This window comes from Nostoc cf. commune SO-36 (assembly GCF_023734775.1).
Lineage (GTDB): Bacteria > Cyanobacteriota > Cyanobacteriia > Cyanobacteriales > Nostocaceae > Nostoc > Nostoc commune_A.
This window is the reverse complement of sequence record NZ_AP025732.1, coordinates 4,400,343-4,457,500: the sequence shown is the minus strand read 5'-3', so window position 1 is coordinate 4,457,500 and position 57,158 is coordinate 4,400,343. Positions and strand designations below refer to the sequence as shown.

The following is a 57,158-nucleotide window of genomic DNA, read 5'->3' as shown; positions in this document are numbered from 1 at the left end:
CGACCGACCTAAGGAATGACCAACTTACTATCTATATAGCTGTATGCTTTTCGATATGTAAGGGGTGTAGGTCTCCCTAAAAAGGAGGTGATCCAGCCACACCTTCCGGTACGGCTACCTTGTTACGACTTCACCCCAGTCACCAGTCCTGCCTTAGGCATCCTCCCCCCCGAAAGGTTGGAGTAATGACTTCGGGCACTACCAGCTTCCATGGTGTGACGGGCGGTGTGTACAAGGCCCGGGAACGAATTCACTGCAGTATGCTGACCTGCAATTACTAGCGATTCCTCCTTCACGCAGGCGAGTTGCAGCCTGCGATCTGAACTGAGCTCCGGTTTACGGGATTTGCTTGCATTCGCATGCTTGCTGCCCTCTGTCCGGAGCATTGTAGTACGTGTGTAGCCCAAGGCGTAAGGGGCATGCTGACTTGACGTCATCCCCACCTTCCTCCGGTTTGTCACCGGCAGTCTCTCTAGAGTGCCCAACTTAATGCTGGCAACTAAAAACGAGGGTTGCGCTCGTTGCGGGACTTAACCCAACATCTCACGACACGAGCTGACGACAGCCATGCACCACCTGTGTTCGCGCTCCCGAAGGCACTCTCAACTTTCATCAAGATTCGCGACATGTCAAGCCTTGGTAAGGTTCTTCGCGTTGCATCGAATTAAACCACATACTCCACCGCTTGTGCGGGCCCCCGTCAATTCCTTTGAGTTTCACCGTTGCCGGCGTACTCCCCAGGCGGGATACTTAACGCGTTAGCTACGGCACGGCTCGGGTCGATACAAGCCACGCCTAGTATCCATCGTTTACGGCTAGGACTACTGGGGTATCTAATCCCATTCGCTCCCCTAGCTTTCGTCCCTCAGTGTCAGTTACGGCCTAGCAGAGCGCCTTCGCCACCGGTGTTCTTCCTGATCTCTACGCATTTCACCGCTACACCAGGAATTCCCTCTGCCCCGAACGTACTCTAGCTATGTAGTTTCCACTGCTCTTATGAGGTTGAGCCTCACTCTTTAACAGCAGACTTACATTGCCACCTGCGGACGCTTTACGCCCAATCATTCCGGATAACGCTTGCATCCTCCGTATTACCGCGGCTGCTGGCACGGAGTTAGCCGATGCTTATTCCTCAGGTACCGTCATTGTGTTCTTCCCTGAGAAAAGAGGTTTACGACCCAAGAGCCTTCCTCCCTCACGCGGTATTGCTCCGTCAGGCTTTCGCCCATTGCGGAAAATTCCCCACTGCTGCCTCCCGTAGGAGTCTGGGCCGTGTCTCAGTCCCAGTGTGGCTGATCGTCCTCTCAGACCAGCTACTGATCGTCGCCTTGGGAGTCCATTACACTTCCAACTAGCTAATCAGACGCGAGCTCATCTCTAGGCAGTTAACCTTTCACCTCTCGGCACATCCGGTATTAGCCACCGTTTCCAGTGGTTGTCCCAGACCTAGAGCCAGATTCTCACGCGTTACTCACCCGTCCGCCACTGTGCCCTAAAGCACCGTTCGACTTGCATGTGTTAAGCATACCGCCAGCGTTCATCCTGAGCCAGGATCAAACTCTCCGTTTTAATTTGGAAAGCTCTATAAGCTCATTTAGCTGCTCTTTTTTAACTTCAGCTTAGTTATTTTTATTTGCTTGACGCAATACACTTGCTGTATAATCGCTTTCAAACTATAATATTTTCAAGGTTCGGTGTCTTTTATGCGTCGCTCTTTCGCGCTCCGCTTCAAGCACTTATTCAATATAGCGAACCCAATTCATTGTGTCAACTATTTTTCCAAAATTTCTTTGGATTGTTTCTACATCACTATCAAAGCCTTGAAGCGCAAGGAGTTTAGGCTATAGTATTGCTGAAGTCTCTTAGGAAGAATCTAAATCTGTGAGCTATTCTGCTGTTTTGCCTCCCTGGCTGGTTTTAGATCCTCTGTTGCGTGGCTGGTTGATAGAGGATATTGGCAGGGGCGATCGCACAACAAATACGCTACTAGTAGAAGATGTGACGTTAGGCTCGGCTAAATGGATTGCTAAAGCTTCTGGGATAATTGCTGGTTTACCAGTCGCTGCTAGGGTATTTCAGATTTTGAATGAAAAAGTCAGTTTTGTGGCAGTTGCAGCTGAGGGTGCATGGTGTGAGTCGGGACAGGTAGTAGCTGAAATTCATGGTTCACTGGATGCACTGTTGATGGGGGAACGGGTCGCGCTTAATTTGGCTATGCGGTTGAGTGGGATTGCGACGCTGACTAATATATATGTAGAGAAAATTGGTGATTTACCTGCTCAGTTGGTGGATACGCGTAAAACTACGCCAGGGCTGAGACTGTTGGAAAAGTACGCGACTGCATTGGGTGGGGCGATTAATCACCGCATGGGGTTGGATGATGCGGTGATGATTAAGGATAATCACATTGCTGCAGCTGGGGGAATTGGAGAAGCTATTACCCGTATTCGTTCTCAGATTCCTTATCCCTTGACTATAGAGGTAGAAACGGAAAGTTTAGAGCAGGTGAAAGAAGCTTTGCAGCATAAGGCTGACATTATTATGTTGGATAATATGCCTTTGGATATGATGCGTCAGGCGGTGCAGTTGATTCGCCAACAGAATAGGCGTGTGAAAATTGAAGCTTCGGGGAATGTGACTTTGGAAACGATTCGCGCTGTGGCGGAAACTGGTGTTGACTATATTTCTAGCAGTGCGCCGATTACTCAGTCAAGGTGGCTGGATTTGAGTATGAGGATTGTACTTTAAAGATAATGAGGTGAATCATTCTACTGCAAAGTCGGGTAATATCGCATTTTTGGAGGATCGAACCCTAAAACAATGTCTTCTTTGGGGACACCGAGTTCAACTAACTGGTTTGTAATCCCAACCTCAATACCATGTTGTTGAATCCAAATTTTGCTATCGATGATGTCTAAGTGAAGGACAGTGCTATACAGTCGCTTTGAGCCGCGCCAACCAACGTAGACTAGTTGGTAGTGGTTGCGTTCGGTATCGAAAATAGTTTGGGCTTGGATGCGATCATCCTACACAAGTTTGGCGCGTCCTGTTAGCAGGTTTTGGATGTGTTGTCGGTAGCCATTGTTGAATCCCACATTCCGCACTTCATTTTGCAATATATGCACTAGTAATAAATAATACAGATTTATTGCAAGTATGAATACATAAGCCACTTAGTAATTAATACAAGCAGTATATTGAAAATACCAACTGTTTGAAATTCTCATGGTATTGATAGTAAATGCCGGAAAAAAGATGGGAAAATTAGTCGGAATTAAGTAAAATTATCAAAAAAATGAATTACCAAATAGAAGAGTTTGAAAGTAAAAACTTGGATCACAAAAGTGTTGAATGTTAAGAAAAATCCGAAAAGATATTTTGTTCGCGTATATATTACGAGAACAAAAAAGCGAAAAAAGTTGCTTATACCTTACTATTGGCACACTCAAAAAACTTAATTGTTAATTGATGAGAATATCTTTAAACCGTGGAGCTATAAATTGAGGATGAAAAACTTAGAAGTTCAAAATGGATATATTCAACTGGCCTGTCTAAAAATTTGAAAAGATAGTTTTTGTCGGGGAGAACCATTATTTCGATGACTTCGTTTTTTACTCTTAAACTTAGAGCGGGCTTTCTTGACTACTCTTGGATTACTTCTATGTTGTCGTAAAGGGATTTCTAAATCGGAGATTTCGGCAATTAACCAACTATAATATGTATTGATATCCAGTAGATTATTTATCTGACGTTGAAACTCAGGAATTGCACGTCGAACAACTCGTAAACTCCCAATAAAACTTAACTTTAATGGAGAAATATTTTTCAAAGTGGCACTTTGAAACATTAAACACCGTAGGCAATAATGTCCTAACAACCACCCATAAATTTCTTGGACTACTTCACGAGGATTCTTAGAACGGATAGGTATTTTTCGTCCATTCAGATGGATTTTCAACTCATCTAAAGTATTCTCTACTTCCCATCTTTGATGATATTCTGATGCTAATAGCAAAGCCGGAAATTTAGCAGTATCCATTAAATTCGTAATCAAACGGTAAGTTTTTGGAGTACCATTTTCTTCAATAATATATTCAATGATGCGGACAGGAATTCGGGTTGCACCCTTCCTTTTCGACTCCCCATCAGGTACAATCCATGATTTATAGGAGCCATCTGGAAACAGTTTCACCACTTCAAATTTTGCATGGGCTGGGAGACGACCAAGGAAATGACCTTTTTGTTTAATGATGGCATTAACCATCTTGAAAGAATGTAATCCTCTGTCCCACATTAATAACATACTAGAGTCAATACTGCGTAATAGTTTTAAAGCACTTCTTCTTTCTCCCATGCGATAGGGAGTTATTAATGCATCTATAATTAAATGAGTGCCTGCTTCTATTAAAACCACTAATCTAGCTTTTGGAAAAGCCGGATATGTACCTGAAAATTTACCAGTGACATATACTAAAAACAAAAGTGATGGTGGAATTTTAGTTGTCACTTCATAATATATTAAAGGGATTGTGTTCTCGAAATACTATCGAGAACACGATTTTTATGATTACTTTCATCTGGGGAGCGTTAATATCCTCTTTTCTTCATTATGTCTACGAAAGAAAATGATTTGATTTCCAGAGCAGAACTACTGCAACAAGCCATTGCGACTTTGCAACTCATGATTCAACAAATCAAGGCTGGTGGGGAAATAGCACCACCTGGTTGCTGCGTTTCCCGTTACCAAGCACGGGGTAAACAAGGAGTTTATTGGTACTACAAGTTACACGCTAACCACCCAATTTTTCCCACCGCTCAACCCAACAAATTGAGTAAATACAAGCATTTAGGCAAGGCTGGAAGTCCTGCTCACGTTGATGCAGTTATGCCCATCCCAAGTTGATTACTTACAATCATGCATTGATTCTCTTCGACAAAATTGGGTGGACTTGTACGATAGTCTCAAAGAGAAAAACTAAGTCTCTCAATTTTTATTGTTCTCGTAAATAAACCGCGAACACTTTTCTCTTGGTTTTACTCCCCTTTTTCCTTAACTGAGCAGTATTGAGAGTGGTGTTATCTTATTTGAGCAAATAAAAAACAGGACTTACATCTGTGTAAGTCCTGTTTAGCTTTTATGCCGATGTTAACTGGAAGACTCAGTTATTCTTTTATGGATTTTTCACAGCTTCAACTTTTGCTTCCACCTTCACCATCTTTACACCCTGAACTTCTTTAGCTAAAGTTTCAGCTTTTTTGAGTTCTTCTTGAGAAGCTGCTGTACCTTTGAGGATGATTTCAGCCTCTTTGTTTTCAACTTGTAACTTATTGCCTGGTAAGCCTTTATTCAACTTTTTGCTAACTTCAGCTTTTAAGTTGCTCTCAACTTTTGTTGTCGTTTTTTCAGAATGAATATTAACTTTAGTACCTGTACTAGCCGCTAAAGGAGTCGTTTCTATCCCTGGAACTTTAGCAGTTTGATTTATCTGCGAAGCTGGTTTTGCTGGTGCTTGAGCGGCTTCATTAGTAGTGCTAGGAGTTTCTGAACCAGTTTTGGGAGTCTCTTGGCAGCCAAAAGTACCAACTACCAACACACTACTAACTAGTAATAGAATTAGCTTTTTCATTATCTATCTCCGAATTGAGTACTTGAAGCGATTAATTGAGGTGTCTGTCCTGGTGAGGAGCAAATTTTAAAAAACAATTAAATGTGAAGTAGCAAAAGTTCCTAAGCAATAGCTCAGGTTCCTGAAAATTGAAATTTGGGCGATTTCTTGAAGCTAAGATTTTGTGGCCAGTTTTGAGAAATGCCAATTCAATTTTCTTGACGACTGCTAACTAGGATGCCTCTGCATACAGCCTGTACTCTCTATGAATTTAATGTAGATGCTGAGTAGCTCTTTCAATGATAGACTATCCCACGCCACAGTGGTGAATTGATGTTATCAGATTTGATTCGCTTTGGCGATGTTTATGACAAATTCAGAACTTCAACATTTTTGTAATCCTGTTCCAGCAAAATTACTAACAAAATGTTACTTTAGAAAACTATGGCTTACTTACAATCTCTAAATATCAGGAAATATTAGCCAATGCCCTACCTTAGTTCCGCTAGTAAAATTAGCGCTATTGTTGCTGAATATACCAATGCCAAAACGCTGTGGATAGATACAGAAGTAGCTGACTACAAAACTCGTAATCCCCGATTATCGCTGATTCAGGTATTAGATAATCCTCAAGATATGAGTGGCGATCGCGTCTATCTTTTAGATGTCTTAGATCAGCCTATAATTATAGCTGAATTTATCGAAAAAATTATGATGGAATCTGCCATTGAAAAAGTTTTTCACAACGCCAGTTATGATTTAAAATTTCTCGGTAACAAAAAATCTAAAAATATTACTTGCACTTTGGAAATGGTCAAAAAAATCCCTTACTATCTTTTGCCATTACCCAACTACCAACTCAAAACCATAGCCACTGAACTTTGTAGCTTTAACAATATCGATAAACAAGAACAAAAAAGCGATTGGGGAAAACGCCCTTTAGCTGAAGAACAGATAGAGTATGCTTACTTAGATTGTATTTATCTTGCTCAAATTCACTTAAATTTGTTAGCGCTACAAGCCCAAGCTAACCCAGAACCCATAACGGAAGACTTAATATCACTAACTACCAAATGTTCACAACTTGAGCAACAATATAAGTTGTTGAATTCAGAATTTGAACATTTACAAGAACGCATCAAAAAAACTATGCAAGCTCAAAATATATCGGAAACTCCTTATTATAAACTAACTAGTTATGAGCGAACTACAGTCAAAGCTAGTTTTACAGAATTGGCAAGGCTAGCACAAGCTCAAAATATAAATTTAGATTTTCCAATCACACTAACTCAGAAACTGCAAAAAGATTTAGGACAAAATTTGGAACAACTATCTGTATATATTGACAAAAGCACATCTTGGCGACTAAGTTCCAAAACTCAAGAGAGTGAAATCGAGGATGAATGAACTAAGTAGGTAGGCATGATTAAATATAAGATGTCATTGCAAGTGAAGCGAAGCAATCCCAGAGACTTTGCGATTGCTTCGCTTCACTTGCAATGACGGAACATATTATATTTATTTACGCCCATTACTTACCTATACTTCCTTGACGGGTAAGTGTTTTTTTTGGTAAAGCGATACTCCACGAACCTTAAGTGTCAAGTTTTTTGATAAGATAATTAAGCATAAAAAAACCTCCCGACGCCAATCGGGAGGTCTTATCAAGAGTTTTCAACATAATTCAGTTTACTAGTATTTTTTTTGTTAATTTTCCACCGGCAGATATGTATTCTTTTGCATCTTGGTGTGAGAATTAAACACAAATAAACCTTCCTGGAGTCAGAGGTTGCCCATATAGATTAGCTTTTTGCCCGCCTTATAGCCCTGCAAACCACTCATAGCCCTGATCCTCCCAATAGCCTTTAGTAGGTAACAAATTGCTGACGAATGTAATTTGAGTTACCCACTTGCTTTGCTTGTAGCCCAATTTAATTGGGGATGCTAGACGTATAGGCGCACCATTATCAACTGATAAAGGTTGCCCATTCTTTTGATAAGCCATGAGAGTTTGGGGATGTATGGCAGAGGCAAGATCCCAGCTTTCATAGTAGCCATCAGCAGATTGAAAGTAGACATAGCGCACGTTTGACTTCGGCTGTACCAGCGCTACTAAGTCTCGTAATCGCACGCCTCCCCATTGAGCGATCGCAGCCCAACCTTCAACACACACATGACGAATTACCATTGAAGTCAGGGGAAGTTTTTGAATATCTGCCATACTCAATTGCATCACGTTACTAACCTCGCCATCAATCTTCAAGCGAAACTGCGCTGGATCAATTTGCGGAGTGAAGTCAAAGGTATTAATGAGCAATTTGTCTGGTTCTATGGCACTAACAGGAAATTCCGGTACTGGTTTTTGACTTAGCAGGAGTGCTTCAAGACTTTGATTTAGTGGCTCAGATATTTGCCGCAGATTATCTGAGAACAAATTTGTCCCACAGCCACCTAAAAGAAAGCCTACCCCCGAAAGTCCAGATACTTGCAGTAATCGGCGACGGGATAGGGTGCGTTTGGGAAGAATCAGACTCATATTACCTCTACAGGAAAATCTGACCATCAAAGTCAGCGCCAACTAGTGATTAGGGTGGGCACTCTTACCCACCCTAACACTCTAACTTGCTACTGCCTCAGCAGGGGTTGCCTCAGTAGCAGTTAGGGGTAAATAAACACTAACTTTTTTACGGGTTTTGCCCTTTCTCTCAAACATTACAACACCGTCGATTAAGGCAAACAAAGTGTCATCGCTACCAATACCGACGTTGTTACCAGGGTGAAATTTGGTACCGCGCTGACGCACAAGAATGTTTCCTGCACGTACAACTTGACCACCATAACGCTTAACACCCAGACGTTGGGCATTAGAATCACGACCATTGCGTGTACTACCTGTTCCTTTCTTATGAGCCATGATTTCCTCTTGTGTATCTACTTCTTTTTATTATTCAGCAGCGGTTTCAACTTCTTCGGCAGGGGTCTCATCTAAAACGGGAGTTTCCTTCTCCGTTTCACCTTGGGCTACAAATACTGCACCATTAAGGGTGATGGAGTCAATCATAAGTCTAGTAATTTCCTGACGATGCCCCCGCTTTTTGCGGGTTTTCTTTTTGGGCTTCATCTTGTATACCAGAACTTTACGACCTCTGTAATGCCGCATTACAGTCCCTTCTACAGTTGCACCTGTCACTAGTGGCTGTCCAATACTGACTTCGCCATCGTGCTGCACGAGTAATACGGAGTCTATTGTAACTTTTTCATCTGGTTCGATCGCAAGCAGTTCAATATCGTAAAACCGCCCTGGCTCTACTCGTATTTGTTTACCGCCAGTTTCAATAATTGCGTAGGTCATGGAATTGTCCTTGAGGTTGCCGTACAGGTAGCTGTTTTTTATCTCTTATGGAGACGTTTTTGCCAGCCTTTGTAGTATGTCCACCTGATCCGAGCAGGAATTAGACAGACAATCTAAGATTGTATTTTATTAGTAGGTGTCAAGTCAAGCTATAACAGGGTTTTTAGATTTAGCATTGTGTCTGGTCAGCATAAAGATTGAAAATTCGGCTAATTCACTACTGTCCATTTGCTAATTTTCCAAGAGTGGGAAGGGGCAGAGAGAAGCTCATACATAAAATGTATTTATTAGACATCTCCAGAAATTAAATATGCGTTAACCAGAACCCTTGTAGAGACGTAGCACTGCTACGTCTCTACATTCTTTTTCGGAGATATTTATTGACTCTGAAAGCTTGGATGCATTATTGCCACTATCTTAGGGTTGAGTTTTATAAAAAAGCAACAAAAATTAGTCTAAAAGTTATATTTTCTTGTCAAAATCAACACATTTTTATTCTTTGTTTTAAGATCGAAAATAGATGCTTTATCTAAAAATTGTTTACAGAAGTTAGTGAATGCTTAGTAATTAAATTACTATCTTCAAACCTGAGATTTCAAATAGGAGATGGATTATCATGACACAGCAAAATGCTGCCCGACTTTTTCAAGCCGTAAAACAAGATCAAGCATTACAGGAAAAGCTTAAAGCAACAGCTGATCCAAAAAGCTTTATCAAGATAGCTCAAGAGCGTGGCTATGACTTCACCGCCGAAGAACTAGACAGTGAGATCGACAAATTGTCTGATGAAGATTTAGCCGCTATTGTCAATCCAGGATGGGGGACTAGACGTCATATTAATCCTAGATAATTCCTATTCTGGGCAGCCAAAAGTATAGGAATAACTGAATTGACAAGTTTTGCTCCTCAAGGCGATAGCGTTGCATCATCTCCTTGAGGGGCATTCTTCTTAAAGTAAGCAACTCTGTCACCATAACTGCTCTTTTTTATTTTTCATAACCGGACATGGAGCCACTTGCAGCTAATGGTTTCTCAAGTTGTGCGAACCAATTATCAAAAGTCAATAATTAAAAATTCTTGCCTTGCTTGACATTTTTTTCCTGTTTAACTCATGGATTAGGATAAGTTAATAGTCATACATTCACTTTTGCTAAATCGACATCCGCAAGCCAGATAATTCTACTTTGATTTAATGTGATTTCTTCTAAAATTGGGGAACGCCATTCTACTGCATAAAGCCAAGTATTTTTCAGGCTAAAAATCCCTTGAATAATACGACGTGTTGGGCTTTCACCAAAATCAACTTCCACCAAATCTCCTAATTCAAAAACTGGTGTACCAACTGTGCATTTTTTCACTAACTTTGTTCCAAAAAATTCTTCTTGAGGCAAGTAGAGTATTTCACGACAGCAGACAATAGCGTAAATCCATTCCTGTCTCTCCCATTGGACACCACAACAGTAGCCTGATATATCAGAGCTTGATAAGAAGACTTTTTCGAGCATTTGAACTGCTAATTGCGGCATGGCATTTCCCCAGGGAACAGAACTATGCCAACAAGATTCTAAAGTGACAATTTGATTAATCATGCAAAGCAATCTCTTTTTTATACATAAACTACTTTGCACTTGTCTAATCCGGATGTAATTTTAAAATCCAGTCACAGCAATACTTTAGTGAGCTACTATGACGCATTAGTAGTTGAGGATTAGCTAGCGGAGACAATGCCTAACGACAAGCCCTAGCATGCGGGTTCTCTCAAACAGTGCGAGTTAGCCAGTCGCTCATGGAAAAAACCATACTACTCACCTGATGCAAATAAAACAATGCAAAGCAGCTGGCTCCCTCAAATTCGACTAGCACAGTACGGCTTAAATAAACCACCTATTCTAAATCAATGAAACTCTTAGGCTGTATTTATTCGGGCACTAGCACAAACTTTCAGTCATTATGCTATAGATCCGAACCAGGTAGCGTTCTCTGATGGTGCTTCCTACGCCCTTTACGTTGGCATTACCAATGGCGACTTGTTTAACCACATTATTGGTATTACAGATACTTCCTGTGACGCTTTCAGATTCCCCAATAGACAGAGAACTGCAACCGTAATAGTAACTAAGATGTGGGTGTAGGAAAGTTATTAAGGAATATTTACAATGGCAACTGAAACTAACAAAACGATTGAATTATCTACTGAAGCTAAAGCCTATAACGGTGTCGATCGCAATGCTTGGATTATTGGGTGGAATCCCCAACAAGAGTTGTGGAATGGGCGTTTAGCGATGATTGGCTTTGTTTCTTACCTACTTTGGGATTTGGCTGGTTATAGTTTAGTACGTGACGTACTTCACTTGGTTCGTTAAATCTTCGCTTATATTTATCCCCCGTTGGGGGAAATCAATAAAGGTTTTAATGCTATTTATTTAAGCAGGAAATTTTTGTTTTTTTTGATGAAATTGAAAAATTTCAAACATAACACGATCCTTAGCAAAACGTATGGTAGTGCTTTTAGTTTCTCAAAAACCTTTATTTGGGTGAAAGCAGTGCCATATTTTTCTTCAGTAGAAGGTACGCGATCGCTCCCCTACCAAAGTGCTTACTCGGCAGCCAAGCACGGGGTTGAGGGTTTTATCGAAGCGATGCGCCTTGAATTGCAACATGAAAAATTGCCTATCAGCGTCACAAGTGTGAAGCCAGGGGTGATCAACAGTCCCTTCTGGAACAATGGCCGGACGAAATTAGGCGTAAAGCCTGCTGGGATACCACCTTACTATGAGCCTAAACTTGTAGCTGATGCCATCCTCCATGTAGCCGAACATCCAACTCGTGACTACTTGGTTGGGGATGTAGCTAAAATATTAGATTTGCTACAGCGCATCTCACCACCCTTAGTAGATTCACTGTTACTGCTCATCGGCTTCAAGTTACAGCATAGTTCCGAGCCGAAATCCGAAGATGCATCAAACAATTTTTACCAACCAGTTGCTGAAGACGACAGAGTTAACGGAGATTATGGTCACTTAGTTATACCTAGTGTTTCCGACTGGGTGGAGAAAAATCCGGTTCTACAGTGGGGTGCGATCGCTGGTACAGCAGCATTAGCGTTGCTAGTAGCTCAAGTAATCAAAGATTAAGGATAAATGCAGTAGCTCCCCTTAAAAGGCTACTGTGTACCCACAAGTCTCTGTTGACGAAATTTACAAAAAGCTCAATTTCCCATTTTTCTCGTTCCCAGTTTCTGATGTCAGAAACTGGGAATGCCTATTGAAATTTGAATCGCTTCTACAATTTCAAGGGACTGCCTTCTTCAATTCAAACCTGGAGCTTAAATTGTTTTTGAGCTTATCTAGCACGGGCTACGCCTACACAGTTTGGCATTTTTGTGATACAATTGTACTATAAAAGAAAGATATCGGGTGAATATGCAACGCAAAGTTTACTAGGCGATGCCCAAAGTTTGTAGAAAATTAACACCATAGTAGCTAGTTTGTGAATGCAATTATAAATACACAATAGTTGTTTTGTATATGTCAATCTTAGGATTTTGGCATCAATTTATTGTGTATTTACCCTTCAACTTTTTACGGTTGTAACAGCTTATTTAGGAAGAGTAATAAACTTCATTAATTGTGGCTTTCAAGAATTATTGACCTTTATCTAGAAGGTAGCAATATGACGAATAATAAAATTTCTCTGGTAGAAACTAATTCAAATTCTTGCACAATATCGCAACAATATTATCGTCAATATTAAGCAACTGCAAGAAAATTATCAAAGAACAGGTATGAAGCGGGTTAAAGGTGTAAGAAACGAAAATGGCGAACTGCTTCAGCCTTGGTTGCAAACTGAATATATGGATAATGCTGAGTATGTTGGTATGGGCGAGTTTCAGTTTAATCGCAATACCGCTACTATCAATATGCTTATCAAACGTAAAGTCAAACTTACAAAATTTGCAGACCAAACCCCGACTCTTGAGGTAGCAGGTTTGCTAGTAAATGACCTCACTAGCTTTAATAATTACACAATTGTCAGTGACGGCAAAATCAACATCAAGTCCTTACAAGTCAAAATTAGCAATAAAAAAGCTTTTGATTTACTCAAACAAAAGGGTGTGTTGGATGCAGAAGATTTTGACTTTCGTGCTGAATATAGTATTCATTTAGATAACTTGCCGCTTGTAGCTGCTAATAGTTATTACAGCAGCATTGATGGGCTATTCAATAAAATCGCAGAAACTAAAGTCCTTACTAGTGTTATTTCTGCTCACTTAAAAAAGGAGTCAGATGTATTTGTATCAAGACAGTTAGATGAATTTAAAAAGCACTATTTGTCCAAAAACGTTTACGTCAATTTTCCTACAACTAATGAATACACAGACATACATAAAGCTATAGCTAATGCTACTCTTGATTCAAGATTGAGCTATAAAATTGACATCGGTAGTCAAGATATTCTGAACTTGAGTAAGTTACCTTCTGCTAACAAGTTTCTAAATAAGATGTATCGTCTTTATGACAAAGAGACTGGAGAAATTATCATCAAGCCTAATTTTGAGAGGGCATTTAATGATAATCTCGCTATTAGGCACAGATTACTGTCATCGCGCACCAAGATTACGAAAGTTGATGATTTTCTGAAGCCAATTTTCGATGATTTTCTTGGGCTTGAGCAAAATGGTGTAGTTGAAAGTATTCTTAAGAAAGTTGGTGCTAATAGTTTGGTGCAGTTATTGCAGGATAAACAAACTGGCAAGCAAATCAGTAAAGAAGAAATGGTTACAGCATTGACAACTGCAAATACCAAACTAGAGCAATATGTAGAAAAAATATACCGAGAGAAAATTTCTCCCTTGATATTTTATATTGGTTGTAGTGGAGGCTTGCCAGAGCAAATGGAAACAAAACCCATGAGTGCAGAAGAAGTTGCTGCTAAATATCCAAGTTTACAATTTTCTAAAGATGAGCAAGAAGGCACTTTTTTTGCAGTTGGTAATAGTATTATCAGCATCTATGCTAAGACTGAATATTATAGCAAAAAGGTGTCTATCATAAACCATTTATAAACAATAAGATGCCCCCACTTTTCAAAAATCCGGGGCATCTTTGGGCTTTCAATTATCACAAATAAAATCAGATGACTATATCAATAATCTATTTTTACTTAAAAATCTGTTGATTTTCACCCAAGCGCAGACTGAATAACTAAATGAGCAATGCCACTAATCCCCGCCCCAAATTCTGGAATTATAAATAGAAGCATCATTGCAAAAACTCCAAATTGGCTATATTGCAGTGGCTTTAGCTGAGGAAAAATTTCACTGAAAACATGAAAACCATCCAGTGGTGGAATTGGCAGCAGATTAAAAAGAAATAAGGTCAAATTTATCTGAGCTGCTAAGTAAAGAAATTCCTCGCTAAAAAGTCCTGAAAGACTCGGATTAGAGAGGAATTTCAGCATCGCAATAAATAGAATTCCTAAAGTCAGATTTGATAATGGCCCGGCTGCGGATACCAAAATATTGCCTAGCTTTCCAGAGCGAAACTTAGAGGGGTTGACGGGCATTTGTCCCCAAGCTATACCCATAAGACAGAGAAAAATGATCGATTCTTTGCCCATGTGAACTACAGGATTAAGCGTCAGATGACCAGTTTTTTGGGGAGTATCATCTCCTTGAATCATAGCAGCCCAGCCGTGAGCAAGTTCATGCAAAGTGATAGAGAATATAACAATTACAATGATTCTAAAAAAATGAATCGGTTCTGTGATGAGTGTTTCGATAAACATATATTCTGGCTGGTGGTATGGTTGAAGCTGAAATTCGTACTTTCTGAAGACACGCACGAAAAAGTTACCCAATTTCAAAACTGGAAAGCTTGAGAATCAAGGTTGCTCATAAATAAATTAGGTAATTTATTTTTGCGCGGTTTCCAAGACTACTTAAAAAATCTATGGAGATGCTGGTTGTTTAAATCAGATTTTTCTCACCGTGATGATATAAATTTTCATCTATACTGACTGCAATGCATAGCAAAGCTGAGTAAAACAATACTTGTATAATATTTACTACATTTTTGTGATGCCATATATGTGTAATAATAAGCTAGTTATACATATAGTATAAAATTAGCTGCGTAAAAGTCTATAGTATTTATTCGTATCTTTTTAAAATTAACTTTACTCACTTTTATGATTGTCAATTGCTTGTATAGTTATCAAAAGTCAATATTTAGTATTTAAAGGCGTAAATTTTTTAGTGGTAAATACTTGATTTATTCTAAAAAACGTGTGTATAAATTTACTGCAATACTAATTACTTATTGAATATTTCAGCTTCATCAAACAACATTTTTTACAAGCAACTATGGGGTAATTTTCAAACAGTAATTACTTAGTTGAGTTTATTACTTTAATGATAAATATTATTTACTAAATAACTTAAAAATTAATACAGTCATTAGGCAGGATATCAACGGCTTACTGATATTATTTTGATGCACTAACGCAATGATGATGAACAACGATGGATGAGGATCAGCGCCGTTCTTATTGGCGTGCTAATACTGCTTTAATTCGTAATCTTTTAATTGTCTGGGCATTGGTTTCCCTCGTTTTTAGTATTTTGTTGGTTCAACCTTTGAATGCGATACGGTTTTTTGGCGTACCCTTTGGCTTTTGGATGGCGCAACAAGGGTCAATCCTGGTATTTGTGGCCTTAATTTTCATTTATGCCTTCCAAATGGACAAGCTAGACCAAAAATACAATCTCAAGAAGTGAGGAAAAACCGTGTCAGTTGAAATTTGGACTATTGTATTAGTTGGACTTTCCTTCCTCGCCTATATTTATATAGGTTGGCAATCACGAGTCGAAAATAGTAAAGACTTCTTTATAGCAGGTCAAGGGATACCTTCAATTGCTAATGGTGCAGCTACCGCCGCCGACTGGATGTCGGCAGCTTCATTTATTTCAATGGCGGGGCTGATTTCTTTTTTGGGCTACGACGGTTCTATTTATTTAATGGGGTGGACGGGTGGCTATGTATTGCTAGCATTATTACTGGCTCCCTATCTACGGAAATTTGGTAAGTATACAGTGCCAGATTTCGTAGGCGATCGCTATTACTCTAATATCGCTCGTCTGGTGGCAGTAGTGGCAGCCATTTTCGTCTCCCTTACCTACGTTGCTGGACAAATGCGGGGCGTGGGCATTGTTTTTAGCCGCTTTCTACAAGTAGATATCAATACAGGCGTGATCATCGGTATGGTGATCGTCGGCTTTTTCTCTGTGTTAGGGGGGATGAAAGGCATTACCTGGACACAAGTAGCACAATACTGCGTGTTGATTTTTGCGTACCTGATTCCAGCGATCGCGATCGCCTGGTTTCTCACTGGTAATCCTATTCCCCAACTAGCATTTACCTTCAGTGATATTGCTGACAAACTCAATAAAATCCAGGTTGACTTGGGGTTTAAGCCTTATACTGAGCCATTTGTGAACAAGTCGATGCTAGATGTGCTGTTCACCACCATTGCTTTGATGGTAGGCACAGCTGGCTTACCCCATATTATTGTCCGCTTTTACACAGTAAAAAGTGTGCGTGCCGCTCGCTATTCTGCTGGTTGGGCACTACTATTTATTGCCATTCTTTATACAACTGCTCCAGCCCTCTCCATGTTTGCCCGCTACAACCTGATCGATTCCCTGCACGATCATTCGATTGCAGAAGTGCAGCAGCTAGATTGGGCGGCCAAGTGGGAAAAAACCAAACTGTTGGCTTTTGATGACATAAATAAAGATGGGCGTCTCCAGTTAACCCCAAATAAAGACACCAATGAAATCAAGATTGACCGAGATATCATTGTGCTTTCCACCCCAGAGGTAGCTAACCTGCCTCCGTGGGTGATTGGCTTGGTAGCGGCTGGCGGTTTGGCAGCTGCTTTGTCTACAGCATCAGGTTTGTTGCTGGTAATTTCCAGTTCCATCGCCCACGATATTTACTACCGGATCATAGATTCATCAGCCTCAGAACAAAAACGGGTATTTGTCGGGCGGATCATGGTAGGTTTTTCCCTCGTCCTCGCCGGCTATTTTGGGGTGAATCCGCCGGGATTTGTGAGTGAGGTGGTAGCTTTTGCCTTCGGTTTAGCCGCCGCTAGTTTCTTTCCCGTGATTTTCCTGGGGATTTTCGACAAGCGCACTAATTCTGAAGGTGCGATCGCCGGCATGTTAACGGGTTTAATTTTTACAATCATTTACATTGTCGGCGTTAAGTTTGGCGGGATGCAACCCTGGTTTTTCGGGGTTTCTCCAGAAGGAATCGGCACTTTAGGTATGCTAATTAACTTTGCTGTCACCCTAGTAGTTTCGCGCCTAACGCCACCTCCTCCAGCAGAAATTCAAGCGATGGTAGAAGACCTTCGCAGTCCATTGATTGAAGAATAGGGAATTGGGAATAGCGCATTCATTGCTTATTTCTTCCCCTGCTTCCCCTGCTCCCTCATCCCCCACTCCCTACTGTCCAAGCTCTTTGATGTTATTCATCACTTGTTGGTATAAGTCGTTATTACCCTGACTTTGAAAAATGTTTGCTGCTTGCTGTAAATCCTTAAGTGCCCCCTGTTTGTCTCCATTAGTGGCGCGGGCATTTCCCCGATTATTGTAGGCAGGGGCAAAGTTAGGATTGAGGCGAATGGCTTGATTGTAATCTGCGATCGCACCCTTGGGATCTCCATTAGCAGCACGGGCATTTCCTCGGTTATTATAAGCGATCGCATATTTGGGGTTGAGGAGAATTGCTTGGTCAAAATCATCTAGCGCCCCTCTTTTGTCCCCATTGGTGGAGCGAGCATTTCCTCGGTTATTGTAGGCTTCGGCATAGTTGGGATTTAGGCGAATCGCTTCACTGTAATCTTTAACTGCTTCTCTATTATTTCCTAGTGAGGCACGGGCATTCCCCAAGTTATTGTGGGCTTCAGCGTCGTTAGGGTTGATGCGAAGTGCTTGATTATAATCTGCGATCGCTTTTTCCTTGTCTCCCAAATCAAAGTAGGCTAGTCCCCGGCCATTGTAGGCAGCGCCATATTGAGAATTTTGACTAATTGCCTTACTATATGAAGCGATCGCAGCTTGCAAGTCGCCGTTTAAATGCTGATTCTTTCCTTGAAGATAGAATTCCCCACCAATAGACGTTGTAGTTGAACGACGGTTAGGTTGACTGACTCCTATTTCTGTCACTAATACATTGTCTTTCTTACTACAAGAAATACTGCTAATTGCAGTCAATGTAGTAAAAATAGCTATGGTAAACAAAGTATTTACCCTTGTTAGTTTTTGTCTAAATAAACGCCGTTTCATAAGTTAATATAAACTGCCATAATACCTGAACAAAATTAGTACCAAAGTCTAGATTTTAATTCTTTAACTCAATAGCTATTCTAACTTTTGATGGGCATTTAAAGTTAATTGACAAACTTCCCTTATATTTTATAGATTTATTTAATAGTTATTTGCAAGACTAATGATGAGTTAAAAAGTATAAAAATTATCATTTTTTATCTTATCTGCTATCGTGTCTCTGCTTTTTATCCCATTTAAAAAACCTTTGCAACATATATATAAATTAGCTGGCTGTAAATGCCAGGGTAAACTGACACTTTCCGTCAGGTGTTTGAGTTCATAGACCCAGAAGCATTAAATCGATATATGCTTCTCATCCCTTGTGTCAACAAGCCTAATTGAGATGCTCTTACCCTGTCGGCGTTCCTGGAGCATTGCTTTACCCAAAAAAAAGCGATAATGCTATAATGCTTTAGGGAATATGGTGATATTTCCATTACTGCACAGCATTTGAATATAGAATACATAATCAAATGTCTAAATAAATAGCTGGAGAGGTGTCCGAGTGGTTCATGGTGACGCACTCGAAATGCGTTTTGGGGAAACCCAACGGGGGTTCGAATCCCCCCCTCTCCGTTCAAAAGATTGTAAAAGTCATTCTACCTTTAACAAATGGCTCAGAGTAAATTCTCTGGTTAATTGAGATGGTAGCTTGGTTTCTACTGGAACTCTTGATATCAGTGCTTTTGCTACGTAAAACCTTTACTCTCCGCCTCGGAGAGTAACTTGAACTGTAGTAATACTTACGCAAAAAAACTTTTACAACAGTTTTCATGTATATGAACCATATATACTGTATGGGCGCATGGCAATGGAATGCCTTTAGCTAACTGTACAACTCCAGCTAATGGAAATGAAAGAGAGCAAATATTACCACTGCTAGATAAAGTCAAACTTAAAACTTTAAAGCCTAATAGACCGCGTAAGAGAGTGAAGGTCTTAGCAACTGATAAAGTATTACTAACTAGTATAACACCTTGCTCTGTCTTGATTTCAGTGCTTTTACCCTGCCAGAACCCCTTTGATTGCGGATAAAAATATATGAAATATTATATTTTGAAACTGTATGTATTTTAAGTTAGGCGGGATTGTGGGAGCGATCGCGATTTTATTAAGCAGTGGTAGTGCGAACGCTCAAGATACCGAAAGATATATTACTGTGGGGCACGATAAATTAGGAAACAGCGTAGCTCTAGACACGAAAACTATTAAGGGCACGACATACAAGCTTTACGGAGTGTATGGAGATGGCATCTTCGAGACTACCTTTGATGCATCTTGCACAGAATCACGGATTTTTCGCAATCGCATTGCGATTTACGGGCCAGAAGGACAGCTACTTGAAGAGGATAAGGAAAAAGGAGAAATACCTTTTGTAGCAAGTTCTTCACCAGGCAAAGGAATGAAAATTGTTTGTCAAAAGATTGGTGCCCGTGGTTGGTAAATGCTCAATATTTTGAGGAACAGAGGAAACAGCACTTCTCTACGAGACGCTCTTGCTAGCCTGCTTCCCCAAAGGGGTACAACTACCGGAAACAGAGGGAGCAATGGGAGATAAAGGGAATGGAAAATAAATATTAACCAATGCCCCATACCCCATACCCAGGTAGAAAACTACTAAGGACAAAACAACGTGTCACGCGTATCTCGTCCTGTAATGGGATTAGTCCCTTTGGCAAGTTTGCACAATTTTTTTTGCTCATCGGAACGCAGCAGCGTATCGGTAAAATCTGCCCCGTCAATGATTGCACCATCAAATCTGGCGTTAGCAGCAAAAGCACCCTCCAGCAGTGCATTTGTCAAATTTGCTCTGACTAAACGAGCCGAGTCTAAAGTGGCATTTCTCAAGTCAGAACCCTCTAAATTCGCAGACTCTAAATTTGCTGCAAAAAAACTGACACCGTTCAAATTAGCGTGGCTGAAGTTGCTTTGGCGAAGATTAGCTTTGGTAAAGCTAGAGTCTGTTAAATCACGTCCTGAAAAATCAGCCTCAACCAAAATTTCCTTATTATATTCGAGTGCCAAAGCTGTTGGAGGCAAACCGACCGTTACAGTGATGGCAATTATTCCCCACAGTAATAAGCTGAGTATGTTTGTCCAATCAAGATGTTTTAGTTTATACTTTAAGCCAAATTTTATTGGGGATAAGTCGAGTGTAGAACTCGTTGTGCGTAGTAGGCGTAGACCGCCGCAGGCATCGCTTAACCTAGAATTTACAGAATTCATCATATTTTTAGTCAATGGCTAACCTTCCTCCATCTCATTATCCAGATATTGGTCATTTAGGAGAAGACCTAGTAGCCCAATGGTTGCAAGCTACAGGTTGGATAATTCTTCATCGTCGCTTTTCTTGTCGCTGGGGAGAAATCGATATTATTGCTGAATATGATAGAGGGGCAGTAGAAAAACTCAGCACTCAGGACTTAATATTGGCATTTGTTGAAGTTAAAACCCGCAGTTCAGGTAGTTGGGATGCAGGGGGAAGAAGCGCAATCACCCACAAAAGCAAGCAAAAATCTGTCGGACAGCAGGAATATTCTTAGCCCAGTACCCTGAGAAGGCAGATTATTCTTGTCGATTTGATGTTGCTATTGTCTACGGCCAAAGGGTATTAAAAAATCTGACTGGGGTTACAGCCAACCAGGAAGCTCTAGCTACTTCATCACTACCCGGATATAAGTTGAAGCTGCAAGAATATATCCCCGCAGCTTTCGACTCTTCAATTGATAATGGTTAATCGGTAATGGATAAAATATCTTCATTACCAATGACCAATAATTTTGTAGTGGCGTTAACCAAAATAATGTTACGCCAAAGTTTCTGGGCAGTAGCCTAAGCCCCGGACAAACTGTTGCCGGAACGCTTCAATTTCATCTCTTTCTGGACTACCGTGAGAAACGATCGCAACCTGATAGCGACGCATCACCTCCACAGGGCATTGTCCGGCTTCCAAACTCCAAAGTGCCATTTGCACCCTCATTGGCGGCTCGTAGCTAATTCCTAATTCATTTAGAAAAGCGCGAAAGTCGCCATCTTCTTGGGGCGAGACTTGACCTTTGAGTTTGATCCTAACCACCCAGCCATCAATTTGATGAATTACGGTGACGAATGAAACTGGTGTCTGGGGTCTAGCGTGGAGGTGTTGAACGACCCTCAGGGTTAGACTGGCATTTGCCAGATAGTACAAGTATTCCATGTTTGTTGGTGCTTGGGATCAAAGCCAATCCTACATATCTATATTCGTCAATAAGTGCCTCTTCCCGGTAGGGTAAAAGCCCCCGTTTTTAGATGGGGAGGTTTACCCAATTTTTATGTTAATTTTTCCGTGTTACTTAATAGTAACAATCTTATAGCCTAGCGGCAAAACTGAGCGAAGATGCCTTAAAGTTCCTTTAAAAGAGAAAGCTCAATCCAGCTTTTTTAGGAGAGTATAAATACTAAAATAAAGCAAAAACTAGTAGAAGCCAATTTGAAAGATACATCTCGTCCACAAACAAAAGATTTTGAATTAGATTGCTCGGTAGCTGGCTATGACTACGAACTACCTCCAGAACTCATTGCCCAAAACCCAGCAGTTCCTAGAGATAGCTCACGGTTACTGGTGATTAATTCTCCGACTACAGGCATCGAAACAGCACCCCTACACCATATTTTCCATGATTTGCCTGCACTGCTGCGTTCTGGTGATTTGTTAGTTATGAACAATACAAGAGTCATACCAGCGCGGCTTTATGGTCATAAATCCACTGGTGCGAAAATCCAGGTGTTGCTGTTGGAAGAACGGCAGCATAATTGTTGGTTAGCTTTGGTTAAGCCAGGAAAAAGCTTCAAACAGGGAGCGAAGATTCTTTTTGAACCAAGGCAATTAGGAATTAAGGATTGTAAAGATTCTTCCCTAGTACCCAGTATCCAGTACCCAGTACGCAGTCCCCAACTCACGGCTACGGTTTTAGAAACAGACGCAGCAACAGGGGGGCGTTTGTTGCAATTTGATGTGCCAGAGGGAAAGTCTTTGGTGCAACTGTTAGAGGTATTTGGAGAAGTACCTTTACCACCTTATATCACTACCTCAGAAGCTGCTGATGAGCAATATCAAACAGTTTATGCTAAACAGCCAGGAGCGATCGCAGCGCCGACGGCAGGATTACACTTTACCCCAGAATTATTACAAAAGTTGGGCGATCGCAATATTAATCAAGCTTTTGTAACGCTGCACGTTGGTGTCGGCACATTTCGCCCTGTAGAAGTGGAGGATGTAACTACCCATCAGATGCATGAAGAATGGATTGAAGTCCCCACCGCTACAGTAGAGCAAATCCGCGCCACAAAAGCTGCTGGCGGTCGAATTATTGCTGTGGGAACAACGGTAGTAAGAGCTTTAGAAGGGGCGGCTCAATCTGGCAACTTACAACCATTTTGCGGTAAAACAGACTTGTTTATTTATCCCGGCTATCAATGGCGGGTTGTGGATGGTTTGATTACTAATTTCCACCTACCACGTTCTAGTTTGTTGATGTTGGTAAGTGCGCTAATTGGCAGAAAACGGTTATTAAATATATACAACGAAGCGATCGCTTCAGGCTATCGTTTCTATTCCTTTGGTGATGCCATGCTAATTTTGCCGGAAGCCGTAAGAGTCCTTAGTCAGGCATAACCCGCATTCCTCACAAGCTCAAGGCGTTTGATGGAGCAGAAGAGAAGTAATGAGTAATGAGTAATGAGTAAAAACTTCTTACTTCTTACTCATTACTTATTACTTATTACTTCTCCCCGGCACTTGCACAGGCTTTAAGAGGTGTGGTGAGAAATCCGGCATAAGGGCAAGAGGTTCGCTGAAGTTTCAAATGCCACGAAAAGCTGTAAACTTTGATGCAAAAGGAAAATGAAATTACTAATTTTGGTATATTATACGTCATGTTAGCTTTAAGTGGCTGAACTTCAGCAAATTGTATTTTTTTAGAGAATTACAACATCTAATCCGAGTAATTTTATGCGTGATTTCGCCATTAAATTGGTCAAAGCTTTCATCCAGATAATGAATTCTCCGATGCTCATACCGTTTATGGTTAGTACAAACAAAGAAGTAATTCTTGTGGATGTAAGACGATGGGCAAAGATTCTTCATCTCAATGATAATTTTGACTGGCTTAACTTGCTATATTTGCTTTATAAATATCCAGAATTTAGAACTCTTTACTATTACAGGATTAAAAAAAGTAACTTTATTGGATTTATATTTATGCATATTATCAAGTTTTTTTATAGAGAATGCCCAAGCCTATTTTTATATTGTGATAATATTGGTTCTGGGCTATTTATTCAACATGGATTTAGTACTATAGTTTCAGCAGAAAGTATTGGTGATAATTGCTGGATTAATCAACAGGTTACGATAGGATATAGCAGTGAAAATGAGCATCCGATAATTGGCAATAATGTAACGATAAATGCAGGAGCAAAATTGATTGGTAAGATAATTGTCAATGATAATGTCACAGTAGGAGCGAATGCAGTCGTAGTCAAAGATGTTCCTAGCAATTGTGTTGTTGTCGGTGTTCCAGCTTATGTAATCAAGAGAGATGGCGTGAAAGTAAAAGAGCTGTTGGTTTGAACTTATTTGTTGATTACCAGATTATAAAATCTGTACAATACCCCGGAATAATGACAGGGATGTTTTAGCAAAAGTGGGACGCTCACAGTGTGAAAAATTTTTAATTTTTTGATTTGTAATTTTTTATGCTGTGGTGGGTACTCTGACTTATAAACATATAAGCATAAGTACAACTATGCCACTCATGTCTAAAAAATCTCAATCTCATCAATGGTTTCACAGCTTATTTAAAGTGACATTTCACCGAAGCCCTATTCAGCAAAAGCCCCTACTCAGATTTCTGTTTACTTCCTTTACGTTTTTGGTTTTGGCTGCACCAATAATTACTAATTTTCCAGAAAGTAAGCTGCTGGCAGAAACTGCAATTTCTCAGGATCTCGAAGCAGCTAGCTTTTTCCAGCAGGGAGTGACGCGCTATAATCGCAAAGACTTACAGGGTGCGGAATATGCCTTTCGTCAAGCGCTAGAGCGAGATTCTAACCTTGGGGCAGCACGAAATTATCTGGGGAATATATTCATGGAGCAAAATCGCCTGGATGTAGCTTTACAAGAATATACAGAGGCGATTAGGATTAATCCCAATTTTAGCGAGGCTTATTATAACTTAGGATTGGTGTTGCATCGACAAGGAGAAAAAAATGCAGCGATTACGGCTTATCGCCAGAGCTTGGTGATAGATTCCACAAGGGTAGCAGCGCTGTATAATCTGGGTTTGGCGCTGTATCAACAAGGACAGTTAGAAGAAGCGATTGCAGCATACCAAAAAGCAATTAGTCTAGATAGCAGCAATGCCAATGCTTATTTTAACTTAGCGATCGCTTTGCAACAACAAGGTCAAATAGAACCTGCGATCGCTACTTATCGCCAAGCCTTACAGCTAGATCCTAAAAATGCCGTAGCCTACAACAATATGGCAAATTTGCTAGCAATTCATGGTCAAGCTTCTGAGGCTATTTCTGTTTATCGGCAAGCTATTCGCCAAAATCCTAAAAATGCCTCAACTTACTATAATTTGGGAGTCACTTTATATAATCAGGGCGAGATCAACAAAGCCAGTGGAGTCTTAAAACGCGCTCATAATGAGTATCGTGAGCAAGGCAACATTGAACAAGCTGAAAAAATTGAGCAGCTAATGCAGCAAATAGCCCAGAAGGCTGGGCAACAAAAACCTCAAGCCAATCAAACAGCTACTACAAGTAATTTAGTGCAAAGACTTAAGCGACAAACGCCAAATCAACCAGAAACTTCAGCTAACCCTGACAATGTGCCTGTCTCAGTTGAATTCCAGCCTACTTCAACCAATTCTGGACAATAAAACAGGAGTCAGAATACAGAATTCAGAATACAGAATACTCTACCCATAAAGGGATAGAGTTTTAAGGCGAGAATATTTTAATTTTTTTCGCTTTACTTCGGGCGTTAGCGCAGGGGGACGTTCGCGGTAGCGTCTTTAAGAGTTGTACGGTTTTAACCAATATTCGTCACCCACTCGTACAGAATTCATACTGAATACTGAATTCTGAGTCCTGAGTTCTGAATTCTTCTTATAAAAAACTCAGAGTTAGAAATAAAAGAAGAATTTATTCGCCAGTTACCAGAATTTAGCATTAATTCTGGCGACTGGTGCTTTTATTTTCCTTAATATTTAATAACTCCTATCTTTTTTAAATTGGTAAACGGTTGATATCTTTATTGCAACCAATAACGACCATTGCTGAACCACGCTCTAAACGCTTGGTGGGGTCAGGATTAATTATAAATTTTCCATCCTGGCTCACTGCTAGCAAATTTAAACCGTAGCGGTTACGAAGTTGAAGCTCAGTGATTGTTTTGTCGTGAAATTCGTCAGGCACAATCAACTCTACAATACTGTTATCTGGGTCTAGATCAAACCGATCTAGGATTGCTGGTTTGGTAAGTGTACGCGCTAACGCACAGCCCGCTTCATACTCAGGAAAAACAACATGATCTGCTCCTACTCGCCGCAACAGTTTCCGGTGAACTTCACTAGAAGCTTTGGCAACTACATGGGGGACACCAGCTTCTTTGACATTTAGAGTAGTTATGATGCTTTCTTGAACGTAGTTGCCAATCGCTACGATTACAGTATCAAATTCAAAAATTCCAGCTTCTTTGAGTGCGGCTGGTTCTGTAGAGTCTAGTTGCAAAGCATGACCAACGATTCCCTCAGTTAATGCTTCTGAAACTCGTTTTTCATCAATATCTGTTGCTAGCACTTGATAGCCAAAATTGTGTAGTGTGGAACAAACAGACCTACCAAAACGACCTAACCCAATTACAGCAAATTGGTGGTTATCTTTACGTAAACTGCGAAAAAAACTTAATGATGACAGATTCACCGTTGTTATCCTTATTATGGCTCCCTGTATTTAGGGCAAAAAACGGTTATACCGCTTGAATTAAAAATTTTATTTTTTGCCTTACAATGTATATTTTATCAGTTTAGTTGTTAGTCATTAGTCATTAGTCATTAGTCATTAGTCATTGGTCATTGGTCATTAGTTATTCTCCCCCTGCCTCCCCTGCTCCCTCATCCCTTACTCCCTACTCTCTATCCCACAAGTAAATTTTCTTCAGGATAGTGAATTCTAGTGGGGCGGGGATCTCCTAGTACGGCAGACATCAGTAGTAAAACACCTACTCTGCCAACGTACATAGTAACAATTAAGATGAGCTTTGCTGCTGTAGAGATAGTTCCTGTAATGCCTGTAGAAAGCCCTACGGTAGCGAAGGCTGATACCACTTCAAACAAAATTTTAATAAAATCTAATGTTGGATCTGTGAGACTAATTAAAATGGTGGCTAAAATCACGGTTGCTACTGAACCTACTAACACACCCACAGCTTTCAAGATTAAATTTATTGCTATTTTGCGTTCATACAATAAAACTTCTTCTTTCCCCTGGAGGATCGCTTTGGTACAACTGGTGAGGACTCTCAAAGTTGTTGTTTTCATGCCTCCCCCTGTACCACCTGGGCTTGCACCAATAAACATTAATGCAATTGTAATAAATAGACCAGCAGTGGTCATTTTACCAATATCTATGGTGTTAAAACCAGCAGTTCTCGGAGTAACTGATTGAAACCAAGCTACTAATACTTGGTCACGGAAATTTAAAGAACCAAATGTTTCCGGGTTTCTGATTTCTATACAGAAAAATGCCAATATTCCGATTAGTAATAATATAATTGTTGTACTGATCGCAACTTTGAAATCTAAAGTAAATATTTGAATTTGAGTTTTTTTGAGAATGCGATCGCGCAACCAAATATACATTTCCATAATTACCTGATAGCCAATTCCCCCAAAGATAATCAACATAGTGATGGTGAAGACTACTAAGAAGGATGACTGATAGCCAATTAAGTTATCTTTAAATAAACTAAATCCAGCATTATTCCAAGCATTGATGCTATGAAAAATCGCTAACCAAAGTCCTTCACTCCACCCATAATCTGGAACAAAGGCTGGTAAAAGTAAGAATACTCCAGTAATTTCAAAAATTAAAGTTGTGGCAATAATTGAACGGATAACTTGGGTGCTGCCACTCATTCCCGGTCGGTCTAAAGCTTGTTGTATGGCTATTTTTTGCCGCATATCAAACTTACGACCAATGAGCAAAATCAGAAATGTGGTTGTTGTCATATAGCCCAACCCACCAATCTGAGCTAATAGCGCAATAAATAACTGACCCCAAAAAGAAAAATAAGTACCAGGATCAACTACTGATAAACCTGTGACACAAACTGCGGATGTCGAGGTGAATAGTGCCACAATTGGATTATCCCAAGTACCAGCGCTAGTTGAGAAAGGCATCATCAACAGCACAGTACCGATAGTGATAACAGCGATAAATCCTAAACAAATTGTGCGAGCGACAGTCATAATTAATTTGTAATACTCGCCAAAGGCGAGAAGCAACTTACGTAATTCGTAATTCGTAATTAAGAAAGTTAGGTTAAATCTGGGTTTTCACCTCTTTGTATCTGTAGGTTTTTGGGGATAATTGGTATAAATTTTAGTAAGAACAGTTTATTAAGGTAAGACCAATCAATTTTGTCAGAGAGGATAAATCTTGGTTTATCTTCCTTAGAGCAAAAATACCCTTATTTAATTAAAAACATACATGGTAGCCTACCAGTATATTTTTTTTGAATTCTACTTCGTCTCAATACTATTTTTTTCATGAGTGCAACACTTTACCAGCAAATTCAACAATTCTACGATGCTTCCTCTGGTCTGTGGGAACAGATTTGGGGCGAACACATGCACCACGGTTATTACGGCGCTGATGGTAGTGAGAAAAAAGACCGTCGTCAAGCTCAAATTGATTTAATCGAAGAACTGCTCAATTGGGCAGGGGTAGAAGCAGCAGAAAATATCCTAGATGTAGGTTGTGGCATTGGGGGGAGTTCTTTATACCTGGCTGAAAAGTTTCATGCTAAGGCTACAGGGATTACTTTGAGTCCTGTGCAAGCTGCCAGAGCAACGGAACGTGCTGCGGAGGCAAATTTGAGTCTAAAAACTCAGTTTCAGGTCGCTAATGCTCAAGAAATGCCCTTTGCTAACGATTCTTTTGATTTGGTTTGGTCGCTGGAAAGTGGTGAACACATGCCAGATAAAACTAAATTTCTCCAGGAGTGCTATCGGGTGCTGAAACCTGGTGGTAAGTTAATTATGGTGACTTGGTGTCATCGACCGATTGATAAGTTACCACTGACGGCGGATGAGGAAAAGCATTTGCAGGATATTTATCGGGTGTATTGTTTGCCTTATGTGATTTCTTTACCAGAGTATGAAAGCATAGCCCGTCAACTTCCATTAAACAATATTCGCACCGCCGATTGGTCAACCGCCGTTGCTCCCTTTTGGAATGTAGTCATTGATTCGGCGTTCACTCCCCAAGCGTTTTGGGGCTTACTAAATGCTGGTTGGACTACCATTCAAGGGGCATTATCGCTGGGGTTGATGCGTCGCGGTTATGAGCGTGGGTTAGTTCGGTTTGGCTTATTGTGCGGGAATAAGTAATTAAAACAATTCGCAATGACGCTCGCGGACTCGCTAACGCAATTACGTTTTGTGTCGGGGTCTAAATCCCCGTCACAAAACGGGTTGCCTGTCTTGCTGGGGACTTAAACCCCCAAAGTTTGTTAATGTTTGTAGTCGGGACTAAAATCTTCACTACAAACTAATCTCAAAATTTTTAGCGAGAAAATGGGTTTAAAGCCGTTAACTTAAGCATGGAGGTCGTCCCCCATGCTTAGGTTAACCGGAGTATGTCAATTAATCTACTTTGATTCATACAAGAAGTCTGATGACCAAATTCTGTGACAATGATTAACAACCAGCCAGAATATTGTATTTAAGCTACTCATGAGCCAAAGTTCTCAAAACACACCTTTGCCACGCAAACCTGTTCAATCATATTTGCAGTGGTTATACGCCTTCTGGAAATTCTCTCGCCCTCACACGATTATTGGTACAAGTCTGAGTGTTTTGGGTTTATATTTAATTGCTATTGCCGTTAGTACAGGTGCGATGAATCGCGTCTCTACAACGTATTCCCTACTCTCTGTTTTGGGCGCTTGGATTGCCTGTCTGTGTGGCAATGTCTATATTGTCGGGCTGAATCAATTAGAAGATGTGGAAATTGACAAGATTAATAAGCCTCATTTACCCTTAGCGTCTGGTGAGTTTTCTCAGCAAACAGGGCAATTAATTGTTGCTTCTACTGGGATTTTGGCGCTAGTTGTGGCGTGGCTAACTGGGCCGTTCTTATTGGGTATGGTGGCGATTAGTTTGGCCATTGGTACTGCTTATTCTTTACCGCCAATTCGCTTAAAACAGTTTCCCGTTTGGGCGGCGCTGTGTATTTTTTCGGTGCGCGGTACGATTGTTAACTTAGGGCTGTATCTGCATTACAGTTGGGCGTTGCAACAAAGCCAAACAATTCCGCCTGTGGTATGGGTACTGACGTTATTTATTTTGGTGTTTACCTTTGCGATCGCTATCTTTAAAGATATCCCCGATATGGAAGGCGATCGCCTCTACAATATTACTACTTTCACTATTAAACTTGGCCCCCAAGCTGTGTTCAATCTAGCTCTTTGGGTAATAACTGCTTGCTATCTGGGAATAATTCTGGTTGGGGTGCTACGTGTCGCCTCAGTTAACGCTATATTCCTAGTAATTGCTCATTTGGGCTGTTGGCTTGGCTGTGGTTGCGGAGTTTGACGGTAGACTTACAAGATAAAAGTGCGATCGCTCAATTCTACCAATTTATCTGGAAACTCTTTTTTATGGAATATCTGATTTTTCCTATCGCCTGTCTTTTGGCTTAGACAATGCTAGAAACCTTTCCCACGAGTTCTATTATCGCTGCTCTTGTAGTTGTTCTCAGTCTATCAATTCTTGGCTATTTCGCTTGGAAAACTTTGATTACCTCAAATTTGTTTCAAAAAGGAATCAATCTTGCCCAAGCAAAAGATTACCAAGGTGCAGAAACAGCCTTTCGTAAAGTGATTTCTATCAACTCTACTAATGATGTAGTGCGCTTGTTTTTAGGAGACGTTTTAAACCAGCAAGGACAAGTAGAAGAAGCAACAGAATTATTTCGGGAAGTAATTCGCCGCAGTCCGAAAATCCTGATGCTTACTTGCGTCTGGCAAATATTCTCATGCAGCAAAAGCGAGAAGAAGAAGCTAAAACTAACTTGATACAAGCTAAAGATTTATTACAAAAACAGCGCCAACCGGAAAAAGCTAAAAAAATCACTCAACTGGTAGATAAAATGAGCGCTAAGTCAAGTTAATCTTAACTTTAATGAGAATTTGTGAGATTAATTTTTTCTATTCTATCTCCTAATTTTTTACCATTCCCATCATTATGGTGAGAATGGTTTTTATTTGAAATTTACCAATATCTGGCGTAATTAGCATACTTTCTTCCCACCCAAGGAGTATCTATTTAAAAACCGCGAAGATGCAAAGCACGCAAAGAAAATATAAAATAAGGTTCGTAATCTTGCAGAGGGAAGGGAGTAATTCATTATCAAAGTCAACTTTTTTTAACGAACTGCAAAGGAAGAAGAAAATGAATACTTAAGCAAACTGTCTTGAATGTCCGCAATTTTCGCAAGTTTGACCACTCCCTTCATAGCTTTTACAATTACAATCGAAGGAAGCATCCCAATTTTTCAAAAGTTCACAGTACTGATGCAAAAACCCTTTCCAACTCTCTTACCTTTGCGCTCTTCTCTACGAGACGCTAGGCGCAGCTTGCTTATCCGTAGGAATATGCGTTCTTCTCTACGAGATACTGCACTTAGCTTGCCTATCCGTAGGAATATATGGTTCCTATCGTCATTATCTTATTCCTATTTTCAGACACGATGTTAGTAGATTTTATCGATTAGAAAAATTAAGTATTTATGTCAGACATAATATCACAATTGTGGACTAACTTTTTTACATCAGAATCATTTATTCCACATGGACATTGCTATCTATGGCAAACGAATTTAGTTTGGTTACACATATTATCTGACGCATTCATTGCACTAGCTTATTACTCGATTCCAGCTACACTCTTCTACTTTGTCCGCAAGCGAAAAGATTTGCCCTTTGATTGGATTTTTCTGTTGTTTAGTGGATTTATCGTAGCTTGCGGCACTACTCATTTAATGGAGATTTGGACACTTTGGCATCCAACCTATTGGGTGTCGGGGTTTGTCAAAGCAGTAACTGCCTTAATATCTGTAGTTACAGCAGTACAACTTGTACCTTTAGTTCCACAAGCACTGGCACTTCCTAGCCCTGCTCAATTAGAACAAGCAAATCAAGAACTTCAAACACAAATAGCCAAACGCTCAGGGATAGAGGAGGAACTACGAAAATACCAGAATCATCTGGAAGAAATGGTTGCTGTTCGCACCGATGAAATTACCAAAACTAACGAGCAATTACAACTAGAAATCCTTGAACGCCAACGTATCTTAGAAATTCTCAGACAAAGCGAAGAACGCTACCGTTACTTGGCTGAGGCAATTCCTCAACTTGTATGGACAACTAATGCTAACGGTGAATGTGATTATTTTAATCAAAATTGGTGCGAATACACTGGGCTAACATTAGAGCAATCCTTGGGTTCTGGTTGGTTAGCAGCATTACATCCAGATGATGTCCAAAGAGCTGATAAGGTGTGGTCTGATGCTGTAAAAGATAGCACTATATATAATAATGAATATCGCTTTAAACGAGCTGCTGATAACTCCTATCGTTGGCAGCTAGCGCGAGGTTTACCACTTAAAGACGAGCAAGGTTTTGTAGTGAAGTGGTTTGGAACATGTACAGATATCCACGAACAAAAACAAATACTTGAAGAACGGGCGCACCTGCTGGAATTAGAACAAGTAGCACGAGCAAAAGCAGAAACAGCCAATCGAATTAAAGATGAATTTTTAGCCGTCCTCTCTCACGAATTACGCACTCCACTAAACGCAATTCTCGGCTGGTCAAAGTTGTTGCAAAGCCGCAGATTAGACCCAAACAAGACATCTGAAGCACTAGCCACAATCGAGCGGAATGCCACCTTACAAGTTCAACTCATTGAGGACTTGCTAGATATCTCCAGAATTTTACAGGGCAAACTGACGCTGAATATTACGAAGATTAACTTAGAATCTACGATATTGTTTGCGCTACAGACAATGCGTTTAGCGGCAGAAACAAAGTTGATTGAGGTGAATACAACATTTGTACCGAATATGGGACAAGTTATGGGCGACTCGACTCGTTTGCAGCAAGTCGTCTGGAATCTGCTTTCTAACGCAATCAAATTTACACCCAAGGGGGGAAAGGTAAAAGTACGGCTAGAACAAGCTGATGGCTATGCTCAAATAATCGTTAGCGATACAGGTAAGGGAATTAGGGCTGACTTTTTGCCTTATGTGTTTGATTACTTCCGCCAAGCAGATAGCACTTCTACAAGAAATTTTGGTGGATTAGGGCTGGGATTGGCAATTGTGCGTAATATCATTGAAATGCATGGCGGCATTGTCCAAGCAGAAAGCCACGGTGAGGGTAAAGGAGCAATATTTACTGTTAGCTTACCGCTTCTGCCAGATGAAAGTTTAAGGCTGACGGATAAACAAAAAGACCCTGTATTGTTAGCTTATAACTCCTTACCCCTCGCTGGTATCCGGGTTTTAGTTGTCGATGATGATGATGATTCGAGAGATTTTATTGCTTTTGTATTAGAGCAAGATGGGGCTTTTGTCATGGCGGTATCTTCCGCTTTAGAAGCATTACAAACTCTAGCAGAGTTAAAGCCAGATGTGTTGGTCAGCGATATTAGTATGCCCGACATGGATGGCTATATGTTAATAAATGAAGTGCGAACTTGGACACCAGAACAAGGTGGACAAATCCCAGCAATTGCCTTGACAGCCTTTGCAAGAAATAATGACCAGGAAAAAGCACTGAAAGCTGGGTTTCAAATGCATTTACCCAAGCCTCTTAACCCCGAAAATTAATTGCAGGCATTCTTAAACTTATGGAAACAAAAGCGCCGTCAATTACTTAAGAAACGACTTTTTAATCATAAAATATCTTTATTAATTAGGGACTTGCAGTTAATAAATAGCCTATAGTCCGGGTACAAGGTGTTGCGTGCCCACAAATCTACAAATAATTTGGGATAATTAATTTTTTGCAAGTCCCTTTATTAAGCATCTTGTAAAAAAATGTAGAGACGTAGCAGTAATACGTCTCTACAAGGGTTATAAATAACGCATAATTAATTTATGGAAATGTCTATTATGTATAAATAGATATTTATATGAGAGTAGACTTGTATCAAGTTAGGTTAATCACTTATAATTCCTGCTAGAGTGCCGCCAAAGCTACACTTTTGCTTCCTAAAGATCAAGCAAAGAGGGGCTGGGGTGTTTTTATGATGGCAATTAGCCAAACTAGACATTATATGTAAACCGAGCAGGTAAGGTAATAAAAATGCTAAAAAACAAGAATCTACTGGTAGCAGCTATTATCTGCTTGTGTTTGAGTAATGGAAATAGTGCCTTTGGTAAAGATGTTGGCGTTGTTTTATCAAAAATTCCAAACTTAAATCAAGCAGCACTCCCTCAGAATAAAAATGCAGTTGCTAACTACAAGCAAGGAATCAATCTCCAAACACAAGGAAATTTAAAAGCAGCAGAGGCGGCTTTTCGGAAAGCTATTAAACTAGAACCAAAATTTGTCCAAGCTTATATTGCTTTGGGAAATACTCTCGGCGATCAAGGCAAACCAGAAGAGGCGATCGCACAATATAATCAAGCTATCACCCTCGATCCTAAGTATCCTCAAGCTCACTTTTACCTAGGAAATGCCCTGTATGCTCAAGGCAAACTAGAAGATGCGATCGCCCAATACAATCAAGCCATTAGTCTTGCTCCCAAGTATGCAGATGCTCACTATTACTTAGGGAATGCCTTATACGCTCAAGGAAAACCAACAGAAGCAGTCGCCGAATATACAGCAGCCATTGGTTTCGATCCGAAAAATTCAGTAAGTTATAACGCCTTGGGAAATGCTCTGTACGCTCAAGGCAAACTAGAAGAAGCGATCGCTCAGTACAAAAAAGCTATAAGTTTCGATCCCAAGTATGCAGACGCTCACTATAATTTAGCAAGTGCTTTATACGCTCAAGAAAAATTAACAGAAGCAATCGCCGAATATGAGCAAGCGATTCGCCTTGATCCCAAACACGCACAAGCTTACACAGGTTTGGGAAATGCAATGGACGATCAAGGCAAGTCACAAGAAGCGATCGCACATTACAAAAAAGCTATTAGCCTTGTACCCAACTATGCTTATGCTTATTATAATTTGGGCATCGCTTTGGGAAGAGAACAACAGCTAGAAGAAGCGGTTTTAAATTTCCAAAAAGCCAAAGAGTTATTCCAAGCAGAGGAAAACAAGGAGATGGTTGAGCAAATTGATCAGCTAATTCAACAAATTAATACGCGGACGAATTGAATAGAGGGGATTGGGGGCTAGGAAAGAAGCAGAAGAGTTAGGAGAAAAACTATTGACAAATGACAAATGATTCAAGAAAGGGGCAAGGTTTACCTCGTAGGTGCTGGGCCTGGAGATGCCGCATACCTAACAGTAAAAGCTTACAATCTCTTAGCTGTTGCTCAGGTGTTAGTTTACGATGCTTTAGTAGATGCTCAATTATTGCAATGCGTACCATCTGACTGCCTAAAGTTGGATGTCGGTAAACGCGGTGGCAAACCCAGTACAACCCAAGCACAGATTAACAAGTTATTAGTAACGCATTGTCTGCAAGGAAAACAAGTTGTACGGCTCAAATCAGGCGATCCGTTGATTTTTGGGCGTTGCACTTCCGAAATTGAAGCGTTGAAAGCATCTGGTTGTGATTTTGAACTGATACCAGGAATTTCCTCAGCCCTTGCAGCTCCGTTATTGGCAGGAATTCCCCTGACAGATCCAGTTTTAAGCCGATGTTTTGCAGTTTTTACAGCTCATGAACCAGAGGTTTTAGACTGGGAGGCACTCTCACGTTTAGATACACTGGTAATTCTCATGGGGGGGCAACATCTACCAGAAATTGTAGATCAGCTGGTACGGCACGGGCGATCGCACTTAACACCCATTGCTATCATCCGGTGGGCGGGAACTCCCGATCAACAAATTTGGACAGCGCAACTAGGCAATATTCTGGAACAAACCACCGACTTATCCCTTTCTCCGGCAGTAATTGTAATTGGTGAAGTTGTTGGGCTACGCAAGTACTTACAACCTGAGAAAATAGATTGTCAAGATTCTACTACAGCCAAAATTCCTAGCCCTCCTGCGATGTCAAGTAACTTCTCACTATCTTCCCTTCCCCTTACTGGTAAAACAATCTTGGTGACACGTTCAGTTGGACAGTCGAGCCAATTTAGCGATCGCCTCATTGCATTAGGTGCTACAGTCATCGAAATGCCTACCTTAGAAATCGGCCCGCCCTCTTGTTGGGAAGCTTTGAATGATGCGATCGCTCATTTATCTGACTTCGACTGGTTAATTCTCACTTCTACCAATGGCATAGACTACTTTTTTGAAAGACTAATTGCCCAAGGTAAAGATACCCGTGCTTTAGCAGGTGTCAAAATTGCCGTCGTTGGCGAGAAAACAGCCCAACGTCTCAAACAACACTCTCTCCAACCAGATTTTATTCCCCCCAACTTTGTTGCCGATTCTTTAGTAGAAAATTTCCCAGATAGACTCGATGGTAAAAAGGTTTTATTTCCCAGAGTTGAAAGCGGCGGAAGAGAAGTTTTAGTTAATGAATTAACTCTCAAGGGAGCAAAGGTAATTGAAGTTGCCGCATATCAATCTTGTTGTCCTAGTAGTATTGCACCTGCGGCAGAGTTAGCTCTCAAAAACCGCAATGTAGATGTAATTACCTTTGCCAGTTCTAAAACTGTGCAATTTTTCTGTCAACTTACTAACAATATATTTTCCCACAACTCTAATGCTAGCGAATTCTTAGAAGGCGTTTGTATTGCTTCTATCGGCCCCCAAACCTCCAAAACTTGTCATGCTTTATTCGGAACGTGTAGATGTAGAAGCCCAAGAATATACTTTAGATGGTTTAACGCAAGCACTGATAACATGGGCAGCCAATTCTTAGATGCGTTTTCCCTGGGGAAGCAGAGGAAGCAGGAGGAGAATAACTAGTGACAAATAACAAGATGACTAATGAGTAATGACTAATGACTAATGACTAATGACTAATGACAAAACGTATAATCGGCTATAACTGGAGGTATTGCCACAGGCAAAACCACTGTCACCAATTTATTTAGCTAGCGCTTATAACCTGCCGATTTTGGATGCAGATATTTATGCTAGAGAGGCAGTATCTTTGGGTTCGCCTATTTTAGGTGCGATCGCACAACGTTACGGCGAACAAATTTTATTACCAGATGGTAGCCTCAACCGCCAAAAGCTAGGCGAAATTATTTTTAATCGTCAAGATGAACGCAACTGGATAGACAATTTGATTCATCCTAATTGTGCGCGATCGCTTTCTCAAAGCAATAAACTCAGTCCTCCTCACAAACACTAGTGTTAGTAGTGCCTCTATTATTTGAAGCGGGAATGACTGATTTAGTTACAGAAATCTGGGTAGTGCGTTGTTCCCAAGAGCAACAACTACAAAGATTGATACAACGAAACCATTTAAATAGAGAACAGGCACAAGCTAGGATCAACAGCCAATTATCTATTGAAGAAAAAGTGGCTCATGCAGATGTTGTTTTAGATAACTCTTCCACCCTAGAAGTACTACTAAAACAGGTAGATGTAGCTCTAAAAACTAAAAGTCTTCACTAGAGCCTATTTATCTTAAAAAATATATTTAATATATAAAAAGTTTATCAATTAATATTATATATACAACAAAATGAACTACTTATCCTAATTGGATGAAGTCGAACTCAGTTGTTTAAGAAACTCAATATTCAAATCTAGCTTTGTTCCTAACCATAAGGAATTATCCGCATGATCTGCGACAGCATCGCCTGTCTCAGGGTGGACAAGAATATCCAATCCTTCACGATTGAGCATTAACCAGGGGACAACTTTATCAAATTGATTCGGTAAGAAAGCAACTTGATACATTCCTTTGGGGTGGGGGCCGATGGGCTTATCAAACCAGCGTCCGAGTTGCACGTCAAACCTAGCGCCTAATTCTTCACGTACACGCGCCGCTACATCCCGACTCGCGCTATCGAAGTAAACATGAGCGTGAAAACCAGTGATCTCGATAGTATCTTCTTTCATAGATCCACTTTTAGCTCTCAACTCTAATTTTCGGTAGCGGACTTTCTCTTCGCTGAAAAAGCGATGCTTACGCTCTATTTTAGCTCAATACTGTTTAGTTGTTTGTAGTAAAAACTCAAGTCCTTACTACAAACCTGCAAAACTAGCTTGACAAAGTAGTAGTTAGTTAGCGCTGAAAGCGCTTGTAGTTTCTTTGGCAACTTTATCTATTTTAGAAGTAACTGAAAGATGTACAACATGCACTGAACAAGGAGCATGGTGAAGAACGTAGTTACTCACACTACCGAGAAATAGTTCCATCAGTCCAGAACGACCCCTACGTCCCATGACAATTAGATCAGCGCCATGACTATGGGCTAAATCACAAATGATGCGACCAGGATTACCAACATTTTGTGTAAATTCCGTCGTTACACCTGCTGTGTTAGCTTGGGCACAGAAAGATTGCAACATTTGAATTCCTTGATCTTTAAAGTTATCCCACTGCTTTTGGTATAACTCAAAGCTTTGACCACTGAATCCCGGATAGTAGTCCATATTAGACAGCATAGGTAGGTAAGGACTACCCTCTTCTTCGGGAGATAGGACATGCACTAGCATTAATTCAGCCTGTGTTAACTTTGCCAAACCCAACGCTTCTTCAAAAACCTGTTGCCCTATTTGTGAACGATCTAATGCAACTAGAATTTTTTTAAACATCATATAGACCTCCGATTTCATTGGTAATTGGTCTTTACGGTTTCGGGTTTCCAAATGCGGGATTGTCAAAAATCACTAATCCCTCAACTATGTTTAACGACTTGTAAATTTTAAACTTATTAAAGGTTTTCGCCCTATATTTATTTTTATAGCAAAACAATTTGAGGAACTTGTGAGGAAAGTAAGCATTGCTCTTTAATTATCAAGGATCATCCCGTTTTGGAAGAAACATCTTTAGACCCTCACCCTAAATTCCTCTGCCAACTTTGAAGCTGATTTCGTGTTCGGGTAATACCAACAGGAGCTAGGAGATGGGAACGAATACGTGCTATCAGTCAATTCGCTTTACTCCACAATCGTACTTCAAGCGGTACGTAGGCGTAGCCCGTCAAAGAAATAGCAACACAATAATCACCTAGAGTACTCCAAGTAAAAAAATGCTCAATTGTCATTGCGAGCTTTGCGAAGCAATCCCAGAGATTTTGCGATTGCTTCGCAAAGCTCGCAATGACCACACATATTTTGCATGATTTGTTAACTTCTAAAAAGACACAGAGTCAACACCCTAGATTAGGTCTGTGTGGATCGCTTCTTTAAGTTGCTTGATTGCTGCTTCTTGATTTATCCCTTGTCCTACTAGTCCATTTTCTAAACATAAAGCAACCCAGTAACCCGCACTCTTTGGCAAAACTGTTGTGTAGAAATCCATAAATGTTTTTTAATAATAGAATAACTAAAGCAACAGTTAATTTTGGCAATTATTCATGATCCAAAACTAGCCACTTCTACAGGACGTTCAACAGCTAATTTTTTCCGGTTAGTTTTAATTTGTTCAATTCTGTGAAGGGTTTCAGCAGTTAAATAACTTTCGCCGCAATGAGTACAGGTTATTACTGGAATGTTTTCTATTACTAGCAGGTCTTTCCCTTTACCATAGGTTCTAGTAATTTGGCGGATTTTTACACCTTCGCTTCCACAAATATCACACAGCATTTGCCGCTTTCCTGGTATTAGGGTATGTATACAGTAATGATAACAAGCTTTCCAGTTGGACTTAGCTTTGTAATTATTTCGACTTCCTCAGCATCAAGAGTTAAACCTCTGATGCGATATTTAGATTCTGCTGTCACTTTATCCTTTTGACGTTCCAGTATTTCGCCTGTGAGGATACCTTGTTCAATGTCATAGATTGTTAGATTATCATCGCTCATTTCTTCTTCAGCGTGCAGGGTCATTAAATACTGACGAGAAGAAATTTTATCCCGCATTCGTTGCAAAATTTCATCGAACAAAGTGGTAGTCTCGGACGAATTAGACTTTAATAGTTTACAGCGATCGCATCCCTAATTTACTAAGTGCGATCGCATGGATTGACCTCTCCCCCAACGCTAGCAGGGAAGGGTTGGGGGGTTAGGTCTGTGTGCAAAGTGCGAAGGTGCGATCGCAGTTCACTATTTTTACTTATCTAAACAAGGACATCAGATAACTTTTAGTATAAATTAAATATATAAGTATAATGTTTTTTAAACCATATCTTAGCTAAAAGCTTTATATAAATGGCTTTTGGACTCATCACGGTTGAAAAAAATCAGCTTATCTACTTAGTATTACTTAACTTGGATCATGCAAAAGAACGTAGCATTACGCAAAACTGATCAAGGCTGGAAATTTATTGATGAGTCTGAATTAGAAACTTTTGTTTGGGATAATTTAGAAGAAATATTTGAACTAAAGCCATTAACACGCCAATTATCTATAAAAGGAGAAGTTTGTGACATCCTAGCAATAGGAAAAAATAATCAACTAGTTATTATTGAACTGAAAAATACAGAAGATAGATATGTGATTAATCAACTTACACGCTATTATGACAATTTACTAGAAGAACAACCTTTAAAAACTAATATTAATTATGATGAAGAAATTCGGCTACTAGCTATCTGTCCGAGTTTTCATCGTCATAATTTAATTGATAAAAAACACAGTAGATTAAATTTTGATTTATTGAATTTTTTAATTGTGTACGAAAATGATGAATTTTATTTTCATCTCTCTCACATTCATAACAAATCAGAAACAAAAACTATAAAAATTAATTATCAAGAAGTTACAGCGCTTCCCGCTATTATGCAATACAGTTTTTCTTATTGCCTCTCTCCTAACATAGCTTTTAGCTTTGAGGATGTACCTCATAGCTGCCGGAAGTGCTGTAATCTCCAAAATCAAGAAAATGATAATATTCCTGAACCACCAAGATTATTATTAGATTGGTTAGGTTCTTTAACAAACACGGAAATAGAAAATTTAACGAGAATTAGACATCAGATATTAAGTTTCGATCATAGATTAGAAGAACTAATAGTGAATAAAAGCATCATATATGCAAGTAAATATGGTAAGGATAAGATGAGGCAATGTGCAGAGTTATGTTTTGATAGAAAATCGAAAAAGATACTCTTATTTTTATGGCTAGTTATTCCCAGTCGCCAAAATAAAACTATTGCTAGAATGCAAATTGATCCAACGGAAGAATATCTCACATATCGGCGATATGCTCCTGTGAAAGAAGGAAGTATATTTTGGGAAAAATTCTTCAATCACATTTATTATTCTGTTCCAGAAAATAAAGGCAGTTTTTTAAAACAGGGAATATTTGTTGATGATATAAAATTTCTAGTTGATAAGGCATTGCAAATATGGCTAGAAAGAATCAATTAAAATAAGTTTAGCCGTAGGTTTGTTGAATGCAGTAAAACCCAAAATTACTTACCTTAACAAACTTTCAATATCCTCATCAGTAAAGCCAAACTGCCGAAAAATAGGCAAAACATAACCAGGAGACATTTCTCTTGCACCCATATCTATAGGAACTACTCTTCTTTTACCATCAACTTCACGTGTATATAAACAATGGTCGCCTTTTCCTTCTCTATGAAATGTGCAACCTGCTTGTTCTAAAAGCTTAATTAACTGTCTTGGTTTCAAAGAAGGTATGTTTTTAGGCATAAACCTTCCTTAATTCATATATCTCTGAATCTTGTTCTTTTTCTTCAACAAATAAAAATTCATGTAATTCATCTATTGAAATGGGAGATTTATAAATATTACTTTCAGACTCATAAACAATTTCAAAAGATTCAATAGCCTCTTTTAGCTTACGAATAGCATCTTCTTGAATAGTGCCCTGTCCTACAATTCCATTTTCTAAACACAAAGCAACCCAATAACCAGCGCTTTGCTTGAGTACTACTGTGTAAAATTCCATTGATATTCACCTATTCAAATTGTGGTGTCAGGTGGGCAATGCCCACCCTACTTTAATCATCTACTAACGCAAACTACTAGCTGGCATACCCAAGATATCCTCAAGCCTCGGCATATCTTCTAATGCAATCACGCGCCCTTCATCCTCAAAACCGGAGATTTGATCGAAGTTCAAATACCGATACAAATCATCTGCAAAAGGATGAATTCTACTCGCCACAATATCTAAGTATTCCTGCACTGTTGGAAGTCGTCCTAACAGAGCACAAACTGCGGCTAATTCTGCTGAACCAAGATACACTCGCGCATCTTTACCCATGCGATTATTAAAGTTGCGGGTAGAGGTAGAAAACACTGTTGTGCCATCAGCAACTCGCGCTTGATTACCCATGCACAAACTGCATCCGGGCATTTCTGTTCTAGCACCCGCAGCCCCAAAAACGCTGTATACACCTTCTTCTTTTAATTGGTGTTCATCCATGCGGGTTGGTGGTGCTATCCACAAGCGAGTTTTCACTTCACCTGCGCCTTCCAAAACTTTCGCTGTTGCCCGATAATGACCAATATTTGTCATACAAGAACCGACAAATACCTCTTGCACTGGATCATTAGCAACTTCCGATAATAATTTAACATTGTCGGGGTCATTGGGAGCAGCAACAATTGGTTCTTTTATTTCGTTCAAATCAATTTCAATGATTTCGGCATACTCCGCATCGGCATCGCCTTCTAATAACACGGGATTTGCTAACCATTCTTCCATCTTTGCCACACGGCGCAGCATGGTACGCGCATCTTGATAGCCTCGTGCTATCATATTTTTCAGCAACGCTACGTTAGAACGCAGATATTCAGAAATTGTCTCTGCACTCAGCTTAATTGTGCATCCGGCACAAGAACGTTCGGCACTAGCATCAGTGAGTTCAAAGGCTTGTTCAACTTTTAAATCTGGCAAACCTTCTATTTCCAGAATTCGCCCGGAGAAAACGTTTTTCTTATTCTGCTTTTCTGCTGTCAGCAAACCTTTTTGAATTGCTACGTAGGGAATGGCATTCACGACATCGCGCAGGGTGATACCTGGTTGCAATTCACCTTTAAATCTTACCAAAACTGACTCTGGCATATCTAAAGGCATGACACCCAAGGCGGCTGCAAAGGCTACCAATCCAGAACCGGCGGGGAAGGAAATACCCAAGGGGAAGCGGGTGTGAGAGTCGCCGCCAGTTCCTACAGTGTCGGGTAGCAGCATCCGGTTTAACCAAGAGTGGATGATACCATCACCGGGACGGAGGGCGACACCGCCACGAGAAGCAAAGAAGTCGGGGAGTTCGTGATGGGTTTGGATGTCTACTGGTTTGGGATAAGCTGCTGTGTGGCAGAAGCTTTGTATCACTAAGTCTGCACTGAAACCAAGACAAGCAAGTTCTTTTAATTCGTCGCGGGTCATGGGGCCTGTGGTATCTTGAGAACCAACAGTGCTGATGATGGGTTCGCAAGATGTGCCGGGACGTACACCAGGTAATCCGCAAGCTTTACCTACCATTTTCTGTGCTAGGCTGTAGCCTTTGCCTGTATCAAAGGCTTGCTGAGGACGGGTGAAAACTGTGCTGTGTTCTAAACCAAGTGCAAGACGAGTTTTATCGGTGAGGGTACGTCCGATAAGTAAGGGGATGCGTCCACCTGCACGGACTTCATCGAGGATGGTGTCAGGTTTGAGGGCAAAGGTGGAAATAAGTTCGCCTGTTTCGTTGGTGATTTCGCCTTTGTAGGGATGGATGGTAATTACCATGCCGGTTTCTAGTTTGGTGACATCGCACTGAATAGGCAAAGCACCGGCATCTTCAGCTGTGTTAAAGAAGATTGGCGCGATCGCACCACCTAAAACATAACCCCCAGCGCGTTTGTTTGGCACAAAAGGTATATCATTTCCCATGTGCCACAATACTGAGTTGATGGCAGATTTACGCGAAGAACCTGTACCAACTACATCTCCCACGTAAGCTACAGGATGCCCTTTTTTCTTCAGTTCGCTAATGGTTGCCAAACTTCCCGGTTGCCGTGACTCTAACATCACTAAGGCGTGTAAGGGAATATCCGGGCGAGTTGTGGCGCTTTGGGCGGGGGGATAAATCGTCGGTGTTGGTTTCGCCAGGAACTTTAAAAACGGTGACAGTAATCGCTTCTGGGACTGTGGGACGCATGGTAAACCATTCAGCTTCCGCCCAAGAGTCAACCACCCGTTTGGCGAAAGGATTGGTTTTAGATAATTCTAAAACATCGTGGTAAGCGTCATACACCAAGAGGATTTTGCTTAAAGCGTTGGCGGCGTAGGCGGAAATGGGTTCCTTTCCTTGTCCACCCATTACTAAAGGTGTTTCAGATGAGTCTGAGAGGGATACGGTGGGCCATTGCAGCAAATCGATTAAAGCTTGCACATTGTAACCACCTATCATTGTGCCCAGCAATTGCACCGCTTCTATGCGCGAAACCAAGGGACTGGTGATTTCATTTTTGGCGATCGCGGTGAGGAATCCAGCTTTGACATAAGCTGCTGGATCAACACCAGGAGAAACGCGATCGCGCAATAAATGTAATAATATCTCCTCTTGACCCTTTGGCGGATTTTTCAGTAATTCACATAATTCTGAGGTTTGCTTCGCATCCAATGGTAAAGGAGGAATACCGAGTGCTGCTCTTTCGGCAACGTGTTTACGATATTGTTCTAGCATTTTTATATTCTCCATTGGGATGTTCTATCTTTAATTATGAAATTTTTAGGCAATCCTTGGCTATAAAAGTTTAGCTTACTTTTATGATGAAAGCCTTACTGGTAATCGGTTATTAGCAACTTTTTTTATACTGAAAGTTTGAAAAGTATTGGGCAAATAGAATTCGCTACTACACTAGCATTGTCCATCTCCGTGGACTGAGAGGAAATCAAGGATTTTTAACCCACGGAGGTGGGTTTCGTATTTCGACTCCGCTCAACACAAGTCTGTATAGTTACGACTTCTAGTCGCCAGGTGTAGTAATAACCAGGTGTAGTAATAATGAATTAGATTGATTGTTGGTTTAACCAAGTTTCTAAATCAGCAACATTAGAAAAGTCTAGCAATGCTTCTCCTAAATTCTCTAATTGTTTAATGGATAAACCTTTAATTTGCCCAATTAATAATGCATCAATTTCACCAATACGGCGATTTAGTAGACGCAGTATTAAGTCTTTTTTTCCTTCTTGCCTTCCTTCTTCCCTGCCCTCTTGCCTTCCCTCTTCTTTGGCTTGTTCTCTGTCTCTTTGATAAAGTGGTTTTAGTCGCATAATTAACTCCTTATCAATCGAAATGAATTAGATTGATTGTTGGTTTAACCAAGTTTCTAAATCAGCAACATTAGAAAAATCTAGCAATGCTTCTCCTAAATTCTCTAATTGTTCAATTGATAAACCTTTAATTTGCCCGATTAATGATGCATCAATTTCACCAATACGGCGATTTAGTAGACGCAAGTATTAAGTCTTCTTTTCCTTCTTGCATGCCCTCTTGCCTTCCTTCTTGCCTGCCCTTCTTGCCTGCCCTCTTTGCCTTCCCTCTTCTTTGGCTTGTTCTCTGTCTCTTTGATAAAGTGGTTCTAATCGCATAATTAACTCCCTATCATCTGCTTCTAATTCTTGGTTTACTCTCAAGTTTTCGCGCAAGTTGTAAGCTAATTCAAGGTTGCTTTTTTGGTATGGATAATCTAATGGTAACGCTTGCAAATCGATAATCGCTTGTGACTGCACATTCCCCCTACCTAAAAGCCTCAACCATAATGTCTCTGGTGTTTGGGGTAGTTGGTGTATCGCTACAATTGCTGTCCGCAACGCATCTGGGAGAAAATGCACTCCTGATAACCAACCTGCTTTTTGCATATTCCAAAGCTAGACAATCTAGTTTCAGATATGGTAGGTGTAAGAACCCACAATTTTGGAATTTCTGAGTCCTGAACTTTGGTTTTAATGGCTTTAGCATCTCGTCGCAGGAGAGCCTTGATTTCTAATAATTTGAGAATACAGTCGCAGATTTCATCGGTAGAAGCTGGATTGCGGTATGGTTCTATAATTGCAGGCTGCTGGGCAAATCTTCCTAGCAAACCTAGTATTGTATATTAGAGCTTTGTTGTTTAGCAGGAGTGAATAAAACATCTATTTCTTTAATCTCTCCTGATACTTTCTCTGATGCCTTGACTTCACCGTAATCTTTTAATAATTCTTCTAGATAGTCTTTGGCGAATTTATCATGGATAAAACGGGTCATTCAATTTTAAGATTTTGGAAGTTCTGGGTTAATGCAAAGTCTTATTATATAGCAGTTCTGAATCATTCGTAATGAAATAGAACCCCGACTTCTTTGAGAAGTCGGGGTTCTGGACACCTTGATGCTATTATAAAAAAGTTAAAAGCAGATTATATAAAATTTTTAATTTTTGGCTTTTGACTTTTGACTTTTGATTTCCCGTCAGGGCGTGGCGGTTATTGCATTTTCATCTGATGTTTTATCTGTGTTAGATTTCAAGCGTGTCAATCTACTTTTACGGATTCGTTCGCTGTCTCTAACGCCACCTGCAAGTTCATATTCATTGCTGTTTTTGCCGTACTTGCAACCAACCCACGTCAGCATTTTGTCTGAAACTTGACTTAAGGTTTTTTCCATCTCATCTAGCTTATTCCTAGAAGAGTCAATCATAGCGATCGCAGCGTTATAATCATCAAGCAGATTGTGAAAATTGTCTATTAATTGAGTCAGGTTTTGCAAGTTGTGAGTATCATCAAAATTGATATTTGGATTGATAGCTTTCAGCCCGGCAACTCTAAACTCAGCTTTTTCTAAAATCCGAGAACTACGTTTTCTTCTAGTCATAATTTTACGCTTTTAAAAGCTTTACACAGCTATTGTGTCTCAATTAACCTGGATTATGGTTCAGCAAAAAGCGCATTGTTTTAGTAAAAGTTTTTATTTATGCCCGTAATTTCTCGGAATTAAATCGTCAAAGGTTGATTTTCAGCAAAATAATATTATGTTTAAGCAATAGACAATAGGGCACAGCATTGCTCATTGGTGTCAACTTAACGCAAAAACTATGTCCCGCAAGGAACTGAAGTTCCTTGCTAATAGCAAAAGTCATCTGAAGATGACTAGATATCCCCAAAAATATTCAGTCTACTTCAGTAGACTTTAGCTATGAGCCAGAGAATTCATTCTCTGGCGGGTTATGAAGCCCGCAGCGAAGCTATTTCTAGCTTAAGTTGACATCAATGAGCATTGCTGTGCCCCTACAAATGGTCTGTATTCCATATCGCTTTAACTTTAAGGCTTAATGTTGTAACCTTAAGGCTTAAGGTTCTAGCTCTAAGGCTTAATGTTGTAACCTTAAGGCTTAATGTTCTAGCTCTAAAGCTTAATGTTGTAACCTTAAGGCTTAAGGTTCTAGCTTTAAGACTTAATGTTGTAACTTTAAGGCTTAAGGTTCTAGCTTTAAGGCTTAATGTTGTAACATTGATGAGCAAAGTTTGTTGGTGAGTGCATTATAGCAAGCGTGGTATTTTAACGATTTTTTTCATGCCTCGCCCAAAACGTAATTTACAATCAGGCTTTTGCTATCACATCACGAACTCGCTGCAATAACCGCGAACTTTGCCTAACGCGCTTAGAATGCCGCGAAGTCTTTCTGTATGCCATCAAGAAGGCACAGGAAAAATATCAATTTAAGCTCTATGCTTTGTGCATTATGAGCAATCATGTGCATTATCTGCTGGAACCCAAACAACCAGAAGATTTACCGTAAATTATGCACTGGTTGAATTGGTATACTGCTATGTGTTTTAACCGAATGCTCAACCGCACGGGGCATTTTTGGGAAAAGCGCTACCACAGTACAGGTTTTGCCAATACAGATAAACGCCGTGCGTTAAATACTCTGCGATATATCCACGCTAACCCGAAAGCCGCAGGAATACAGCAGGGTTTTTTCTACGACTTCAGCAATTACGGCACTCATGACCGCTTGAGTAATGATGGTATCACTCAATGGCATCCGGCGTTTTTGCTATTGGGGAGGACGTTGGAAGAATGCGCTGCTAGATATCGCCAGTTTTGTAAGAAATATCGACCAAAGGCAAAGCCTGAAAAAAGGAATCATTGGGGTAGTCGTTTTTTGCCTTCTTTGAAGAATAAGAGTAAGAAGAAATCACCGGGACAGATGAGTTTGCCTTGGGATAAGCAGAGAGTCACTGAAGATACGGAGGTGCATGAGGTAGCAAAAAAATTTATTCAGGCGAACTGTTATAACCCCGCAGTGCCAGGTATCGGAAATCTGAAATGTTTATTCTACCGTGCATCCGGGGCTTGTAATAAATCTTTAAAAATATCTGAGAGCCTTAAATGTTACAGTTTACAAGTCTCGATGCGAGAGTATGGAACCTACCACACAACCCGTTGTGTATAGAAAAATGCTTATAAAAACCGGGAGGTGTCCCAGCCACTATAGGGAGGTGTCCCCTCTGGGGAAGAGGTATCAAAGTTAACATCTGAATACCTTATACATTCGTAAGAAATCCAATTAATTTTCACTCTCCATCCCACGCGATCGCCAAACTTCTCCCAGGCTTTTTCGTAAAACTTGCCGTCAGCTTTACCGCCAACGCTCAAGTAAATTTTTTTCTGGACGCTGAAGCCAAATTGTCTATTGCTGTATTCTACCCATAAGCGGTCAATTGTGCGTAAGTCAGTGCAAGGAAAATTTAAGAGTTCGTTTGAGACGAAGTAGTCGCCATCTTTTTTACCTACAGCCTGAATCATCACCCGATAGGTTTCTTGGTCGGCTTCTTCCCAGTTTTTTGCTGCGAGTAGGTCACGCAGTCTGGTGTAGTTTATGCCTTTTTCTGAGAATAGGTCATCTAAGTCGCGTTCTGGAGGAGAAATATCTCCCAAAAACACAAGTTCTCGCTTCGGCAGAGAAATATCTCCTAAAAACACAAGTTCTTGCTTCGGCGGAATTGTTGGTGATTGAGCCTGAATTATGGGCGTTACTCCTTGGCTTGTTCCCAGTAATACCCCAAATCAACTGTCCCATCGGTTCAGGATCTGGTTGGCGAAAATCTACACAATGGAACCGCTTCATGAATCTTGGAACTGTATTTATAAGTTCATCAGGACAACCAGGAAGAATTACTAAGCCCATACGTAGTTTTCGTTGTACAAATTCAACAAGAAACTCCTTCATTTCAATATCTGCCCACGGGCCTACACCAGATGAACCTATAAATATGGCTGCTGCTTTGATTTGTGAAATAATTGTTTCTAGTTGGTCTTGCCAAGGAAGAAATGGCTCAAAGTCATATTTATCTAGCCAAGCATCTATTCCTTCTTGTAATAGCTGCGCTCTAATTTTTTCTACCTCTGCCTTTTCTTTGCTATTGTGGCAGAGGAAAACATCCTTTGGCAGTTATCACTCCTCCACCCCAGCAATTTTTGCCAACGCCTTGGCGTAATCTTCCAACCCACCGCGCAAAACTTCCAACTCACTTCGCAACTTTGCTTCCTCCGACCAACTCTGCTCATGTTCCTTCGGACTCACCCCCACAGGTCGTCTAGCTTCCCACGCTTGCAACAACGGATGCCATTTAGCCAAAAACGGCCTTAACCCATTATTCAACACTGCGATCGCAATTCCCCCCACTGAATCACGAGAAGCCCCCACATCCGGCCCGGCTGCTTTGAGAACTTCGCGGGTAGTGCCAAATAAACTATAAAGAGAGTTCATCGCTTCCCGTACCAAACCCTGGTCAACTTCTAATGGTTGCACAGCAATGCGCGTCACCAATTCCACATACAGCGACCAAGCCGCCTTCTTTTGTGTGGTGTCAACCTTCCACGACATCGAACCAATGCCAAAAGGCAGACTTACAGATACAGTCTCTAAAGAAACGCGATCGCGCATATTCATATATAAGCAAATTTAACTAATTTATTTGTGTATTGTATAGTAAATAATGTTACTAACCTAAAAGTTGTTCAGAATTGGTTGTTATAATTATCAATCTTTTCCCTAAATTTTTATAGTAACATCTGGATATTTTTAACTAATTCAGATAAACTAATACATTTGTCCGTTGCATCACGCTTCTTTTGTATATGCCCAAAACTTACACCGTAGAAATTGATCACCAAGGCAAAATTCATACCTTGCAAGTTCCTGAAAATGAAACGATCTTATCAGTTGCCGAAGCTGCTGGTTTGGAACTGCCGAGTTCTTGTAATGCAGGTGTTTGCACAACTTGCGCCGGTCAAATAAGCGAGGGAACTGTGGATCAAACTGATGGTATGGGCGTTAGTCCAGATTTGCAAAAGCAAGGTTACGTATTGCTTTGTATTGCCAAACCCCTTTCTGATTTGAAAATTCAGACGGAAAAAGAAGATGCACTTTATCAGTTACAATTTGGCAAAGGCAAATAATTAGTGAACAGTTATCAGTATATCGGATGATTATTCATAACTGAATAACTGTTCACGGAAATTACCAAATCTGATAAATTACGCAAGTATTTCATTGCAGATGAAATCAGCTATTCTAGAAACTACAAATCAACAGGATTTACCAAAATGACTACTCATTTTATTACCGCAGAAATTGATTTACAAGAAACTCCCGCAGAGTTACTAGAAGTAATTGAAACAGAGTTGAAGAAACAAGGCGAACCTCTGCGTTGGGCAGTTACTTCTGTGGATGCTGATGAACAAAAAGCTACAGTTGAAGCTGTGGTGACAAAAAGTGCTGTTAACGATAGCGAGGCATTAAGCCAGTATTGAGTTAGGAGTTAAAAGTTGAGAGTGGGCAAAGGTTATTTCATTTTCATCTAGCCCGCCTCAGAATTAATTCTGAGTCTAATAGCAAAAGTCGTCTTAAGACGACTAAGAAAAGGTTATAGCCCGTTTTAACGGACTTTAGTTCTGGGCAGTTTGTGTTTAGAACGAAATAGCCCTGGAGAGTGGGAAATAACTTAAAATGAATCGTCCATACACCGCTATCTTAATCGTACCAACAGGCGTTGGGGCTGCCATTGGGGGTTATGCAGGAGATGCTTTACCTGTTGCTAGAGTCATAGCACAGGTTTGCGATCGCCTAATTACTCACCCCAATGTCCTCAATGGCGCAAGTTTATACTGGAACCTTCCTAACGCTTTCTATGTTGAAGGTTACGGGCTTGACAAATTCGCCTCTGGATGCTGGGGTTTGCGTCCAGTCCGTAACAACAAAGTGGGTTTGCTTTTAGACCAAGGTATTGAGCCGAGTTACGGCTACGACATATACAAGCCGCCGATGCAGTCAGAGCAACTCTAGGATTGACTTTAACAGATTATGTAATTACAGATGCCCCATTAAATGTAGAATTGCGTACTACAGCATCGGGAACGAGTTGGGGGACAATTGGCAACCCAGATAGTTTATTACGGGCAGCCGAGATATTAATTAAAAAAGCGGGGGCAGAAGCGATCGCAGTTGTTGCCCGTTTCCCCGATGATATGGATGAGGAAGCAGTACAAAAATATCGTCAGGGTGAGGGCGTAGATTCTCTGGCGGGTGCAGAAGCCGTAATTAGCCATTTGCTAGTGCGAACCTTTCAAATTCCTTGCGCCCATTCTCCCGCCCTTTTGAGCGAACCTCCACAACCTGATTTATCTCCGCGTTCTGCCGCCGAAGAATTAGGCTATACTTTTTTGCCGTGCGTCCTTGTAGGATTAAGTCGTGCCCCACAATTTATAATAGATAAAGGAGCGACTGCATCAGAAAAAAGAGATATTTGGGCAGATGAAGTAGATGCTGCGATCGCACCTGCAACTGCTTGTGGTAGCAGTGCTTTACTAAGTTTAAGCCAAAGACGATGCCAAATAATTACAGTAGAAGAAAATAAAACTCTGATAAGAGTTCCTCCCCAACCGTTGGGGATCAAAGCTATACAGGTAAACTCATATTTAGAAGCAATAGGTGTATTAGTAGCACATAAAGCAGGCATCAACCCTTCCGCTCTGCGTCCTAAATTATTACCTTTGCAGTCAATTAGTCATTAGTTATTGTCTTTTTGCCCAATGCCCCTTAAAAGCCTGTGATTGAACAACAAAAGAAAGAGCCAGAAATTCCATACCTGACGCGCATCCAAATACTTGGGGCGATGGGAGCGACTGCAATTATTTTGTTGATTGTCGCCAAACTTTCGTTACACTTTGGCAACTTTTCTCTATTTTCTTGGAACTTGAACCAAAGAGAGTTGCTGTTGGGTGTAGGGCTGGGGTTTGTCATCACCGCGTTAAGTAGCTTAACTTATCGCCTGTGGGCTGGCTATCGTAAAAGTGCAGATTATTATTTAGAAATGGTGCTGAAGCCTTTAGTTTTGCCAGACTTAATTTGGTTGGGGCTACTGCCGGGGTTGAGCGAAGAATTATTATTTAGAGGTGTGATGCTGCCAGCTTTAGGCTTGGATCATTTGGCTGTTATTGTATCCAGTCTTTGCTTTGGCATTTTGCATTATAGCGGTTCCCAACAATGGCCTTATGTGATTTGGGCAACGATTGTCGGGATGATATTCGCATATAGCGCTCTGCTTACTGGCAACTTGTTAGTGCCGATTGTCGCTCATATTATTACAAATTTTATTTCTAGCTATTTCTGGAAAATGAGGCAATTGGCGGCAATTAATAAATAAAGTATCTTCAGTAGCGATCGCATCCCCTTGTCGGTCAATTCCTATTTATTATTTGTGATCGGCAGAATGCGATCGCAATTTATGCTTAGTTTTTGAGCATTGGTCACATTGGATAACATCAGGACTTGACCTTTTTTACTTCCTATTTAGCAAACTGTGCCCTGCAATGCTTCGATCTGATTTTTCACGTTATGTGGAAAAGTCCACGAAAAACCTCCTCCCAATGCAGGAAGGGGGAAATTCAAAGTCTCTCTCCTTTTAGGAGAGAGATTTAGAGAGAGGTTTTCCAGATACCGTGAAAAGTCAGTGCTTCGATACCTCCATAAAAGCGCTGCACCGGGATATCGTCATTCTTAATTCAGGTGTGGGGATGAGGAAGCAGGGGGAGCAGGGGGAGCAGGGGAGGAAGAATTTAACGATCTCGTCTTCGCTCCCAAAATTGAATAATTTAATTTCTGGAAGTCCCCAAGCAAACAATCATTATTCTTCCTTGTCCCTCCATCTTCCTCAATTTACCGGTTGGCAACTCGCATCAATAAAAATAGACCTATTCCCAAAAAAACAAAGTTGGGCAACCAAGCCCCCATAAAGGGAGAGATGACACCTGCTTGTGCGATCGCACCACTAATAAAGAAAATTAAGTAGTACGAAAATATAACTATGACGCTAATCCCAAAACTGGTACCTCTTCCAGTTCGCTGGGGTATGCTTCCCATTGCTGCGCCTACTAAGCCAAAAACTACGCATACAAAGGGCAAGGAGATTTTTTGTTGAATCCTTACTTGAAGTTTACGAATTTTTTGGCGATCGCCACCAAGATATTCTACTTGTAGTTGATCTAATGCGTCGGCAATATTCATCTCCCCATAGTCTCGGCTTTTTTCTGCCAGACTTAATGGCGTGCGCGGTAGTTGCAGTTGCTGCTGTTCAAATCTAACGATGTTGCGATAAGAGCGATCGGCAGCGACAAAATAGATAGTACCGTTATAAAAATCCCAGACATTTTGCGAAGCATTCCACTGGGCAGATTCTGATACCAAAATTTGATTCAGACCTTTTGTTGAGCGATCTATAATCGTCAAACCCATCATACGCTTACCATCAAATTGGTCGGCGTAAAACAAGCGTGTCAATATCCGATTTTTAGAACCATCCGGCTGGGTAACATCTTGATATTCAGGATAAAAAATATTTTGCTGTTTAAAAGTTGGCTTGTCTGATTTGAGTGCTTTCTCCAGAGTCCTCGCCGCTTGATAATTTGCTGCTGGTGCAATTTGTTCGTTAAACACAAATGTCATTCCTGTAACCACAAGACTTAACATCACAGCAGTTAGCACCATCCGATAGACACTCACGCCACAACCACGTAAGGCTATTAGTTCGCTCTCGCTAGAAAGACGACTGTAGGTCATCAAAGTAGCCAGCAGCGTAGACATGGGGAAGGCTAAAACAATAAAGTTGGGAAACTTTAACAAAAAAACTTGAATAGCAATGTCTATGGGTAGCCCAGATTCTACGATTTTTCTGACGAGATCAAACACAGCATCAATGGTAACGCCAATTGATGAAAAAGCTCCAACACCAAAGAAAAACGGCGCTAACAATTCGCTGGTAAGATAGCGATCCATGATCGTAAAAGGCAGCAGCGAATAGAGGCTGTACAAAAACGTGAATTTCTTTGATATCATAAGCAACTTGAAAAGTTAAATATTGGCAACCGTGGCAAAGCATATCCACTGCATTTCGTATCAAAATTAAATTCTCTAATAGCTAAAAATTAACTAATAGATTTATGCTGAAGAATAAAAAATACCAAATACAGGACTCATATTTGATTTTTGAAAAAACTCCGTACACTGAAAAAGTCTTTTTTCCTACTCCCCAGTCCCCACTCCCAGCCTACGCAAATAATTTCAGTAATCAAACCGGATTCCTATATCATTTAAAAATATTAACTAAATCATTGTTAATTTAGACTTGAAAGTTATCCCCTAAATAATATTGCCGCACTAGGGGGTTAGTGTAGAGTTCCTCAGCAGCACCAAAAGCAAGGATTTGCCCCTCGCGCATGATGTAGGCGCGATCGGTTATGGCGAGGGTTTCGCGGACATTATGATCTGTAATTAATATTCCCATGCCGCGATCGCGCAGTTGTGCTACGATTTGTTGAATTTCTGAGACTGCGATCGGATCAACCCCCGCAAATGGTTCATCCAAAAGCAAAAATTTTGGCCCTTCTTGTCCAGCAGCTAAAGACCTTGCTAATTCCGTCCGCCGTCGCTCACCACCAGAAAGTTGAATTCCTTTACTGTTAGCTAATTTTTCCAACCGAAACTCCCGCAATAAAGTTTTGAGTCGTCTTGGCCATTCCCATCGTGGCACATGAGTTTGCTCTAGCACTAACAGAATATTGTCCTCTACCGAGAGTTGACGAAAAACACTTGCTTCTTGTGCTAAATAGCCAATACCCAGTTGCGCCCTTTTGTGCATTGGCATTCCTGTCACATCCATATTACCCAGCCAGACTTTTCCTTGATTGGGTTTTTCTAAACCTGTGGCAATATAAAAAGTCGTCGTTTTACCAGCCCCATTAGGGCCTAGCAAACCAACGACTTCGCCCTGAGCAACAGAAAGGTTAACACGATTGACAATTACTCGCTTGCCATAAGATTTGTGAATATTCTCTAAAACAATTTTCACGCTGGAAGCACCCTTTCTTGGTGGTAAATGCTAATTAGAAGGTTTGAATGGTGGTGTGTTTGGGGCAGGTGTAGCAGTTTGTCCATTATTATCTGATTCTTGGATCATATAAATGGACTCTACCTGACGGTTGGATTGGGGTAAAGCAACAAATCGCCCTTCATCAATTAAATAGGTTACTTTCTCCGCCCGAATACTGTTACCACCCTGTTGCAAAATATAGACATTGCCACTGAAATCAATTCGGCGTTCTTTACTAAAATACTGTGCTTGGGCAGATGTTGCCTGAAGTTGGCGAGCAGGATACAACATTTGCACGTTACCGCGAGCGGTGATTACTTGATTTTTAGCGTCATATTCTTGCACATCAGCGCGGATAGTGAGGGGACGATTAGCCTCAGATGTCTGTGCAGTAGCAGTTTGCACTTGAGTAGGGAATGCAAAAGTGCCCAAGAGTGCAACTGGGAGCATTAAAGCTAATCCAAAGCGACGCATCTGTGATAAAGGCAATTGAAAGCAGGGCATCATAGCAGTTTGGGATTCAGGATTTCAGCTTGTATTCTAATTATCTCAAGTACTTTATCCAGATATGAAATATACTATCTGGAGTGATTTCCGATAACTACTGGCTGAAATAGTGACGCTACCCCTAACCTCAAGGTTTCAGGAAATTGGCATGAAATGCACTACAGCTTAAATATATTAGAAATGGGAAGTTCAAGCATCAACCTACGTAGAGATGCGAAATTTTGCGTCTCTACGTAGGTTAATCAGGAGTCAGCACAATTCTAGGCAAAGATAAGACTTGATTTTTACCCAGATCACCAGATGTAATTTTTTCTGGCCTTATTTGTTGTAATGTCGTCAACAAAACTGCACTCTGACTCAATAGCTCATCTACATCAACGCCACTGTAACTAGATGGGTAACGGCGTAGGCGATTGCTGCCTTCTCCCAATAAAATTACTGCACCTCGCCAATTGCGATTTTCTAAATGATACAGTGCCACCGCAATTTGGAGAATGCCTTGATAAAAGGTTTTTTCGGGTTCGCTAGCTTCAATCCACAAAGCCTCTAAAGTGTCATGACAAGCGTAGAACTGACCAGAATTAAACTGTTCTACGCCTTGCCAAAACTCTTGGGGGATGATTTCGCTCATCCCATGCTATCTCGTACTTCTTTGATTGTTTCGAGAGAGATTTCTTGTTGTTCTCCCGCAAACTCGTTGTCAGAGGTGAGGAACAACATACAATGGCACTCTTTGCGTTCTCTCATTGGCACACAAGGACAGTTCCAATATGTAGCGTGAACCTCAGCTTCTTTATCTTCGTAGTGGCGACAGGGACATAAAGGCGCACCTAGTTCGTCTTTATGTTTAGCTAGTCCTTCAATCACAACTGCGGTAACAGAAGGTTCAGAACAGAAGTAGGTTCCAGTACGCTTGGCGTATTGTTCGGAAAAATGCCGCATTGCCTCTAGACTTTTATCGCTGGATTTTGTGTTATGTTCTGATGTGATCATGTGGATCGGTCGCTCATAATTTAAATATTTCTTTGCATTGTAACTCAGCCTCGCTAGAGGATTACTGGGTGTATATCCCCAACCTTACCCGCTCAAATAATTTTTCCTTTGCTCAAAGGCTGATATGTCCGGTGTGTTGGGATCAGAGAAAATCTAGGAAATTGCAAAAGCTTAACTTGTGTGGGGGCTGGGGATTGGTGGACAAGGGGACAAGGGGAATAATAACCTATGCCCAATGTTTGCAATTTATGAAGGTAATGTTTTTTGTAGCTGGAGTTGTAGTGGGCGTAGGCGTAGCCCGTCGGAGACATCGCTCTGCAAAACTATACCAGGATGTTCCCAATTGATTACCTCTTGTTCTCCTGATGAGGAAATATTTGACCACAAAACCCAGCGAC

Annotated in this window: 50 protein-coding genes, 1 tRNA gene, 1 rRNA gene and 12 pseudogenes (1 of these 64 only partly in view); 30 read left to right on the top strand and 34 right to left on the bottom strand. The window is 40.6% G+C overall.

The window, feature by feature from the left end; translation table 11 throughout:
* Positions 1-80: 80 nt before the first annotated feature.
* Positions 81-1,569, bottom strand: a 16S ribosomal RNA gene (locus ANSO36C_RS20070).
* Between the two features lie 312 nt (positions 1,570-1,881).
* Here ANSO36C_RS20070 and nadC point away from each other — a divergent pair.
* Positions 1,882-2,748, top strand: a complete 867-nt coding sequence (gene nadC / locus ANSO36C_RS20065) for a carboxylating nicotinate-nucleotide diphosphorylase (protein WP_251955939.1) — start codon at positions 1,882-1,884, stop codon at positions 2,746-2,748.
* 20 nt (positions 2,749-2,768) lie between these two features.
* Here the strand turns inward: nadC and ANSO36C_RS20060 are convergent, their stop codons facing one another.
* Positions 2,769-3,002: a XisI protein gene (locus ANSO36C_RS20060; RefSeq protein WP_410174717.1), complete on the bottom strand. Its 234-nt coding sequence runs from the start codon at positions 3,000-3,002 to the stop codon at positions 2,769-2,771.
* 536 nt (positions 3,003-3,538) lie between these two features.
* Positions 3,539-4,459 (bottom strand): annotated as a pseudogene (locus ANSO36C_RS20055) (IS4 family transposase); the annotation flags it as partial.
* 150 nt (positions 4,460-4,609) lie between these two features.
* Here ANSO36C_RS20055 and ANSO36C_RS20050 point away from each other — a divergent pair.
* Positions 4,610-4,903 carry a PH domain-containing protein gene (locus ANSO36C_RS20050; protein WP_251955938.1) on the top strand — a complete coding sequence of 98 codons (294 nt, stop codon included), beginning with the start codon at positions 4,610-4,612 and terminating at the stop codon, positions 4,901-4,903.
* A 268-nt stretch (positions 4,904-5,171) separates the two neighbouring features.
* Here ANSO36C_RS20050 and ANSO36C_RS20045 read toward each other — a convergent pair whose 3' ends face one another.
* Positions 5,172-5,627 carry a BON domain-containing protein gene (locus tag ANSO36C_RS20045; RefSeq protein WP_251955937.1) on the bottom strand — a complete coding sequence of 152 codons (456 nt, stop codon included), beginning with the start codon at positions 5,625-5,627 and terminating at the stop codon, positions 5,172-5,174.
* Between the two features lie 465 nt (positions 5,628-6,092).
* Between ANSO36C_RS20045 and ANSO36C_RS20040 the strand changes: the two genes are divergently transcribed.
* Entirely contained in the window at positions 6,093-7,013 is a 921-nt protein-coding gene (locus tag ANSO36C_RS20040; protein WP_251955936.1) for a ribonuclease D, read from the top strand.
* 412 nt (positions 7,014-7,425) lie between these two features.
* On the opposite strand, the gene ANSO36C_RS20035 is transcribed toward ANSO36C_RS20040, so the two are convergent.
* The 3 genes from ANSO36C_RS20035 to rplU all read right to left on the bottom strand — a co-directional run bounded on the left by ANSO36C_RS20035 (position 7,426) and on the right by rplU (position 8,958).
* Positions 7,426-8,142 carry a molybdopterin-dependent oxidoreductase gene (locus tag ANSO36C_RS20035; RefSeq protein ID WP_251955935.1) on the bottom strand — a complete coding sequence of 239 codons (717 nt, stop codon included), beginning with the start codon at positions 8,140-8,142 and terminating at the stop codon, positions 7,426-7,428.
* Between the two features lie 81 nt (positions 8,143-8,223).
* Positions 8,224-8,520, bottom strand: coding sequence for a 50S ribosomal protein L27 (rpmA, locus tag ANSO36C_RS20030; RefSeq protein WP_251955934.1), 297 nt, complete (start codon positions 8,518-8,520; stop codon positions 8,224-8,226).
* Positions 8,521-8,550: 30 nt separating this feature from the next.
* Positions 8,551-8,958: a 50S ribosomal protein L21 gene (gene rplU, locus ANSO36C_RS20025; RefSeq protein WP_251955933.1), complete on the bottom strand. Its 408-nt coding sequence runs from the start codon at positions 8,956-8,958 to the stop codon at positions 8,551-8,553.
* Between the two features lie 616 nt (positions 8,959-9,574).
* Here rplU and ANSO36C_RS20020 point away from each other — a divergent pair.
* The gene (locus ANSO36C_RS20020; protein ID WP_251955932.1) at positions 9,575-9,808 is read left to right on the top strand and encodes a Nif11-like leader peptide family natural product precursor; all 234 of its coding nucleotides are present in this window, start codon (positions 9,575-9,577) and stop codon (positions 9,806-9,808) included.
* Between the two features lie 283 nt (positions 9,809-10,091).
* Here ANSO36C_RS20020 and ANSO36C_RS20015 read toward each other — a convergent pair whose 3' ends face one another.
* Positions 10,092-10,586: a DUF1392 domain-containing protein gene (locus ANSO36C_RS20015; protein WP_251955931.1), complete on the bottom strand. Its 495-nt coding sequence runs from the start codon at positions 10,584-10,586 to the stop codon at positions 10,092-10,094.
* A 355-nt stretch (positions 10,587-10,941) separates the two neighbouring features.
* On the opposite strand from ANSO36C_RS20015, the gene ANSO36C_RS33930 reads away from it, so the two are divergent.
* From ANSO36C_RS33930 to ANSO36C_RS20000, 4 genes and pseudogenes are all read left to right on the top strand, one after another.
* Positions 10,942-11,067 (top strand): hypothetical protein, encoded by a 126-nt coding sequence (locus ANSO36C_RS33930; RefSeq protein ID WP_267145327.1) that lies wholly within the window; start codon positions 10,942-10,944, stop codon positions 11,065-11,067.
* 47 nt (positions 11,068-11,114) lie between these two features.
* Positions 11,115-11,321 carry a high light inducible protein gene (locus ANSO36C_RS20010; protein ID WP_190913396.1) on the top strand — a complete coding sequence of 69 codons (207 nt, stop codon included), beginning with the start codon at positions 11,115-11,117 and terminating at the stop codon, positions 11,319-11,321.
* 177 nt (positions 11,322-11,498) lie between these two features.
* Positions 11,499-12,092: pseudogene (locus ANSO36C_RS20005) on the top strand (SDR family NAD(P)-dependent oxidoreductase); the annotation flags it as partial.
* A gap of 650 nt (positions 12,093-12,742) precedes the next feature.
* Positions 12,743-14,023 (top strand): hypothetical protein, encoded by a 1,281-nt coding sequence (locus ANSO36C_RS20000; RefSeq protein ID WP_251955930.1) that lies wholly within the window; start codon positions 12,743-12,745, stop codon positions 14,021-14,023.
* Between the two features lie 116 nt (positions 14,024-14,139).
* Here the strand turns inward: ANSO36C_RS20000 and ANSO36C_RS19995 are convergent, their stop codons facing one another.
* Positions 14,140-14,745 carry a site-2 protease family protein gene (locus ANSO36C_RS19995; RefSeq protein WP_251955928.1) on the bottom strand — a complete coding sequence of 202 codons (606 nt, stop codon included), beginning with the start codon at positions 14,743-14,745 and terminating at the stop codon, positions 14,140-14,142.
* A gap of 736 nt (positions 14,746-15,481) precedes the next feature.
* On the opposite strand from ANSO36C_RS19995, the gene ANSO36C_RS19990 reads away from it, so the two are divergent.
* Entirely contained in the window at positions 15,482-15,736 is a 255-nt protein-coding gene (locus ANSO36C_RS19990; RefSeq protein ID WP_190942616.1) for a DUF4212 domain-containing protein, read from the top strand.
* A gap of 9 nt (positions 15,737-15,745) precedes the next feature.
* Entirely contained in the window at positions 15,746-17,401 is a 1,656-nt protein-coding gene (locus tag ANSO36C_RS19985) for a sodium:solute symporter family protein (RefSeq protein ID WP_251955927.1), read from the top strand.
* Between the two features lie 69 nt (positions 17,402-17,470).
* Here the strand turns inward: ANSO36C_RS19985 and ANSO36C_RS19980 are convergent, their stop codons facing one another.
* Complete coding sequence (locus tag ANSO36C_RS19980) at positions 17,471-18,313, bottom strand: tetratricopeptide repeat protein (protein ID WP_251955926.1); 843 nt, start codon at positions 18,311-18,313, stop codon at positions 17,471-17,473.
* Positions 18,314-18,846: 533 nt separating this feature from the next.
* Between ANSO36C_RS19980 and ANSO36C_RS19975 the strand changes: the two genes are divergently transcribed.
* Together ANSO36C_RS19975 and ANSO36C_RS19970 are read left to right on the top strand one after the other, a co-directional pair.
* Positions 18,847-18,931: transfer RNA gene (locus ANSO36C_RS19975), tRNA-Ser, on the top strand.
* Positions 18,932-19,421: 490 nt separating this feature from the next.
* Complete coding sequence (locus tag ANSO36C_RS19970) at positions 19,422-19,799, top strand: hypothetical protein (RefSeq protein WP_251955925.1); 378 nt, start codon at positions 19,422-19,424, stop codon at positions 19,797-19,799.
* A 173-nt stretch (positions 19,800-19,972) separates the two neighbouring features.
* Here the strand turns inward: ANSO36C_RS19970 and ANSO36C_RS19965 are convergent, their stop codons facing one another.
* Entirely contained in the window at positions 19,973-20,596 is a 624-nt protein-coding gene (locus ANSO36C_RS19965; protein WP_251955924.1) for a pentapeptide repeat-containing protein, read from the bottom strand.
* Between ANSO36C_RS19965 and ANSO36C_RS19960 the strand changes: the two are divergent.
* A pseudogene (locus ANSO36C_RS19960) lies at positions 20,596-21,092 on the top strand (YraN family protein). The gene ANSO36C_RS19965 and the pseudogene ANSO36C_RS19960 overlap by 1 nt on opposite strands.
* Positions 21,093-21,161: 69 nt before the next feature.
* On the opposite strand, the gene ANSO36C_RS19955 reads toward ANSO36C_RS19960, so the two are convergent.
* Positions 21,162-21,551 carry a hypothetical protein gene (locus ANSO36C_RS19955; RefSeq protein ID WP_094333021.1) on the bottom strand — a complete coding sequence of 130 codons (390 nt, stop codon included), beginning with the start codon at positions 21,549-21,551 and terminating at the stop codon, positions 21,162-21,164.
* Between the two features lie 273 nt (positions 21,552-21,824).
* On the opposite strand from ANSO36C_RS19955, the gene queA reads away from it, so the two are divergent.
* The 3 genes from queA to ANSO36C_RS19940 all read left to right on the top strand — a co-directional run bounded on the left by queA (position 21,825) and on the right by ANSO36C_RS19940 (position 25,281).
* Positions 21,825-23,009, top strand: coding sequence for a tRNA preQ1(34) S-adenosylmethionine ribosyltransferase-isomerase QueA (gene queA / locus ANSO36C_RS19950; RefSeq protein WP_410174622.1), 1,185 nt, complete (start codon positions 21,825-21,827; stop codon positions 23,007-23,009).
* Positions 23,010-23,345: 336 nt separating this feature from the next.
* Positions 23,346-23,966: a serine O-acetyltransferase gene (locus ANSO36C_RS19945; protein ID WP_251955923.1), complete on the top strand. Its 621-nt coding sequence runs from the start codon at positions 23,346-23,348 to the stop codon at positions 23,964-23,966.
* A 184-nt stretch (positions 23,967-24,150) separates the two neighbouring features.
* On the top strand, positions 24,151-25,281 hold the full coding sequence (locus tag ANSO36C_RS19940; protein ID WP_251955922.1) for a tetratricopeptide repeat protein: 1,131 nt from the start codon (positions 24,151-24,153) through the stop codon (positions 25,279-25,281).
* Between the two features lie 349 nt (positions 25,282-25,630).
* Here ANSO36C_RS19940 and ANSO36C_RS19935 read toward each other — a convergent pair whose 3' ends face one another.
* Both ANSO36C_RS19935 and ANSO36C_RS19930 read right to left on the bottom strand, forming a co-directional pair.
* Complete coding sequence (locus ANSO36C_RS19935; RefSeq protein WP_190910465.1) at positions 25,631-26,326, bottom strand: potassium channel family protein; 696 nt, start codon at positions 26,324-26,326, stop codon at positions 25,631-25,633.
* A gap of 212 nt (positions 26,327-26,538) precedes the next feature.
* Positions 26,539-27,873, bottom strand: a complete 1,335-nt coding sequence (locus ANSO36C_RS19930; RefSeq protein WP_251955920.1) for a TrkH family potassium uptake protein — start codon at positions 27,871-27,873, stop codon at positions 26,539-26,541.
* Positions 27,874-28,173: 300 nt separating this feature from the next.
* Between ANSO36C_RS19930 and ANSO36C_RS19925 the strand changes: the two genes are divergently transcribed.
* From ANSO36C_RS19925 to coaE, 7 genes and pseudogenes are all read left to right on the top strand, one after another.
* Positions 28,174-29,016, top strand: coding sequence for a methyltransferase domain-containing protein (locus ANSO36C_RS19925; RefSeq protein ID WP_251955919.1), 843 nt, complete (start codon positions 28,174-28,176; stop codon positions 29,014-29,016).
* A 345-nt stretch (positions 29,017-29,361) separates the two neighbouring features.
* Positions 29,362-30,329 (top strand): annotated as a pseudogene (locus ANSO36C_RS19920) (homogentisate phytyltransferase).
* A 3-nt stretch (positions 30,330-30,332) separates the two neighbouring features.
* Positions 30,333-30,799: pseudogene (locus ANSO36C_RS19915) on the top strand (tetratricopeptide repeat protein).
* 630 nt (positions 30,800-31,429) lie between these two features.
* Positions 31,430-33,570: pseudogene (locus ANSO36C_RS19910) on the top strand (ATP-binding protein).
* 428 nt (positions 33,571-33,998) lie between these two features.
* Positions 33,999-35,024, top strand: coding sequence for a tetratricopeptide repeat protein (locus ANSO36C_RS19905; protein WP_251955918.1), 1,026 nt, complete (start codon positions 33,999-34,001; stop codon positions 35,022-35,024).
* A 66-nt stretch (positions 35,025-35,090) separates the two neighbouring features.
* Positions 35,091-36,687 (top strand): annotated as a pseudogene (gene cobA / locus ANSO36C_RS19900) (uroporphyrinogen-III C-methyltransferase).
* A gap of 103 nt (positions 36,688-36,790) precedes the next feature.
* Positions 36,791-37,391 (top strand): annotated as a pseudogene (gene coaE, locus ANSO36C_RS19895) (dephospho-CoA kinase).
* An 84-nt stretch (positions 37,392-37,475) separates the two neighbouring features.
* Here the strand turns inward: coaE and ANSO36C_RS19890 are convergent.
* The 5 genes from ANSO36C_RS19890 to ANSO36C_RS19870 form a co-directional block, all read right to left on the bottom strand.
* Positions 37,476-37,841, bottom strand: coding sequence for a DOPA 4,5-dioxygenase family protein (locus ANSO36C_RS19890; RefSeq protein ID WP_251955917.1), 366 nt, complete (start codon positions 37,839-37,841; stop codon positions 37,476-37,478).
* Between the two features lie 162 nt (positions 37,842-38,003).
* Positions 38,004-38,540, bottom strand: a complete 537-nt coding sequence (locus tag ANSO36C_RS19885) for a universal stress protein (RefSeq protein ID WP_251960386.1) — start codon at positions 38,538-38,540, stop codon at positions 38,004-38,006.
* 565 nt (positions 38,541-39,105) lie between these two features.
* A complete protein-coding gene (locus tag ANSO36C_RS19880) occupies positions 39,106-39,249 on the bottom strand; it encodes a hypothetical protein (protein ID WP_251955915.1) in 144 nt (47 codons plus the stop codon).
* A gap of 53 nt (positions 39,250-39,302) precedes the next feature.
* On the bottom strand, positions 39,303-39,533 hold the full coding sequence (locus ANSO36C_RS19875) for a type II toxin-antitoxin system MqsA family antitoxin (protein ID WP_251955914.1): 231 nt from the start codon (positions 39,531-39,533) through the stop codon (positions 39,303-39,305).
* A 17-nt stretch (positions 39,534-39,550) separates the two neighbouring features.
* On the bottom strand, positions 39,551-39,832 hold the full coding sequence (locus ANSO36C_RS19870; RefSeq protein WP_251955912.1) for a DUF4258 domain-containing protein: 282 nt from the start codon (positions 39,830-39,832) through the stop codon (positions 39,551-39,553).
* 331 nt (positions 39,833-40,163) lie between these two features.
* Between ANSO36C_RS19870 and ANSO36C_RS19865 the strand changes: the two genes are divergently transcribed.
* The gene (locus ANSO36C_RS19865) at positions 40,164-41,258 is read left to right on the top strand and encodes an endonuclease NucS domain-containing protein (protein WP_251955911.1); all 1,095 of its coding nucleotides are present in this window, start codon (positions 40,164-40,166) and stop codon (positions 41,256-41,258) included.
* A 48-nt stretch (positions 41,259-41,306) separates the two neighbouring features.
* On the opposite strand, the gene ANSO36C_RS19860 is transcribed toward ANSO36C_RS19865, so the two are convergent.
* From ANSO36C_RS19860 to ANSO36C_RS19835, 6 genes and pseudogenes are all read right to left on the bottom strand, one after another.
* Positions 41,307-41,546: a type II toxin-antitoxin system HicA family toxin gene (locus ANSO36C_RS19860; protein WP_251955909.1), complete on the bottom strand. Its 240-nt coding sequence runs from the start codon at positions 41,544-41,546 to the stop codon at positions 41,307-41,309.
* Entirely contained in the window at positions 41,539-41,805 is a 267-nt protein-coding gene (locus ANSO36C_RS19855; protein WP_251955908.1) for a type II toxin-antitoxin system HicB family antitoxin, read from the bottom strand. Before ANSO36C_RS19855 ends, ANSO36C_RS19860 begins: the two co-directional genes overlap by 8 nt.
* Positions 41,806-41,868: 63 nt before the next feature.
* A pseudogene (gene acnB, locus ANSO36C_RS19850) lies at positions 41,869-44,533 on the bottom strand (bifunctional aconitate hydratase 2/2-methylisocitrate dehydratase).
* 326 nt (positions 44,534-44,859) lie between these two features.
* Positions 44,860-45,138, bottom strand: a pseudogene (locus ANSO36C_RS19845) (DUF4351 domain-containing protein); the annotation flags it as partial.
* 12 nt (positions 45,139-45,150) lie between these two features.
* Positions 45,151-46,096 (bottom strand): annotated as a pseudogene (locus tag ANSO36C_RS19840) (DUF4351 domain-containing protein).
* A gap of 201 nt (positions 46,097-46,297) precedes the next feature.
* Positions 46,298-46,699 (bottom strand): hypothetical protein, encoded by a 402-nt coding sequence (locus tag ANSO36C_RS19835; protein ID WP_251955906.1) that lies wholly within the window; start codon positions 46,697-46,699, stop codon positions 46,298-46,300.
* Positions 46,700-47,417: 718 nt separating this feature from the next.
* On the opposite strand from ANSO36C_RS19835, the gene ANSO36C_RS34320 reads away from it, so the two are divergent.
* Positions 47,418-47,624, top strand: a complete 207-nt coding sequence (locus ANSO36C_RS34320) for a transposase (RefSeq protein ID WP_323374608.1) — start codon at positions 47,418-47,420, stop codon at positions 47,622-47,624.
* A gap of 3 nt (positions 47,625-47,627) precedes the next feature.
* Entirely contained in the window at positions 47,628-48,284 is a 657-nt protein-coding gene (locus ANSO36C_RS19825; RefSeq protein ID WP_251955905.1) for a transposase, read from the top strand.
* An 8-nt stretch (positions 48,285-48,292) separates the two neighbouring features.
* On the opposite strand, the gene ANSO36C_RS19820 is transcribed toward ANSO36C_RS19825, so the two are convergent.
* From ANSO36C_RS19820 to ANSO36C_RS19810, 3 genes are read right to left on the bottom strand one after another with little or no spacing between them, the layout of a single operon-like run.
* Positions 48,293-48,814 (bottom strand): GUN4 domain-containing protein, encoded by a 522-nt coding sequence (locus tag ANSO36C_RS19820; protein WP_251955904.1) that lies wholly within the window; start codon positions 48,812-48,814, stop codon positions 48,293-48,295.
* A complete protein-coding gene (locus ANSO36C_RS34960) occupies positions 48,732-49,226 on the bottom strand; it encodes a TIR domain-containing protein (RefSeq protein ID WP_410174716.1) in 495 nt (164 codons plus the stop codon). The genes ANSO36C_RS19820 and ANSO36C_RS34960 overlap by 83 nt, the downstream gene beginning before the upstream one ends.
* Before the next feature lie 60 nt (positions 49,227-49,286).
* Complete coding sequence (locus ANSO36C_RS19810; RefSeq protein WP_251955902.1) at positions 49,287-49,778, bottom strand: hypothetical protein; 492 nt, start codon at positions 49,776-49,778, stop codon at positions 49,287-49,289.
* 194 nt (positions 49,779-49,972) lie between these two features.
* Here ANSO36C_RS19810 and ANSO36C_RS19805 point away from each other — a divergent pair, with 194 nt between their 5' ends.
* The 4 genes and pseudogenes from ANSO36C_RS19805 to ANSO36C_RS19790 all read left to right on the top strand — a co-directional run bounded on the left by ANSO36C_RS19805 (position 49,973) and on the right by ANSO36C_RS19790 (position 52,539).
* Positions 49,973-50,293 carry a 2Fe-2S iron-sulfur cluster-binding protein gene (locus ANSO36C_RS19805; RefSeq protein WP_251955901.1) on the top strand — a complete coding sequence of 107 codons (321 nt, stop codon included), beginning with the start codon at positions 49,973-49,975 and terminating at the stop codon, positions 50,291-50,293.
* Positions 50,294-50,440: 147 nt separating this feature from the next.
* Positions 50,441-50,647 carry a hypothetical protein gene (locus ANSO36C_RS19800; RefSeq protein WP_251955900.1) on the top strand — a complete coding sequence of 69 codons (207 nt, stop codon included), beginning with the start codon at positions 50,441-50,443 and terminating at the stop codon, positions 50,645-50,647.
* A gap of 196 nt (positions 50,648-50,843) precedes the next feature.
* Positions 50,844-51,907, top strand: a pseudogene (locus tag ANSO36C_RS19795) (DUF3326 domain-containing protein).
* 35 nt (positions 51,908-51,942) lie between these two features.
* Positions 51,943-52,539: a CPBP family intramembrane glutamic endopeptidase gene (locus tag ANSO36C_RS19790; RefSeq protein WP_251955899.1), complete on the top strand. Its 597-nt coding sequence runs from the start codon at positions 51,943-51,945 to the stop codon at positions 52,537-52,539.
* Positions 52,540-53,051: 512 nt separating this feature from the next.
* Here ANSO36C_RS19790 and ANSO36C_RS19785 read toward each other — a convergent pair.
* The 6 genes from ANSO36C_RS19785 to ANSO36C_RS19760 form a co-directional block, all read right to left on the bottom strand.
* Positions 53,052-54,167 carry an LptF/LptG family permease gene (locus ANSO36C_RS19785; protein ID WP_251960384.1) on the bottom strand — a complete coding sequence of 372 codons (1,116 nt, stop codon included), beginning with the start codon at positions 54,165-54,167 and terminating at the stop codon, positions 53,052-53,054.
* Between the two features lie 343 nt (positions 54,168-54,510).
* Positions 54,511-55,239, bottom strand: coding sequence for an LPS export ABC transporter ATP-binding protein (lptB, locus tag ANSO36C_RS19780; protein ID WP_251955898.1), 729 nt, complete (start codon positions 55,237-55,239; stop codon positions 54,511-54,513).
* Positions 55,240-55,269: 30 nt separating this feature from the next.
* Complete coding sequence (locus ANSO36C_RS19775) at positions 55,270-55,767, bottom strand: LptA/OstA family protein (protein WP_251955897.1); 498 nt, start codon at positions 55,765-55,767, stop codon at positions 55,270-55,272.
* Positions 55,768-56,005: 238 nt separating this feature from the next.
* A complete protein-coding gene (locus ANSO36C_RS19770) occupies positions 56,006-56,398 on the bottom strand; it encodes a DUF309 domain-containing protein (RefSeq protein ID WP_251955896.1) in 393 nt (130 codons plus the stop codon).
* Positions 56,395-56,760, bottom strand: a complete 366-nt coding sequence (locus tag ANSO36C_RS19765; RefSeq protein WP_251955895.1) for a ferredoxin thioredoxin reductase catalytic beta subunit — start codon at positions 56,758-56,760, stop codon at positions 56,395-56,397. Before ANSO36C_RS19765 ends, ANSO36C_RS19770 begins: the two co-directional genes overlap by 4 nt.
* Before the next feature lie 246 nt (positions 56,761-57,006).
* Positions 57,007-57,158, bottom strand: the end of a protein-coding gene (locus ANSO36C_RS19760) for a DUF58 domain-containing protein (RefSeq protein WP_251955894.1). Its footprint extends 1,030 nt past the window's final position; the window shows 152 of its 1,182 coding nt (coding positions 1,031-1,182); its start codon lies off the right edge, out of view; it ends in the stop codon at positions 57,007-57,009.

Bases quoted from the DNA above. Each gene is read 5' to 3' on its own strand.
- ANSO36C_RS20050 (WP_251955938.1), top strand. From the start codon at position 4,610: ATGTCTACGAAAGAAAATGATTTGATTTCCAGAGCAGAACTACTGCAA.
- ANSO36C_RS20045 (WP_251955937.1), bottom strand. From the start codon at position 5,627: ATGAAAAAGCTAATTCTATTACTAGTTAGTAGTGTGTTGGTAGTTGGT.
- ANSO36C_RS20040 (WP_251955936.1), top strand. From the start codon at position 6,093: ATGCCCTACCTTAGTTCCGCTAGTAAAATTAGCGCTATTGTTGCTGAA.
- ANSO36C_RS20035 (WP_251955935.1), bottom strand. From the start codon at position 8,142: ATGAGTCTGATTCTTCCCAAACGCACCCTATCCCGTCGCCGATTACTG.
- rpmA (WP_251955934.1), bottom strand. From the start codon at position 8,520: ATGGCTCATAAGAAAGGAACAGGTAGTACACGCAATGGTCGTGATTCT.
- rplU (WP_251955933.1), bottom strand. From the start codon at position 8,958: ATGACCTACGCAATTATTGAAACTGGCGGTAAACAAATACGAGTAGAG.
- ANSO36C_RS20020 (WP_251955932.1), top strand. From the start codon at position 9,575: ATGACACAGCAAAATGCTGCCCGACTTTTTCAAGCCGTAAAACAAGAT.
- ANSO36C_RS33930 (WP_267145327.1), top strand. From the start codon at position 10,942: ATGGTGCTTCCTACGCCCTTTACGTTGGCATTACCAATGGCGACTTGT.
- ANSO36C_RS20010 (WP_190913396.1), top strand. From the start codon at position 11,115: ATGGCAACTGAAACTAACAAAACGATTGAATTATCTACTGAAGCTAAA.
- ANSO36C_RS20000 (WP_251955930.1), top strand. From the start codon at position 12,743: ATGAAGCGGGTTAAAGGTGTAAGAAACGAAAATGGCGAACTGCTTCAG.
- ANSO36C_RS19995 (WP_251955928.1), bottom strand. From the start codon at position 14,745: ATGTTTATCGAAACACTCATCACAGAACCGATTCATTTTTTTAGAATC.
- ANSO36C_RS19990 (WP_190942616.1), top strand. From the start codon at position 15,482: ATGGATGAGGATCAGCGCCGTTCTTATTGGCGTGCTAATACTGCTTTA.
- ANSO36C_RS19980 (WP_251955926.1), bottom strand. From the start codon at position 18,313: ATGAAACGGCGTTTATTTAGACAAAAACTAACAAGGGTAAATACTTTG.
- ANSO36C_RS19970 (WP_251955925.1), top strand. From the start codon at position 19,422: ATGTATTTTAAGTTAGGCGGGATTGTGGGAGCGATCGCGATTTTATTA.
- ANSO36C_RS19955 (WP_094333021.1), bottom strand. From the start codon at position 21,551: ATGGAATACTTGTACTATCTGGCAAATGCCAGTCTAACCCTGAGGGTC.
- ANSO36C_RS19945 (WP_251955923.1), top strand. From the start codon at position 23,346: ATGCGTGATTTCGCCATTAAATTGGTCAAAGCTTTCATCCAGATAATG.
- ANSO36C_RS19940 (WP_251955922.1), top strand. From the start codon at position 24,151: ATGTCTAAAAAATCTCAATCTCATCAATGGTTTCACAGCTTATTTAAA.
- ANSO36C_RS19930 (WP_251955920.1), bottom strand. From the start codon at position 27,873: ATGACTGTCGCTCGCACAATTTGTTTAGGATTTATCGCTGTTATCACT.
- ANSO36C_RS19925 (WP_251955919.1), top strand. From the start codon at position 28,174: ATGAGTGCAACACTTTACCAGCAAATTCAACAATTCTACGATGCTTCC.
- ANSO36C_RS19905 (WP_251955918.1), top strand. From the start codon at position 33,999: ATGCTAAAAAACAAGAATCTACTGGTAGCAGCTATTATCTGCTTGTGT.
- ANSO36C_RS19890 (WP_251955917.1), bottom strand. From the start codon at position 37,841: ATGAAAGAAGATACTATCGAGATCACTGGTTTTCACGCTCATGTTTAC.
- ANSO36C_RS19885 (WP_251960386.1), bottom strand. From the start codon at position 38,540: ATGTTTAAAAAAATTCTAGTTGCATTAGATCGTTCACAAATAGGGCAA.
- ANSO36C_RS19880 (WP_251955915.1), bottom strand. From the start codon at position 39,249: ATGGATTTCTACACAACAGTTTTGCCAAAGAGTGCGGGTTACTGGGTT.
- ANSO36C_RS19875 (WP_251955914.1), bottom strand. From the start codon at position 39,533: ATGCTGTGTGATATTTGTGGAAGCGAAGGTGTAAAAATCCGCCAAATT.
- ANSO36C_RS19865 (WP_251955911.1), top strand. From the start codon at position 40,164: ATGCAAAAGAACGTAGCATTACGCAAAACTGATCAAGGCTGGAAATTT.
- ANSO36C_RS19860 (WP_251955909.1), bottom strand. From the start codon at position 41,546: ATGCCTAAAAACATACCTTCTTTGAAACCAAGACAGTTAATTAAGCTT.
- ANSO36C_RS19855 (WP_251955908.1), bottom strand. From the start codon at position 41,805: ATGGAATTTTACACAGTAGTACTCAAGCAAAGCGCTGGTTATTGGGTT.
- ANSO36C_RS19835 (WP_251955906.1), bottom strand. From the start codon at position 46,699: ATGACTAGAAGAAAACGTAGTTCTCGGATTTTAGAAAAAGCTGAGTTT.
- ANSO36C_RS19825 (WP_251955905.1), top strand. From the start codon at position 47,628: ATGCACTGGTTGAATTGGTATACTGCTATGTGTTTTAACCGAATGCTC.
- ANSO36C_RS19810 (WP_251955902.1), bottom strand. From the start codon at position 49,778: ATGCGCGATCGCGTTTCTTTAGAGACTGTATCTGTAAGTCTGCCTTTT.
- ANSO36C_RS19805 (WP_251955901.1), top strand. From the start codon at position 49,973: ATGCCCAAAACTTACACCGTAGAAATTGATCACCAAGGCAAAATTCAT.
- ANSO36C_RS19800 (WP_251955900.1), top strand. From the start codon at position 50,441: ATGACTACTCATTTTATTACCGCAGAAATTGATTTACAAGAAACTCCC.
- ANSO36C_RS19785 (WP_251960384.1), bottom strand. From the start codon at position 54,167: ATGGATCGCTATCTTACCAGCGAATTGTTAGCGCCGTTTTTCTTTGGT.
- ANSO36C_RS19775 (WP_251955897.1), bottom strand. From the start codon at position 55,767: ATGATGCCCTGCTTTCAATTGCCTTTATCACAGATGCGTCGCTTTGGA.
- ANSO36C_RS19770 (WP_251955896.1), bottom strand. From the start codon at position 56,398: ATGAGCGAAATCATCCCCCAAGAGTTTTGGCAAGGCGTAGAACAGTTT.
- ANSO36C_RS19765 (WP_251955895.1), bottom strand. From the start codon at position 56,760: ATGATCACATCAGAACATAACACAAAATCCAGCGATAAAAGTCTAGAG.